51 protein-coding genes (1 of these 51 running past the window's edge) are annotated in these 57671 nt (G+C 67.1%); 27 read left to right on the plus strand and 24 right to left on the minus strand.

All coding sequences use genetic code 11. The features are described 5' to 3' along the window. Positions 1-207 precede the first annotated feature (207 nt). A complete protein-coding gene (locus AB0M15_RS34695) occupies positions 208-1446 on the minus strand; it encodes a multidrug effflux MFS transporter (RefSeq protein WP_363828272.1) in 1239 nt (412 codons plus the stop codon). A gap of 114 nt (positions 1447-1560) precedes the next feature. Here AB0M15_RS34695 and AB0M15_RS34700 point away from each other — a divergent pair, with 114 nt between their 5' ends. Next, positions 1561-1728, plus strand: a complete 168-nt coding sequence (locus AB0M15_RS34700; RefSeq protein ID WP_363828275.1) for a hypothetical protein — start codon at positions 1561-1563, stop codon at positions 1726-1728. Here the strand turns inward: AB0M15_RS34700 and AB0M15_RS34705 are convergent. Next, a complete protein-coding gene (locus AB0M15_RS34705; RefSeq protein ID WP_363828278.1) occupies positions 1718-2737 on the minus strand; it encodes a zinc-dependent alcohol dehydrogenase family protein in 1020 nt (339 codons plus the stop codon). The genes AB0M15_RS34700 and AB0M15_RS34705 overlap by 11 nt on opposite strands. A 157-nt stretch (positions 2738-2894) precedes the next feature. Between AB0M15_RS34705 and AB0M15_RS34710 the strand changes: the two genes are divergently transcribed. Next, positions 2895-3773, plus strand: a complete 879-nt coding sequence (locus tag AB0M15_RS34710) for a helix-turn-helix transcriptional regulator (RefSeq protein WP_363828284.1) — start codon at positions 2895-2897, stop codon at positions 3771-3773. Between the two features lie 16 nt (positions 3774-3789). On the opposite strand, the gene AB0M15_RS34715 is transcribed toward AB0M15_RS34710, so the two are convergent. Both AB0M15_RS34715 and AB0M15_RS34720 read right to left on the minus strand, forming a co-directional pair. Then, positions 3790-4722: a sugar kinase gene (locus AB0M15_RS34715; protein ID WP_363828287.1), complete on the minus strand. Its 933-nt coding sequence runs from the start codon at positions 4720-4722 to the stop codon at positions 3790-3792. Positions 4723-4883: 161 nt separating this feature from the next. Next, positions 4884-5507 (minus strand): bifunctional 4-hydroxy-2-oxoglutarate aldolase/2-dehydro-3-deoxy-phosphogluconate aldolase, encoded by a 624-nt coding sequence (locus AB0M15_RS34720; protein ID WP_363828290.1) that lies wholly within the window; start codon positions 5505-5507, stop codon positions 4884-4886. Between the two features lie 174 nt (positions 5508-5681). On the opposite strand from AB0M15_RS34720, the gene AB0M15_RS34725 reads away from it, so the two are divergent. Further along, complete coding sequence (locus AB0M15_RS34725; protein ID WP_363828293.1) at positions 5682-7493, plus strand: sialidase family protein; 1812 nt, start codon at positions 5682-5684, stop codon at positions 7491-7493. Positions 7494-7501: 8 nt separating this feature from the next. On the opposite strand, the gene AB0M15_RS34730 is transcribed toward AB0M15_RS34725, so the two are convergent. The 4 genes from AB0M15_RS34730 to AB0M15_RS34745 all read right to left on the minus strand — a co-directional run bounded on the left by AB0M15_RS34730 (position 7502) and on the right by AB0M15_RS34745 (position 11067). Further along, positions 7502-8416: a hypothetical protein gene (locus AB0M15_RS34730; RefSeq protein WP_363828295.1), complete on the minus strand. Its 915-nt coding sequence runs from the start codon at positions 8414-8416 to the stop codon at positions 7502-7504. Continuing rightward, positions 8410-9555 carry a galactonate dehydratase gene (dgoD, locus tag AB0M15_RS34735; protein ID WP_363828297.1) on the minus strand — a complete coding sequence of 382 codons (1146 nt, stop codon included), beginning with the start codon at positions 9553-9555 and terminating at the stop codon, positions 8410-8412. The genes AB0M15_RS34730 and dgoD overlap by 7 nt, the downstream gene beginning before the upstream one ends. Then, positions 9552-10277, minus strand: coding sequence for a FadR/GntR family transcriptional regulator (locus AB0M15_RS34740; RefSeq protein ID WP_363828300.1), 726 nt, complete (start codon positions 10275-10277; stop codon positions 9552-9554). The genes dgoD and AB0M15_RS34740 overlap by 4 nt, the downstream gene beginning before the upstream one ends. Positions 10278-10344: 67 nt before the next feature. Beyond that, entirely contained in the window at positions 10345-11067 is a 723-nt protein-coding gene (locus tag AB0M15_RS34745; RefSeq protein ID WP_363828303.1) for an SDR family oxidoreductase, read from the minus strand. 162 nt (positions 11068-11229) lie between these two features. Between AB0M15_RS34745 and AB0M15_RS34750 the strand changes: the two genes are divergently transcribed. From AB0M15_RS34750 to AB0M15_RS34770, 5 genes are read left to right on the plus strand one after another with little or no spacing between them, the layout of a single operon-like run. Next, on the plus strand, positions 11230-12519 hold the full coding sequence (locus tag AB0M15_RS34750) for a substrate-binding domain-containing protein (protein ID WP_363828306.1): 1290 nt from the start codon (positions 11230-11232) through the stop codon (positions 12517-12519). Beyond that, a complete protein-coding gene (locus tag AB0M15_RS34755) occupies positions 12516-13451 on the plus strand; it encodes a sugar ABC transporter permease (protein WP_363828309.1) in 936 nt (311 codons plus the stop codon). The genes AB0M15_RS34750 and AB0M15_RS34755 overlap by 4 nt, the downstream gene beginning before the upstream one ends. Then, positions 13448-14272 carry a carbohydrate ABC transporter permease gene (locus AB0M15_RS34760; RefSeq protein ID WP_328327524.1) on the plus strand — a complete coding sequence of 275 codons (825 nt, stop codon included), beginning with the start codon at positions 13448-13450 and terminating at the stop codon, positions 14270-14272. Before AB0M15_RS34755 ends, AB0M15_RS34760 begins: the two co-directional genes overlap by 4 nt. Continuing rightward, positions 14269-16281 carry an alpha-galactosidase gene (locus AB0M15_RS34765; protein ID WP_363828314.1) on the plus strand — a complete coding sequence of 671 codons (2013 nt, stop codon included), beginning with the start codon at positions 14269-14271 and terminating at the stop codon, positions 16279-16281. Before AB0M15_RS34760 ends, AB0M15_RS34765 begins: the two co-directional genes overlap by 4 nt. 11 nt (positions 16282-16292) lie before the next feature. After that, a complete protein-coding gene (locus AB0M15_RS34770) occupies positions 16293-18380 on the plus strand; it encodes an NPCBM/NEW2 domain-containing protein (RefSeq protein ID WP_363828317.1) in 2088 nt (695 codons plus the stop codon). 128 nt (positions 18381-18508) lie between these two features. Here AB0M15_RS34770 and AB0M15_RS34775 read toward each other — a convergent pair whose 3' ends face one another. Then, positions 18509-18889 (minus strand): VOC family protein, encoded by a 381-nt coding sequence (locus AB0M15_RS34775; protein ID WP_363828322.1) that lies wholly within the window; start codon positions 18887-18889, stop codon positions 18509-18511. Positions 18890-18943: 54 nt separating this feature from the next. On the opposite strand from AB0M15_RS34775, the gene AB0M15_RS34780 reads away from it, so the two are divergent. Both AB0M15_RS34780 and AB0M15_RS34785 read left to right on the plus strand, forming a co-directional pair. Further along, complete coding sequence (locus AB0M15_RS34780) at positions 18944-19930, plus strand: WYL domain-containing protein (RefSeq protein WP_363828326.1); 987 nt, start codon at positions 18944-18946, stop codon at positions 19928-19930. 98 nt (positions 19931-20028) lie between these two features. Next, the gene (locus tag AB0M15_RS34785; protein WP_363828329.1) at positions 20029-21177 is read left to right on the plus strand and encodes a serine hydrolase domain-containing protein; all 1149 of its coding nucleotides are present in this window, start codon (positions 20029-20031) and stop codon (positions 21175-21177) included. Between the two features lie 196 nt (positions 21178-21373). Here AB0M15_RS34785 and AB0M15_RS34790 read toward each other — a convergent pair whose 3' ends face one another. Then, positions 21374-22153, minus strand: a complete 780-nt coding sequence (locus AB0M15_RS34790) for an alpha/beta hydrolase (RefSeq protein WP_363828332.1) — start codon at positions 22151-22153, stop codon at positions 21374-21376. Positions 22154-22239: 86 nt separating this feature from the next. On the opposite strand from AB0M15_RS34790, the gene AB0M15_RS34795 reads away from it, so the two are divergent. Beyond that, a complete protein-coding gene (locus AB0M15_RS34795) occupies positions 22240-23841 on the plus strand; it encodes a beta-N-acetylhexosaminidase (RefSeq protein ID WP_363828335.1) in 1602 nt (533 codons plus the stop codon). A gap of 48 nt (positions 23842-23889) precedes the next feature. Here the strand turns inward: AB0M15_RS34795 and AB0M15_RS34800 are convergent, their stop codons facing one another. From AB0M15_RS34800 to AB0M15_RS34830, 7 genes are all read right to left on the minus strand, one after another. Next, a complete protein-coding gene (locus AB0M15_RS34800; RefSeq protein ID WP_363828338.1) occupies positions 23890-25317 on the minus strand; it encodes a GH1 family beta-glucosidase in 1428 nt (475 codons plus the stop codon). Between the two features lie 70 nt (positions 25318-25387). Further along, positions 25388-26392, minus strand: a complete 1005-nt coding sequence (locus AB0M15_RS34805) for an ABC transporter ATP-binding protein (RefSeq protein ID WP_363828341.1) — start codon at positions 26390-26392, stop codon at positions 25388-25390. Then, a complete protein-coding gene (locus tag AB0M15_RS34810) occupies positions 26389-27432 on the minus strand; it encodes an ABC transporter permease (protein ID WP_363828344.1) in 1044 nt (347 codons plus the stop codon). Before AB0M15_RS34810 ends, AB0M15_RS34805 begins: the two co-directional genes overlap by 4 nt. 3 nt (positions 27433-27435) lie before the next feature. Next, positions 27436-28416 carry an ABC transporter permease gene (locus AB0M15_RS34815; RefSeq protein WP_363828347.1) on the minus strand — a complete coding sequence of 327 codons (981 nt, stop codon included), beginning with the start codon at positions 28414-28416 and terminating at the stop codon, positions 27436-27438. Further along, a complete protein-coding gene (locus AB0M15_RS34820; protein WP_363828350.1) occupies positions 28413-29480 on the minus strand; it encodes an ABC transporter ATP-binding protein in 1068 nt (355 codons plus the stop codon). Before AB0M15_RS34820 ends, AB0M15_RS34815 begins: the two co-directional genes overlap by 4 nt. 80 nt (positions 29481-29560) lie before the next feature. Further along, on the minus strand, positions 29561-31243 hold the full coding sequence (locus tag AB0M15_RS34825; RefSeq protein WP_363828353.1) for an ABC transporter substrate-binding protein: 1683 nt from the start codon (positions 31241-31243) through the stop codon (positions 29561-29563). Between the two features lie 206 nt (positions 31244-31449). Beyond that, the gene (locus AB0M15_RS34830; RefSeq protein ID WP_363828356.1) at positions 31450-32475 is read right to left on the minus strand and encodes a LacI family DNA-binding transcriptional regulator; all 1026 of its coding nucleotides are present in this window, start codon (positions 32473-32475) and stop codon (positions 31450-31452) included. A 322-nt stretch (positions 32476-32797) separates the two neighbouring features. Here AB0M15_RS34830 and AB0M15_RS34835 point away from each other — a divergent pair, with 322 nt between their 5' ends. Next, positions 32798-34003, plus strand: coding sequence for an ROK family protein (locus AB0M15_RS34835; protein WP_363828359.1), 1206 nt, complete (start codon positions 32798-32800; stop codon positions 34001-34003). Between the two features lie 106 nt (positions 34004-34109). After that, a complete protein-coding gene (locus tag AB0M15_RS34840) occupies positions 34110-35453 on the plus strand; it encodes a GH1 family beta-glucosidase (protein WP_363828362.1) in 1344 nt (447 codons plus the stop codon). A 176-nt stretch (positions 35454-35629) separates the two neighbouring features. Here the strand turns inward: AB0M15_RS34840 and AB0M15_RS34845 are convergent, their stop codons facing one another. Then, a complete protein-coding gene (locus AB0M15_RS34845; protein WP_363828365.1) occupies positions 35630-36901 on the minus strand; it encodes a family 16 glycosylhydrolase in 1272 nt (423 codons plus the stop codon). Between the two features lie 285 nt (positions 36902-37186). On the opposite strand from AB0M15_RS34845, the gene AB0M15_RS34850 reads away from it, so the two are divergent. The 6 genes from AB0M15_RS34850 (at position 37187) to AB0M15_RS34875 (ending at position 43773) form a co-directional block, all read left to right on the plus strand. Further along, positions 37187-39085: a ricin-type beta-trefoil lectin domain protein gene (locus AB0M15_RS34850; protein WP_363828368.1), complete on the plus strand. Its 1899-nt coding sequence runs from the start codon at positions 37187-37189 to the stop codon at positions 39083-39085. A gap of 136 nt (positions 39086-39221) precedes the next feature. Further along, positions 39222-40043, plus strand: coding sequence for a MerR family transcriptional regulator (locus tag AB0M15_RS34855; protein ID WP_363828371.1), 822 nt, complete (start codon positions 39222-39224; stop codon positions 40041-40043). 6 nt (positions 40044-40049) lie between these two features. Next, a complete protein-coding gene (locus tag AB0M15_RS34860; RefSeq protein ID WP_363828374.1) occupies positions 40050-40400 on the plus strand; it encodes a VOC family protein in 351 nt (116 codons plus the stop codon). Positions 40401-40476: 76 nt separating this feature from the next. After that, positions 40477-41112, plus strand: coding sequence for a hypothetical protein (locus AB0M15_RS34865; protein ID WP_363828377.1), 636 nt, complete (start codon positions 40477-40479; stop codon positions 41110-41112). After that, positions 41105-43135 (plus strand): GAF domain-containing sensor histidine kinase, encoded by a 2031-nt coding sequence (locus AB0M15_RS34870; protein WP_363828380.1) that lies wholly within the window; start codon positions 41105-41107, stop codon positions 43133-43135. Before AB0M15_RS34865 ends, AB0M15_RS34870 begins: the two co-directional genes overlap by 8 nt. Beyond that, complete coding sequence (locus tag AB0M15_RS34875) at positions 43132-43773, plus strand: response regulator transcription factor (RefSeq protein WP_363828383.1); 642 nt, start codon at positions 43132-43134, stop codon at positions 43771-43773. Before AB0M15_RS34870 ends, AB0M15_RS34875 begins: the two co-directional genes overlap by 4 nt. On the opposite strand, the gene AB0M15_RS34880 is transcribed toward AB0M15_RS34875, so the two are convergent. After that, positions 43760-44551, minus strand: coding sequence for a hypothetical protein (locus AB0M15_RS34880; protein ID WP_363828386.1), 792 nt, complete (start codon positions 44549-44551; stop codon positions 43760-43762). The genes AB0M15_RS34875 and AB0M15_RS34880 overlap by 14 nt on opposite strands. Positions 44552-44696: 145 nt before the next feature. Here AB0M15_RS34880 and AB0M15_RS34885 point away from each other — a divergent pair, with 145 nt between their 5' ends. The 5 genes from AB0M15_RS34885 to AB0M15_RS34905 are packed head-to-tail and all read left to right on the plus strand — an operon-like array spanning position 44697 to position 50212. Next, a complete protein-coding gene (locus tag AB0M15_RS34885; protein ID WP_363828389.1) occupies positions 44697-45995 on the plus strand; it encodes an extracellular solute-binding protein in 1299 nt (432 codons plus the stop codon). Beyond that, positions 45992-46945, plus strand: a complete 954-nt coding sequence (locus AB0M15_RS34890; protein ID WP_363828392.1) for a sugar ABC transporter permease — start codon at positions 45992-45994, stop codon at positions 46943-46945. The genes AB0M15_RS34885 and AB0M15_RS34890 overlap by 4 nt, the downstream gene beginning before the upstream one ends. Beyond that, a complete protein-coding gene (locus AB0M15_RS34895) occupies positions 46942-47793 on the plus strand; it encodes a carbohydrate ABC transporter permease (RefSeq protein ID WP_363828395.1) in 852 nt (283 codons plus the stop codon). Before AB0M15_RS34890 ends, AB0M15_RS34895 begins: the two co-directional genes overlap by 4 nt. Beyond that, complete coding sequence (locus AB0M15_RS34900) at positions 47790-49205, plus strand: beta-glucosidase (protein WP_363828398.1); 1416 nt, start codon at positions 47790-47792, stop codon at positions 49203-49205. Before AB0M15_RS34895 ends, AB0M15_RS34900 begins: the two co-directional genes overlap by 4 nt. After that, positions 49202-50212 carry a LacI family DNA-binding transcriptional regulator gene (locus AB0M15_RS34905; protein ID WP_363828401.1) on the plus strand — a complete coding sequence of 337 codons (1011 nt, stop codon included), beginning with the start codon at positions 49202-49204 and terminating at the stop codon, positions 50210-50212. Before AB0M15_RS34900 ends, AB0M15_RS34905 begins: the two co-directional genes overlap by 4 nt. A 6-nt stretch (positions 50213-50218) precedes the next feature. Here the strand turns inward: AB0M15_RS34905 and AB0M15_RS34910 are convergent, their stop codons facing one another. After that, positions 50219-50653 (minus strand): MarR family transcriptional regulator, encoded by a 435-nt coding sequence (locus AB0M15_RS34910; RefSeq protein WP_363828404.1) that lies wholly within the window; start codon positions 50651-50653, stop codon positions 50219-50221. A gap of 76 nt (positions 50654-50729) precedes the next feature. Between AB0M15_RS34910 and AB0M15_RS34915 the strand changes: the two genes are divergently transcribed. The 3 genes from AB0M15_RS34915 (at position 50730) to AB0M15_RS34925 (ending at position 52684) form a co-directional block, all read left to right on the plus strand. Further along, positions 50730-51329 carry a maleylpyruvate isomerase family mycothiol-dependent enzyme gene (locus AB0M15_RS34915; protein ID WP_363828407.1) on the plus strand — a complete coding sequence of 200 codons (600 nt, stop codon included), beginning with the start codon at positions 50730-50732 and terminating at the stop codon, positions 51327-51329. 31 nt (positions 51330-51360) lie between these two features. Continuing rightward, a complete protein-coding gene (locus AB0M15_RS34920) occupies positions 51361-52008 on the plus strand; it encodes a DedA family protein (RefSeq protein WP_363828413.1) in 648 nt (215 codons plus the stop codon). Between the two features lie 61 nt (positions 52009-52069). Further along, entirely contained in the window at positions 52070-52684 is a 615-nt protein-coding gene (locus AB0M15_RS34925; RefSeq protein ID WP_363828418.1) for an NAD(P)H-dependent oxidoreductase, read from the plus strand. 108 nt (positions 52685-52792) lie between these two features. Here the strand turns inward: AB0M15_RS34925 and AB0M15_RS34930 are convergent, their stop codons facing one another. From AB0M15_RS34930 to AB0M15_RS34945, 4 genes are all read right to left on the minus strand, one after another. Continuing rightward, positions 52793-55297 carry an FtsX-like permease family protein gene (locus tag AB0M15_RS34930; protein WP_363828427.1) on the minus strand — a complete coding sequence of 835 codons (2505 nt, stop codon included), beginning with the start codon at positions 55295-55297 and terminating at the stop codon, positions 52793-52795. Continuing rightward, a complete protein-coding gene (locus AB0M15_RS34935; RefSeq protein WP_363828432.1) occupies positions 55294-56127 on the minus strand; it encodes an ABC transporter ATP-binding protein in 834 nt (277 codons plus the stop codon). Before AB0M15_RS34935 ends, AB0M15_RS34930 begins: the two co-directional genes overlap by 4 nt. A 94-nt stretch (positions 56128-56221) precedes the next feature. Continuing rightward, positions 56222-57361 (minus strand): hypothetical protein, encoded by a 1140-nt coding sequence (locus AB0M15_RS34940; RefSeq protein WP_363828436.1) that lies wholly within the window; start codon positions 57359-57361, stop codon positions 56222-56224. Then, positions 57358-57671 carry the 3' portion of a hypothetical protein gene (locus AB0M15_RS34945; RefSeq protein WP_363828441.1) on the minus strand. 724 nt of this gene lie beyond the right edge of the window, so 314 of the gene's 1038 nt are visible here — the last part of the coding sequence; the start codon falls outside the window, past its right edge — the gene reads right to left on this strand; it ends in the stop codon at positions 57358-57360. Before AB0M15_RS34945 ends, AB0M15_RS34940 begins: the two co-directional genes overlap by 4 nt.

Here is a 57671-nt window from a genome sequence, read left to right on the forward strand (position 1 = left end):
GAACTCGTCGACCAAGGCACCGCCCTCGAGGCCGCGTGCCGGATCATCATCCTGGAAGACCAACTCGCCGAAGCCCTGCGGATCAACGAACAGCGCCGCGAACAGGCATGACGACCGACGACGAGGGTCCGCCGGCTTGAAGCCCCCAGGGGCCAGGCTCGGCGGACCGCCATCGGTTGCGGCCCCGATCGTTCTTCACATCGTGGGCTACGGCCCTGTCCGGGCCCGGCTGCTGGCCGTCTTCGTGGGTTTGGCGAGGACCAGGAGTCCGATCATGGAGACGGCGGCGCCGGCGGTGATGAGGGTGGCCATGGGTACGGCGGTGTGTTCGCCGCCGAGTCCGGCTAGCGGTGCGATGGTTCCGGCGGCGACCCATTGGACGAAGCCCTGCACAGCGGATCCGGTGCCGGGATGTTCGGGTACGGCGGCCGAGGCGAGCGCGCCGCCGTTGGGGATCATCAGGCCCTGGGCGGTCATCAGGACGAAGAAGCACACGAGCGCGAGAAGCAGTGGTGTGCCGAGCCACAGAGCGCCGGCCAGCATGGCAAGACCTGCGGCCAGAGCAGCGATCTGGCCGCCCAGGATGAGCTTGCGAGTGGAGACCCGCCCAGCGAGCCGGGCCGCGATCAGGGCGGCAACGGTCATCCCGGCCGCGTTGGCCGCGAAGTCGACGGAGTAGGCGATCGGTGAGAGCCCGTTCATCGACTGCAGGACGAACGCGGACGTGGCGACGTAGGCGAACAGAGCGCCCATCGCGGCCCCGGCGACCACCAGGTAGCCGACGTACTCCCGGTTGGCCCCGACGATGCGCCCCGCCGCGAGAAAGTTGCGCAGCCCGCCGGCCTGACGGCGCTCGGGCGGGAGCGATTCGGGAACGGCGACCAGGGCTGCCGACGTCATCGCAAGACCGAGCACCGCGACGAGCCAGAACGAGACCCGCCAGTGCGACAGTTGCAGGATGAGGCCGCCGAGCAGCGGACCGACGACAGGAGCGATGCCGCCCACCGCGGCAATGAGATTCAGTACCCGGACCAACCGGACGCCGGTGGCCAGGTCGACGATGATCGCCCGGCCGATCACCATCGCCCAACCGCCGGCGAATCCCTGGACGAACCGGGCCACCGTCATCACCGCGATGGTCGGCGCGAGCGCGCAGACGATCGAGGCCGCGGTCATGGCCAGCAGTGCCGCGAGCAGCGGGATCCGACGGCCGCGTTGATCCGAAACCGGTCCGCCGATCAACTGGCCGAGCGCCATGCCGACGAAGAACGTCGTCAAGGTCAACTGGACTTGCGTCGGGGTACTGGACAGGTCACCGGCGACCTGCGGGAACGCCGGGACGTACATGTCGGTGGCCAGCGGTGCGATCGCGGTCAAGAACACCACGGTCGCGACCAGCCCAACGGTCAGTTGAGCCTGGCGGCGTGGTGTCAGCAAGGACTGCATCGGCCGGGTGATGTCCGGGGGCAACGGGGTCTGTCGCAGACGGCGCTGTCGTCGAGGGTGGCCTGGAACTGCTGCTCACCGATCGTGACTTGAACTCTCATACCGTCCCCTTCGATGCTGGTCGGTGTCATGGGCCGACCGGCGTCGCCGCTGGTTGCCCCGGTGCCGCAGGCAGCCACCGTCAACACGACGGCCGAAGGCAGCACCGCGACGGCGGTGGAGCGAAAAACCCCTCATCGATCCCTCTCGTGGCAGGCATGGTTCGGCTGGATCAGACAGTGAGCAGGACCTTGGTAGCGGTCCGCTGGTCCATGGCCTGGTAACCCTCGGCGGCCCGGTCCAGGGGCAGGGTCAGGTCGAAGACCTTGCCAGGGTTGATCTTGCGGTCCCAGATGAGCTGGATCAGGTCGGGCAGGTACTGCCGGACCGGGGCGGGGCCGCCGTGGAGGTGGACGCCGGCCATGAACAGGTCGCCACCGGGGATCGCGACGTCATGGGAGACGCCGACGAATCCGACATGGCCGCCCGGCCGGGTGGAGTGGATGGCCTGCATCATCGCCTCCTGCGTGCCGACCGCCTCGATCACCGAGTGGGCTCCGAGCCCGCCGGTGAGCTCCTTCACCCGGGCAACGCCGTCATCGCCCCGCTCTTCGACGATGTCGGTGGCACCGAACTCCTTGGCCAGCGCCTGCCGGTCGGTGTGCCGGCTGAAGGCGATGATCCGCTGCGCGCCGAGCTGTCGCGCGGCCAGGATTCCCAGCAACCCGACGGCGCCGTCACCGACGACCGCAACCGTCTTACCCGGACCGGCCTCGGCAGCGACAGCCGCGAACCAGCCTGTGCCGAGCACGTCGGAGGCCGCCATCAGCGACGGGATCAGGTCGGCATCGGGCATTCCCGGGGTGGCGACGAGAGTGCCGTCGGCCAGCGGGATCCGGGCCCGCTCGGACTGGGTGCCGATGGTCCCCATCAGGACGCGGTGCACGCAGTAGGCCTGATAGCCGGCCTGGCAGATCTCACAGGTGTTGTCGGAGGCCCAGAAGGAGCCGACGACGAAGTCGCCGACCTTGACGGTGTACACCTCCTCGCCGATCTCCTCCACGACGCCGACGTACTCATGACCCATCACCTGGTGGTCGACGGGCTCGGCGCCGCGGTAGGGCCACAAGTCGCTCCCGCAGATGCAGGTCGCCGACAAGCGGATGATCGTGTCGGTCGGTACGAGGATCTTCGGGTCTTCGCGGTCCTCGACCTGAACGTTCCCCGGGCCGTGCATCACTACCTGGCGCATCGCGTGCTTCTCCTCCTGATCGAGAGCCCCTCGGAATGGGGGGCACCTTTCAAGGGAACCCGTCGGCCTGCCGAGGGAGAAGTCACTGTCGATAGGTGTACTGACAGGGCACCCCTCAGGCCCATTTCGCCGCTGGCGGCGGGTTACCGTCGGAGTCGTGGACAATCGTTCCGAGGTACGCGAGTTCCTCACCACCCGCCGGGCCCGGATCACGCCGGAGCAGGCCGGCCTGCCGACCACCGGTGCCCGCCGCGTCCCCGGTCTGCGGCGCAGCGAGGTCGCAACGATCGCCGGACTCAGCGTCGAGTACTACGCCCGGCTGGAGCGAGGCCAGATCGCCGGTGCCTCGACCGGAGTGCTCGACGCTCTCGCGCGAGCGCTGCAACTGGACGAGACCGAACGAGCTCACTTGTTCGACCTCGCCCGGGTTGCCGATGGCATCCCGACCTCAGGCCGCCCACGCCGCCGGACAGCGGGCAAGGCAGCGTCGCGGCTCAGCCTGCAATGGGCGCTGGACGCGATCAAGGCCGGCGTCGCGTTCGTCCGCGACCCCCACCAGAACCTGCTCGCCACAAACGCCCTGGGCCGCGCCTTCTACTCGCCGGTGATCGGCGACAGCGGACGCACGCCGAACCTAGCCCGGTTCCAGTTCCTCGATCCCGCCTCACGCGACTTCTACCCCGACTGGGACCTGTTCGCCCAGATGTGCGTCGGCATCATGCGCGCCGAAGCCGGCCGTGACCCGCACGACCGCGGCCTCCAGGACCTCGTCGGCGAGCTGTCCACCCGCAGCGAGATCTTCCGCCGCCTCTGGGCCGACCACAACGTCCGCACCCATGGATCCGGCACCAAGCGGTTCAACCACCCCGTCGTCGGCGAACTCACGCTCGCCTACGAAGAACTCGCGGTCACCGCCGAGCCCGGACTGGTGCTCCTGGTCTACACCGCCGAGCCCGGCTCGCCATCCGCAGAACGACTCCAACTGCTCGCCTCATGGGCAACAGCACCAGCAGATACCCCGACAGCGAACGGCTAGAGGAATCTCGGGCGGGTTAGCGGAGGGCTGTGCCATGGGTGTGGGTCAGGAGGGTCAGGTCTTGGCGGGTGGGGAGGGATTCCCAGTCGCCGTGGGCGCCTACGCAGAAGGCGCCGGAGGTGGTGGCTCGGGTTAGGCGGGCTTCGGTGGGGAGGTTGTCGAGGGTGGCGGAGAGGTAGCCGGAGACGAAGGCGTCGCCGGCGCCGATGGAGTCGACGACGGTCACGGGGAGGGCTGGGTGGTGGGTGGTGCCGGATGCGGTGTGGGTCCAGGCGCCTTTGCTGCCGGCGGTGACTACTACCTCGGTGGCGGTGGAGAGTAGGGCGGCGGTTGGGTTGGGGGCGTCGGTGAGGATGTCCAGTTCGTCGTCTGAGGCGAAGATCGTTGTGACATAGGGGAGTAGGGCTCGTAGGGCGGTGGCGGCTTCGGGGCGTGGCCAGAGGCGGGCTCGGTAGTTCACGTCTAGGGAGACTTGGATTCCGGCTTTTGAAGCAGTTTGTACTGCGGCCAGGGTTGCCTCGCGGGCCGTGGTCGATAGGGCCGGGGTGATGCCGGTGACGTGGAGGATGCGGGGGGTGGAGGCGGTGAGGGCGGTTACGCACTCGGCTGGGGTGAGGGTGGAGCCGGCTGAGCCGCGGCGGTGGTAGCTGACTCGGGTGATGTCGTGGGCCGGCTGGTCGAAGGCGATGAAGCCGGTGAAGGAGTCGTCGGTGAAGCGTAGGTAGCGGGTGTCGACGTTTTCGGCGCGGAGGGTGCGTTGGATCAGGTGGCCGGGCTCGTCGTTGCCTACGGCACCTAGCCAGGCGACCTTGTGGCCGAGTCTTGCCAGGCCGATTGCGACGTTGCTCTCGGAGCCGGCGACTGAGAGGTGTACGTCGCCGCCTAGGCGGAGCGCCCTGGAGGAGCGCAAGGAGACCATTGCCTCGCCGATGGTCAGTACGTCAGGCATTGATGACTCCTGGATGAGGGCCGGCCAGGGCTCGCGCCTCGGCTAGTCCGGTGGTTGAGGTTGGTGCGGACCGCCAGCCCATCAATCGGCACTTGTCGCGGTGGTGGTGAGCGGGGCCGGGTGTCGGTGTGCCGGGCATTGGTGGGCTGGGGGTTCGGGGCTTATGCATTGGCAACCGCATCTAGGAAGGCGGCAGCTCGGTTGGCCAGGTCGGTTTGGGAGCCGCCGGTGCCTGCGTCGCCTAGAAGGGGGGAGCCGAGGCCGACCGCCAGGGCGCCGGCGGATAGGTACTGGGGGGTGGTGGTGGCGTCTACTCCGCCTACGGCGATGAGGGGGGCGTTGGGGAGGGGGGCGCGGAGTTCGCGGAAGTAACCGGGGCCGTGGAGTTTGGCGGGGAAGACCTTGACGGCTAGGGCGCCTAGGTCCAGGGCGGTGATGATCTCGGTGGGGGTTAGGGCGCCGCAGAGTAGGGGGAGGCCGAGGTCGACGCTTCGGTGGGCGCCTTGGGTGATGGCTGGGGTGACGATGAAGTTGGCTCCGGCGGTGGCGACCTCGTCTGCTTGGGCGGGGGTGATGACGGTGCCGGCGCCGATGAGGACCGAGGGGTCGAACTCGGAGCGCGCCTTGGCGATCGCCTCGGCGCCGCCGGGGGTGGTGAGGGAGACCTCGAGGATGGTGATTCCGGCGGTGACCAGGGTGCGGATGCACTCGAGGGCGCGGTCGGGGCCGTCGGCCCGGATGATCGCGAGCACCTTGCGCTGGGTGAGTTCGGCTAGCAAATCCACTGAGAACACCTCTTTGACGGGGATTGGATCGATTCAGACATAGGACGTGGGATGTCAGCGGTTCCCAGGCGGCGGTTTTGTGGATAAATTACCGATCGAACAACCCGCTCCGTTGTTTACTTTCCGTTCACCGGAAGGCAGGTCCACGTACCCATGCCAAAATTCCGCCTCTTGATGATCCCTCTCGCCCTGCTGGCCGCCGGCCTTGTTGCCGTGCCCCAGCAGGCTCAGCCCGCCGAGGCCGCTGTGACCCAGACCGTCCTGTTCGACAAGGGCGGCGCCGGCTACGGCTGTTACCGAATCCCCGCCATCGTGCGCACCAAGCTCGGCACGTTGCTCGCCTTCGCCGAAGCCCGCCGTACCTGGTGTGCCGACTCGCAGGAGATCGACCTCGTCGTCCGCCGGTCCGAAGACGACGGCCGCACGTGGTCCCCTCAGGAGATCGTCCTGTCCGGCACCGATTCGGACCCCAACGCCGTCGCCACCCGAGGCAATCCGACCCCGATCGTCGACCAGGACACCGGCCGGATCGTCCTGCTCACGACGATGGACCCGGGTACTTCGAGCAAGCCCCGTACTCCGTACGTCCAGTACTCCGACGACGACGGCAAGACGTTCTCCAAGGCCAAGAACATCGCCTCGCAGATCGACGACCCGGGCTGGGGTTGGTACGCGACCGGCCCGGTGCACGGCATCCAGTTGACGCGAGGCGCCCACAAGGGCCGCTTGGTGGCTGGTACGAACTTCGACGACCCCGGCGACCCGAACGATCCCAATGACAACACGGTCGGCGGGCAACTCGTCTACAGCGACGATGGTGGCGACACGTGGCAGAAGGGCGCGACCGACCTCCGCAGCGACGCCGGCCTCCTGCCGCAGGAGATCAGTGTTGTCGAGAAGGTCGACGGTGGCATCTACGCGGGCGCCCGGAACAACAACGGCAGCGCCGGCAACAGTCGGGCGTTTGCCGTGAGCAACGATGGCGGTGAGACCTACGTTGCGCCGTACGCGAGCATCCCGGGTCTGACCACGCCGACTGTCCAGGGGTCGTTGCTGCGGTTGCGGGCGACCGATCAGGGGGCGAAGTACAACCGGATCTTGTTCGCTTCGCCGGCTGATCCGGAGCGTCGTCGGTACATGACGATTCGGTCGAGCTTCGATGAAGGTAAGACGTGGGAATCCGTTGCCGATGGCACCAGGATCACCAGCGATTGGTCCGGGTACTCCGACATGACCGTGCTCGATACCGGTGAGATCGGGTTGCTGTACGAGGGCGGCACGGTGGATGCGCGGGATCAGGTCCGGTTCGCGCGGTTCACCGAGACGGACATCGGGCTGCCGGATGGCCCTGCTGGTCCGACGACGCCTGATGTCTCCGGGCTGGGCAACAACGGCATCTTGAGGGGCGGTACGACCGTTGTCGCCGGCAAGTTCGGGCAGGCGCGGGATCTCGACGGGACGGACGATGCGATCCAGTTGCCGTTCGCCGAGTCGCTGGCTGTCGGGGCCGGAGATTTTACGGCTATGAGTTGGATAAAGTACGGGGCTCGTACGACTCCTCAGGCGATCTTCTGGGGGTACAACATCAACGAGTTCTCGCAGTTCTGGTTGCGCGCGGAGCCTGCTGATGCCCGGATCCGGGGTCTGATCACCACCGGCGGCAATACCGCGGTGGTCGCGACGACGAAGGCGTACAACGACAACGCCTGGCATCACGTTGCGCTGCAGCGGAAGGGGCTGACGCTGTCGATCTGGGTCGACGGGGTGCAGGTTGCCAGCGTCGCTGCGCCGGCTGGGTCGGTCAGTCCGGGGCGGCCGTTCAAGATGTACGTCGGCCAGCGGATCGACGGGGCTCATCATTTCGACGGGTCGCTCGACGAGGTTCGCATCTACAAGCGGGCGCTCACTGCGGCCGAGTTGAGCAGCATTCGGACCAGCAACGTCACGACGGTCCCGAACGTGGTACTCGATCTGCCGCTCGGGTAGGCGAGACATCAGACTGACCTGGCGGACACCACGAGCCGCCAGGTCAGCTCACCCGCCTCCGGTACGACGGCCGCGTCACCCGGCCCGGCCTCGTCCAACCCGAAAACCCTGCCCAGCATCGGCTCCACACCCAGACTCCGGTACGGCGCCTCCGCCGGATACCCGCCCAGATTGCGCCACACCGCCGTCGAAACCGGTTGCCCCGGGCAACTGAGCGAGAAGGTCAACGCGTGGTCGCCGTCGATGACCGAGGCCGACGGGCAGTCAAGGAGCACCGCGCCGATGGCGCTGCCGTCGGTCGGCCCGTAGACGCTGAGGTCAGCGCCCACCGGCGCCGGCCACCGGCCAGCAACCCAGGGCCGGGCCTCATCCGTCGCTGACGGAAGGGCGGGGGGTGTGCCGGTCTGCTCGTCGCTCGAGGCGGCGGGCTCGCTGGCGCTCGCTGCTGGCGGGGTGTCGAGGTAGAGGCGGCACTCTGTGCCGGTCGGGATGTCGAGCTTTGCGCCGATGGCGCAGTCGAGGAGGGCGTGGGCTGCCCAGATGAAGCGGTAGCCGGGAGGGGCGATCAGGCGGTAGTCGACCCAGATGGCGCCTGTTTCGTCCATCTCTGCAGGGGGTTCGCCGCCGTTGAAGCGGCGGAGGAGGACTGCTTCGGCGTGTTGGACGGCGTCCCAGTCTTCGTCTTCGTCGAGGGAGCCCCAGGGTTGGTTCCAGAGGGCGCCGTGGTCGGGGAGGCCGCGGACGGTGGGGAAGCATTCGTCGAGGCCGCCGACGTCGATGTAGGTCGTCTGGTCTGAGCGAGGGCCGGAGATCAGGCCGGGGCCGGACCAGAGCCACTCGCGGTCGCCGAGGACCAGGGACGTCCAGCGGCCGCCGTCGTCCAGGTTGACGACGACTTCGTTGGTGGGAAGATCCGTCACCATTCCGCGAAGGATCCGTCCTCTTGGGTCCAGATTGGGTTGCGCCAGGCGTGGCCCCTTTTGTCTGCGGCGCGGACGGCGTCCTCGTCGACCGTGATTCCCAAGCCAGGCAGGGGATTCCACTGGGCGTGACCGTCTACCCAGGTGAAGGGGGTTGGGTCGGTGACGTACGAGGTCAGGTCGTTGTCCACGTTGTAGTGGATGCCGCGGCTCTGCTCCTGGATGAGGAAGTTCGGCGTGGCGAAGGAGACCTGCAACGAGGCAGCCAATGAGATCGGACCCAAGGGGCAGTGCGGCGCGAGCAAGGCACCGTGCGTTTCGGCCAGTACTGCGATTCGTCGCAGCTCCGAGATTCCACCGGCGTGCGACACGTCGGGTTGAACCACGGCGACGCCGGCCTCGAGGACCGGACTGAATTCGGAGCGGTGGTAGAGGCGTTCACCGAGTGCGATCGGCACGGTGGATGCCTCGACTACCGAGGTGAGGTGATGCAGATGCTCAGGGAGCACCGGCTCCTCGACGAACAACGGATGCAACGGCTCAACCGCGTGCAAGATCCGCCGCGCAGCAGCAACCCCGACCCGCCCATGCAGATCGATCGCCACATCCCGCGTATCACCCAGCACCGACCGAGCCGCCTCGAGCCGCGCGACAATCGACCGCACCTCAGCCAGCGACGGCGAAGGCTGGATCCGCCCGCTGGCGTTCATCTTCACCGCGGTCATCCCGGCCTCGACCTGCGCCGCGACCTGATCCGCGATCTCTGCCGGCTCATCCCCGCCGACCCACGCATAAACCCGAGCCCGGTCCCGCACCCGCCCACCAAGCAGCGACGCAACCGGCGCGCCATAGACCTTCCCAGCGATGTCCCACAAAGCGTGATCGATCCCGGCCAGCGCACTGCTCAGCACCGGTCCGCCGCGATAGAACCCGCCCTTGGCCAAGATCTGCCAATGCCGCTCGATCTGCAACGGATCCTGGCCGATCAGGTACTCCGACAGCACCTCGATCGCAGTACGCACCACCTCGGCGCGCCCCTCGACCACCGGCTCACCCCACCCGACGATTCCGTCGCTGGTCTCGATCCGGCAGAACAGCCAGCGCGGCGCGACGAGGAAGGTCTCGATCCGTTCGATCTTCACTTGCCACCCCGGCCGGTCGTCTTCCGTACTGCGGACAGGTCCTCAGCAGCCTTCGCCAGCAACTCGCGCATCGCCAGCTCGGCGCCCTCGGGGTCGTGCGCCCGTACTGCGTCCACCACGCGCGCGTGGCTCGGTACGGGATCGTCGGACGACTTGACCTTGTGCACCAGCCGATCGCGACCAGCCAGCCCGGTCTCGATGACAACCTCCATCTTGGTCAGCAACTCGTTGCCGGTGGCAGCGAGCAGAGCCTTGTGGAACGCGACATCCGCCTCGGCGGCGTCGAGGTCGTTGGTCGCCGACGACATCGCCGCCAGGGCCTTGTCCAGCAGATCGATCTGCGCGTCAGAGGCCCGTACCGCCGCCAGCCGGGCAGCCGCCGGCTCGACGATTCCCCGTACTTCGTGCAGCTCCTCGAGCAGCTCCGGCCGGACGTCGTCGTCATCGAAATGCCAGCGGATCATGTCCGCGTCGAGCAGGTTCCAGTCCGAACGCGGGCGGACGAACGTGCCGCGCTTCTGCCGTGCGTCGACCAGCCCCTTCGCGGTCAGCACCTTGAGCGCCTCGCGGACCGCGGTCAGGCTGACCCCGAGGTCGGCCTGCAGATCGGGCACGTTGATCGTCGACCCCTCCGGGATCTGCCCCGACAGGATGCGCTGCGCCATCACCTCCACGATCTGCCCGTGCAGTCCCCGCGATATCCCGCGCTGAATCCCCGTCACGCTGCCCGTCCTCTCACTGTGCAACCCCTCGCCGTCGGGCACGTTGTCCTGCAAACCACGTTCTTCGTCATTCGGAATCCTTGACCGCGGACCAGCCGCCGTCGACCACCAGACTGGCGGCCGTCACGAACGACGCCTCGTCCGACAGCAGGAAGGCGATCGCCTGAGCGACCTCGTCCGGCCGACCGAGTCGCCCGACCGCCGTGGCTCGCGCGCTCTGCGCTTTGCCCTCGGCGCTGACACGGTCCCACGCGGCGGTGTCCACCGGGCCCGGAAGCACGGTGTTCACCCGGATCGATCCGCCGTACTCGACCGCGAGCTGCCGGCCGAGCGCAACCAGAGCACCCTTCGTGGCGGCGTACGCGGGATGTCCGGGGATGCCGGCCAATGCGTGCACGGACGAGACCAGTACTACGGATCCGCCGCGCGCGGCCAGTTCGGAGTACAGGCTCTGGAAGCCGAGGAAGGCCGCGGTCAGGTTGACGTCGAGCTGGCGTTGCCAGGAGGCCGGCGACAGTTCATGGGCCGGGCGGACCTCGACGGTGAACGCGTTGCTGACGAATCCGTCGATCGGGCCGAGCTCGTCGCGACCGCGGGAACTGACCTCAGTCCACGTGTCGGGGGAGGAGACGTCGCCGACGACGGAGATCGCGCTGCCCGGAATCTCCTTGCAGGGGTGCAGGTCCACCTGGACGACCGAGGCGCCCTCGAAGAGCAGCCGCTGCACGCAAGCAGCACCGATACCCGTCGCGGCACCGGTCACCACGATCACCCGCTCAGCCAGCCGCACCAGAAGCCTCCAGGTCTCCAACGATGAACGAGCACTAGTTGACCGTGAGCAGGTAACCACGTCAAGCGATTTCATCGTAATTTACGAATTAATATTGACATGCCTCAGGGACCGGCTGCAAGATCCTCGGCAGAACGAACCACTCAATCGACTGGAGTAGTCATGGCGGGTCTGGCAGCTGATCGGCGGACGTTCCTCAAGGGGCTCGGAGTACTCGGGGCGGCCACCCTGATCCCGGGTTGCGCCACCTCGACCTCGTCACCGGGCTCGGGTTCCAGTACCGGGGCGACCGGCAATCTCTCGCTGCAGTCCAACCTCTCCGCGGAGCAGGCGAAAGCAGCGATGGAGAAGCTGGTCGAGGCGTACAACAAGACCGGCGGCGCCACGGTCAAGCTCAACACCGTCGCGTCGGAGATCTACCGCACCCAGCTCCCGACGTACCTGACCTCGGCCAACCCGCCGGACGTCTACACCTGGTACGCCGGATCGGTCGCGGACTCGTACGCCAAGAAGGACCTGCTGCTCGACATCACCAGCGTCTGGGACACGATGGGCAACTACCCGGAGTCGATGAAGACGCTGTCCACCAGCAGCAACGGGCAGAAGATCTTCGTGCCGACCAGCTACTACTGGTGGGGCATGTTCTACCGCAAGTCGAACTTCGCCAAGTGGGGTGTGACGCCGCCGAAGACCTGGGACGAGTTCATCGCGGTCTGCAAGACGATCCAGTCCAAGGGCATCGCGCCGATCGGCATCGGCCTCGGCGACACCCCGTGGGTCGCGTCGGCCTGGTTCGACTACCTGGACATCCGGATCAACGGCGCGCCGTTCCACCGCGACCTGCTGGCCGGCCGCGGCCGATTCGACGACCCGAAGGTCAAGGCCGTCTTTACCAAGTGGCAGGAGGCGCTGCCGTACTTCGACCCGAAGGGCAAGTCGTTCCCCTTCCAGGAGGCGACTTCCGCGCTGCTCGGCGGCAAGACCGGCATGTTCCTGATCGGTACCTTCTTCGCCGACTCGGCCCCGAAGGACGCGCTGGACGACATCGACTTCTTCCAGTTCCCGATCATCGACCCGGCCGTACCGGTCGCCGAAGAGGCCCCGACCGACGGGTACTTCGCCTCGAAGAAGGCCAAGGACCCCGAAGGTGTGAAGAAGTTCCTCACCTGGCTGGCGACGCCCGAGGCGCAGAACATCTACGTCGAGAGCTCTTCCGGTACGGCGATCCCGGCGAACCCGCTCGGCAAGTCCGCCGACACCGCGCTGGTGAAGAAGGGCAAGGCGATGATCGAGGGCGCGAAGGAGCTGACCCAGTTCTTCAACCGTGACTCGAGCGACGCGCTGCAGCCGACCGCGGACGCCGCGCTGACCAAGTTCCTCGACAAGCCGGACCAGATCGACAAGATCCTCAAGGACTGGCAGGCGGCAGCCGAGAAGGTCTTCAAGGCATGACAGCAACCACCGTGGAACCGGAGTCGCCGCCCAGGGCGCCGGCCGGATCGGGACGTACCGAGCGGCGCCCCTGGCGAGTGTCGCCGTTGATCATGGCGTTCGTCTTCGTCCCGTTCGCGATCGAGGCGGTGTGGGTGTTCTGGCCCGCGCTGCAAGGGTTCTGGTTGTCGTTGACGGACTGGGACGGATTGTCGGCGCCGAAGTTCGTCGGCTTCGGCAACTTCGGGGACATGTTCTCCGACCCGATCTTCAAGACCGCGTTGAAGAACACGGCGATCTGGCTGGTGCTGTTCGGTGGGCTCAGTGTCATCGGTGGGTTCGGCATGGCGATGCTCCTGCAGAAGGAGCGTCGCGGTGTCGGCATCTACCGGGCGGCGCTGTTCACCCCGGTGGTCTTCTCGCTGGTGGTGACCGCGCTGATCTGGCGGGTCTTCTATCAGCCGGACGGCCTGGTTGATTCCGTACTTCGTGGCATCGGCCTGGAGAGCTGGATCCATCCCTGGCTGGCCGATCCGGACACCGCCCTGTACGCCGTAATCCTGCCGGCTCTCTGGCGGCAGATCGGGTACGTCATGGTGCTCTACTTGGCCGGACTGAAGGCTGTCGACCCAGCTCTCTACGAAGCGGCTCGCGTCGATGGCGCGTCGGCCTGGCAGCGGACCCGGTACGTGACGATCCCGCAGCTCAAGGGCGTGAACTCGGTCGTGCTGTCGGTGATCGTGATCGACTCACTTCGATCCTTCGACATCGTCTGGTCGATGACCAAGGGCGGTCCGTACCACTCGTCCGAGCTGCTCAGCACGTACATGTACTCGACCGCGTTCCAGTCCACCCAGCTGGGCTACGCGTCGGCGATCGCCGTGGTGATCTTCATCCTCGCGCTCGCCGTCATCCTCGGCTACCTGATCCGCGCCTTCCGGGAGGAGACATGACGAACCGCTTCAAGACCGGTGGGTACCACGTGGCGATGAGCATCGTCTCGTTCCTGTGGATCGCGCCGATCCTGTGGGTCGTGGTGATCTCGCTGCGCAGCTTCGACGACGTCGCGGCCAATGGGCTCGGGTCGTTGCCGCATTCGTTCACGTTCTCGACGTACAAGTCGGCGTGGGAGGACGCGGACGAGTTCCGGGCGTTGATCAACTCGCTGGCGGTGACGATCCCGGCGGTGATCCTGAGTCTGGGGTTGGCGTCGATCGCGGCGTACGGGCTGGCTCGGTACAACATCCCGTTCCGGCGGACGGTGTTGTTGCTGATGCTGATGGGGAACTTGCTGCCGCCGCAGATCCTGCTGATCCCGATCTCGCGGTTCGTCGAGCTGACTGGGTACTACGACACGTTGTATGCGCTGATCGCGGTGCATGTCGGGTTCGGTCTTGGGTTCTATACGTTCGTGCTGCACGGGTTCATGCGTGATCTGCCGCGTGAGATCCAGGAGGCAGCCACGATCGACGGCGCCGGTCCCGGCAAGATCTACGCCAGCGTCATCCTGCCTCTGACGCGGCCTGCGATGGCGGCTCTTGGCGCTCTGTCCTTTACCTGGATCTTCAATGATCTGCTGTGGTCGATCACGGTGATCCGGTCCGGCGAGAAGATGCCGGTCACACCGGCGCTGCTGGGTCTGCAGGGTCTGTTCGTCTCCTCCTGGAATGTGATTGCCGCAGGCACCGTTATTGCGGCCGTCCCCACCCTTGCGGTCTTCTTGAAGTTCCAGAAGCACTTCGTCTCGGGACTCGCGATCGGAGCCGTCAAGTGACCCAATGGACGCTGCGCGGAGCAACCACCTCGTACGTCGTGGAGGTCCCGTCGCATGGCCAATGGGCCGCCTTGGTTGCCTGGGGCCCGCACGCCGTCGCCAATGGCCCGTCGCTCCTCGCCCCAGTCGGCACCGAACACTTCATCCCCCGATCCGACGTGGAGCCCCTCGAGTACGGGGTGAAGGGCGTCCGGTACACGAGTGCGCCCGAGCTGGTGGTGACAGGCGCTGACGGCTCGGATGAACTCCGTCCGGTCTTCGTCGATGCGGCTCAGGGCGACGACTCGCTTGAGCTCACCTTCGTCGATGACGTGCGGGGGGTGCGCCTGGTGTTGCATTACCGGGTGCCTGCTGGGCTGGATGTTGTGGAGCGGTGGGTGTCGGTGCACAACGATGGGGGCGAGGGGCTGACGCTTCGGCAGCATGCGTCTGCGGGGTTTGTTGTGCCTACCAGCGACGGGACTGTTGTCAGGTACTTGTGGGGTGAGTGGAACAGCGAGTTCCAGCAAGGCTCCGTCGAGTTGCGGCGTGGGCGGTTCAGCATCGACAGCCGGCAGGGGATCACCGGGCATTCGTACTCGCCGTTTCTGGCAGTGGGGGAGCAGAACGGGCCCGCGTGGGGTGTGCAGTTGGCTTGGTCCGGCTCGTGGGAGATGAGTGCGGAGGTCGACACCACCGGGCAGACGCGGATCCAGGCAGGACGGCTGGCGTCGAGTCTCGGGCTGGCGGTCGGGGCTGGGGAGAGCTGGGTTTCACCGGTCGCGGTGGGTGGCTTCAGCAGCGAGGGGTTGGACGGGCTGGCGCGGGTGTTCCATGCGTACCAGCGGTCCTTCTCGCGTGGATTGGCGCAGAAGGTGTTGTACAACTCGTGGTTTGCGACGGAATTCGACGTACGGGCTTCGCATCAGCTCGAGTTGGCGAAGCGGGCGGTCAGGGCCGGGGTCGAGACGTTTGTCGTCGACGATGGGTGGTTTGTCGGGCGGTCGGACGACACGGGCGGGCTGGGGGACTGGGAGGTTGATCCGGTCGCCTTCCCCGATGGGCTTGGGAATTTCATCGCGGACTTGAAGGAGATCGGTCTCGGGTTCGGCTTGTGGGTGGAGCCTGAGTCGGTCAGCCCGTCGTCGGACCTGGCGGCCAAGCATCCCGAGTGGATTCTTCAGACGCCTGGTCGTGAGCCAGTCCTCATCCGCAATCAGTTGCTGCTCGATCTGAGTCGCGACGATGTCGCGGAGTGGATCTGGGAGACGCTCGACCGGCTGCTTTCGTCGTACGAGATCAGTTATCTGAAGTGGGACGCGAACCGGCCCCGGCTCGACGCCGGGGATCAGCGGCGCGATCTCGACGGCAGGGTCGTCGAGAATCTGTACAAGATCCTCGATCGGCTGTGCGCCGAGCACCCGCAGGTCGTCGTCGAAGGGTGCGCCGGCGGTGGTGCGCGGGTCGACCTTGGCATGGCTGCTCGCGTCGACACGCTGTGGCCGAGTGACAACACGGCGCCGCTCGATCGCCTGAGCATCCAGCGCGGGTTCCTGACCGGGTACTCGCCGCACCTGATGAGTTCATGGGTGACGGATGCCGAGGGGACTCATGACGGTCGCGAGCGGTCGCTCGACTTCCGCTTCCATGTTGCGATGGCCGGCGGGCTCGGAATCGGCGCGGATCTGTCGCGCTGGTCCGACGAGCAGTTGGCGACGGCGGCGCGTTGCATCCAGCAGTACAAGGAAATCCGAGATGTGGTTGCTCACGGCAAGGTTTATCAGCTTGCCGAGGGCACTCAGTATGTGGCAGAAGGCCGGAGCATCGTGTTCTTGTGGAACACGGGCGACGGCAACGTCCGCGGCACTCTGCCGACGCGACCCCGTGGGATCCCGCTCGTTCAGCTGGATCCCGACAAGTTCTACCGGGTGGGAACTGAGGTCTACCCGGGCAGCTACCTGCTGCAGGTCGGCGTCCCCTGGGATGACTCGACCGACTCGCAATGCCTGGTCATCACCCCGTCCAACTGAAGGATGAAGACGTGAAACGACTATCCGCCCTGCTCGGCGGCGCCCTCTCGGCGGTCCTGGTGACCGCCGCGGTCGCGACTACCGCAGCAGCCACGACCACTGTCGCCACGACCCAAGCAGCCAGCACGACAACGCCGGTGCTCAGCCCCACGCCGTACATGGGCTGGAACACCTACTACGGCCTCGGTGGTGACTTCACCGAGACGACCATCCGCTCGGTCGCCGACTCCATGGTCAGCCGCGGCCTGAAGAAGGCCGGGTACGACATCGTCTGGCTCGACGGTGGCTGGCAGGCCGACGAGTCGCGCAGCGCGGCGGGCGACCTGGTCCCCAACCCGGCCAAGTTCCCGAACGGGCTCGAGCCGCTCGTCGACTACATCCACAGCAAGGGCCTGAAGGCGGGCATCTACACCGACGCCGGTCCGTACATCCCGGGCAAGTGTGGTCTCGGTAGCGGCGGCTACTACCAGCACGACGCGGACACCTTCGCTGCTTGGGGTTTCGACGCCGTCAAGGTCGACTACCTCTGCGGTATCGCTGCGAACCTCGACCCGAAGACCGTCTTCACCGAGTTCGCCAATGCGCTGCACAACAACGCGAGCCACCGGCCGCTGATCTTCAACCTCTGCAACCCGGTCACATCGCCGGACTGGGGCAACTATCCCGAGTCGCAGCAGTCGATCAACTCCTGGTCGTACGCGCCGGGGATCGCGCAGGCTTGGCGGACGTACACCGATGTCGGCTTCCAGGGTGACATCAAGTTCAAGGACGTCCTGCGCAACTACGACGCGAACGCCCGGCACCCCGAGGTCGTCAAGCCTGGTGCGTTCAGCGACCCGGATTACCTGGCGCCCGAGCTCGGCATGAGTGACGAGGAGTTCCGCACACAGCTGACGCTCTGGTCCGTCGCCGCTGCCCCGCTTGTCGTGGGCAGTGACATCCGCAAGCTCAGCGACACCACGATCGGCATGCTGACCGACCCCGACGTCATCGCGATCAACCAGGACAAGGCGGCCGTACAGGCTGTGCGTGTCGGTGCAGCCGGTACTACGGAAACGTGGGTGAAGCGTCTCGCTGACGGCAGCCGTGCGGTCGTGCTGCTCAACCGCGGCGACAGCGCGAAGACCCTCACCACCACCGCCTCGGCCGTCGGTCTGCAGGGTGGCCGCTTCACGCTGAAGAATGCCTGGACCAACGCGGTCACCGAAAGCGCCGGCACCATCAGCGCCGCCGTACCGGCCCACGGTACTGCGCTGTTCCGGGTCGGCCCGGCGCGTGGCGTGCCCGGCATCCCGCACGTCACGGCCGGCATCCCGCAGGTCACCCAGGTCGGTACGCAGGTGCTCCCTGAGGGCAGCGCTCCGGTTGTTGCCGGTGGCGACGAACTGCGCGCAGAGGTTGCTGTGCGCAACGATGGCATCCTTCCGGTCTTCAAGCCGACCGTTGCGTTGACTGCCCCGGCTGGATGGACTGTCACTCCGGTCAGCAAGGCCCCGGCGCTGTTGGCTCCTGGGCAGAAGATCACCTTGGCCTACAAGGTGAAGCTGCCTGCGACGGCGGCTGCGGGCAACGCGTCGCTGACTGCGACTACGCAGTACGAGGCGCTTGGATACGGCAGCCAGAAGCAGATGACGGTGTCGCCGTTGGTCATCGCGCCGGTGCCGCCGGACGGGGTTGCTGCGCTTTCGCATCACCCGTGGATCGTTGCGACCAGCGGCTGGATGTCGCCGACGGTGGACGAGAGTGTTGGCGGCGGTTCGCCGATCAGCCTGGTCAGCCAGACGTACCCGACCGGCATCGGCGTCGCTTCGCCGTCGCTGGTCCGGTACTACCTCGGCCAGCAGTGCACCAAGTTCACCGCGACCGTCGGGATCGACGACGCGGTGCGGAACGTCGGCCCGGAGGGTGGTACCTCGACCTTCCAGGTGATCGGTGACGGCAAGGTGTTGTTCGACTCCGGTGTCGTCGATCGCGATCACCCGAAGCCGGTCGACGTCGACCTCACCGGCGTACGGGTCCTCGATCTGGTCGTCGGCGACGCCGGCGACGGCGGCTACAACGACCGCGCCGACTGGGCAGCCCCGACGGCTACCTGCTGAACAGTGAGGGGCGGGTCGCGCACGCGACCAGCCCCTTTGCTGGTGAGGCGTGCCTACCGACAGGACATAGTCAGTGGTCCGCCACTTCGCCACGCTCACGGAGGTGCCGGCGGGGCCTGACCGAAGGACTATGTCCTGTCGGTCGGGACGGTGAAGAGGTTGACCAGGTTGCCGTCGGGGTCGCGGAGGAGCAGCGAGCGGTTGCCCCAGGGCATGGTGGTCGGCTGTTGGACGAACTCGAGGTCGCTGAGCCGGTCGTACTCGGCGTCGACGTCCGCGACCTGGAACTCCAGGAACGCCGTGTGGTTGGCGGCGGGGCGGACGACGCCCTCGCCGTACAGCTTGGTGGTCAGGTCGCTGCTGGAGATCGCGAAGGTGCCGGCGCTGGTGCGGAACTCGGCGAACACCGGAGCGGGGCGGCTCGCGGTGAGGCCGGTGATGTGTTCGTAGAAGGCGGTGAGGCGGTCTAGGTCGTCCGTCACGATGCGGACCGAGGCGAAAGTCGTCATGTTGTCGACGGTAGTGCTGATACTGGACAGGATCCGCCCGGTACTCTGACGAATATGACGAGGCCGACCTCGCGGGTGCTGGCGCTGCTGGAGTTGCTCCAGGGCGGCGGTACGCGGCGGGTCGGGGAGCTGGCCGAGCGGTTGGGTGTCGACGAGCGGACGGTACGCCGGTACGCGGAGCATCTCGTCGAGCTGGACATTCCGGTCCGCTCGGTGCGTGGACGTTATGGCGGATATCGGCTCGCGCCCGGGTATCGGATGCCACCGCTGATGCTCACCGACGACGAGGCGGTTGCAGTTGCGATTGGTCTGGTGGTTGGCCGGCGGGCGGGACTGGTACCGGAGTCGCACGCCTCCGAGAGCGCGCTGGCGAAGATGCGCCGGGTGCTTCCGGCGCGGCTGGCCGACCGGCTCGGCGCGTTGCTCGCCACCTCGTCGTTCACTGCTCCGCCACGATCCACCATCGCCGTCGACACCGACATCCTGCTGACCGTCGCCGAGGCTGCCCGGGATCGTCGGGGTGTTGAGATCAGCTATGTCGACCGGCGGGGGAGAAGCAGCATCCGGACGATCGCGCCGGATGGTGTGGTCGGGCATGCTGGGCATTGGTACGTCGCCACCGCTGATCGCACCTTCCGGCTGGACCGGATCTCCGCGGCATCGTTGCTAGAAGCAACCACAATCGGGTCTGCTGTCGTCGATCCGGCGAGCGCCGTGCTGCAGTCACTGGCAACCGCGCCGTGGGCGCACAAGGTCTCGGTACGAGTCCAGGGCTCGGTCGACGACATCCAACGCCACCTCCCCCTCGGCCTCGCCTTGCTCACTCCGCTCGATGCCAACGCGAGCGACGCCGGCCCGGCCGCCGGCTCGGGCGATGGAGGCTCGGGTGGAGTGCGGGTTGAGTTTTGGGCTGAACGGTTGGATTGGGTGCCGGCGTTGCTGGCGGGGCTCGATCTGGCGTTTGTGATCGAGGAACCGGTGGAGTTGCGGCAGCGGGTTGCTGAGTTGGGGGCCCGGCTCGGGGAGTGGGCTGGTGGTTGAGCCTGCTCTACCTCAGATCCGGGTGTTCACCGCGGTGTGATCGCCGGCGGCACTGAATAGCTTGAGCAGGACCGCTCAAGCTCTTCAAGGAGACGACGATGACAAGGACCCTACTGACGGCGATTCTGGGCACGGCGCTGGCGACGACCGCGCTGGCCACCGGCACTTCGGTCGCGCAACCCCGTAGTGAGTTGCAGCGCGATGCCGACGCGATTCGCGCGACGGGCGCGGTCGGCGTACAGGCTCGCGTTTCGACGAAGGCTGGGACGACCACGGCGGTGAGTGGGGTGGCTGATGTGCGGACAGGGGCGCCGGTGCCGGCTGACGGGTTCTTTCGGACTGGCAGCAGTACGAAGACTTTCGTGGCGACGGTGATCCTGCAGTTGGTCGGTGAGCGCAAGGTTTCGCTGGACGACTCGGTGGAGCGGTGGTTGCCGGGTGTTGTCAAAGGCAACGGTAACGACGGTCGCCGGATCACCGTACGCAACCTGTTGCAGCACACCAGCGGCATCCACGACGACATTCCCGGCCCGTCGACGGCGGCGGAGTACTACGCGCATCGGTACGACGTGGTGCGCGGCTCTGAGTTGGTACGGCGCGCGATGACCCACCAGCCCGACTTCCAGCCGGGTGCCGGGTGGAACTACTCCAACACCGGCTATGTCCTGCTCAGCATGATCACCGAGCGGGCGACCGGCCGCGGCTGGTACGACGAAGTACAGGCGAGAATCATCCGCCCGCTGGGCCTGCGCGACACCTACTGGCCGGGCCTCCGCGCGGGCATCCGGTCGCCGCATGCCAAGGGATATCAGGTGTACCCCGGCCAGAACCCCACCGACGTCACCATCGGGCGAGAGGCATACATGGCCGGAGGAGCCGGCGGCTTCATCACCACCACAGCCGACCAAACCAAATTCTTCCAGGCCCTCATCGGTGGACGCCTCCTACGTCCCGCTCAACTGGCCGCGATGCAACGGACGATCCCCGTAGCCGGCCAGCTCGCCGAGATCTGGCCAGGCGCCCGCGACGGACTCGGTCTGTTCTCGCGCCCGTTGAGCTGCGGCGGATTCTACTGGACCCACAACGGCGACATCCTCGGCTACATGACCCGCAACGGCTTCACCACCGACGGCAGATCAGCGGTCGTATCCGTCTCGACCGAGCCCGAGGACTCCTTCGACCACGCCCTCGCCCAAGACAAGGCCGCCGCCAACCTGATCGACCACGCCCTCTGCAGCACCCACTGACCGCGGATGGGCCGCGGCGGCTGTGGTGGGCTCGGACATACAGCGGCGACCTTGAACAAGTTATTCGATGTTCAAACCCACCATTACCTGTTCAAGGTCACCGGTTCCGGCCGAGGAACTGGCCGGACCCCCGGCTGCCTACGCCGGGCTGTGGGGTGGAGGGTTCCTGCTGGCTGGGGGCAGTTGGTCGGTTGGGTCAGGTGTTGTCGGGGGCCGGGGCGCGGCGGATGGCGGCGATTGTCGGTACGGGCTCGTTGGTGAGGAAGTCGAGGACCAGGGTGTTGACCAGGTGCGGTTTTTCCTGGATGAGGAAGTGGGAGGTGCCGGGGACGATGGCGAACTCGGCGTTCGGGATGTTGTCGTACATCTCGACCGCGTGTGCCAGCGTGACCAGGTCGTCGTCCGAGAACATGATCAGGGTGCGGGCGGTGATCACGTTCAGCTCGGAGGCCTGCAGGTCGGGCTCCTTGGCGGCCATCTCGCCGATCTTGGTGGCGACCACCGGGAAGTGGTCCTCGCCGTCGGGGGATACCTCGCCGTACGCCGGGCCGAGGAACTGCGTGATCGCCGGAACGTCCCACTCCATCTCCGGACCCGCCTCGCCGGACTTGTTGAAGCCGCCGCTGATCAGCACGAGCCGCTTCACCAGTTCGGGCCGCTGCATCGCGACGAGCATTGCGGTGAAGGCGCCATCGCTGTGCCCGACCAGATCGGCCGGCTGGCCGACCACAGTCTCCAGGAACGCGATCGTGTCGTCGGCCATGAGCTGGTAGCTGATCGGCCCCTCGACATCCGGCGTATGCCCGTGCCCGCGGCGCTCCGGCGTGTAGACGTGGAAGTGCTCGGCCAGCGCCGGCGTGTTGGCCTCGAAGAACCGGGCATCCACCAGCCCACCGTGCATCAGTACGAGCGGCTCACCCGTGCCCTGCTCGTCGTACCAGGTCTTCACGGCCCCCAGCTGCACGTACTCACCCATAGCGCTCCCCAATCTCCGGTTGCCCGAAAAGCTACCCCACGGACCGGGCCTTGACTCGATCGGTGAGGGGCCGAACACTCACGGTTATGACACGACTCGCCCGCCGCCCAGGACGGGTCTCGCTAGCCGGCATCCTCACCGCCGCTCTGCTCGCGACACCCCTCTTCGCATCCACGACGACTGCCCTGGCAACGCCACAAGCAGATCCCGCACCCAGCCTCATCCCCAAGCCTGTCAGCCAAACCGCGCTCACCGGCCAGACCTTCAACCTGACCTCGTCGAGCGCAATCAACGTCGCCACCGACGCCGCTGAGAGCCAAGCTGCCGGCAAGGTCGCAGAACAGTTCGCCGCCAGACTGCGTGTCTCAACCGGCTACCCGCTGGCGATCCTGCCAGGTGCGGCCACCATCAAACTCTCCACGAACGGCCCAGCCTCACTAGGTGCCGAGGGCTACCAGTTGCGCGCCGACAGCACCGCGCTCAGCGTCACCGCAGCAACCCCAGAAGGCCTGTACCGCGGCCTCACCACCGTCAGGCAACTACTGCCCGCCAAGTCCGAGGCGAGCACGCAACAGGCCGGCCCGTGGACAGTCGCCGGTACGACGATCGACGACTCACCTCGCTACGCCTACCGCGGCACGATGCTCGACGTATCCCGCCACTTCTTCTCCGTGGCCGAGGTGAAGCGCTACATCGACCTCGCCGCGCTCTACAAGCTCAACAAGCTCCACCTGCACCTCTCGGACGACCAGGGCTGGCGCATCCAGGTCGACTCGTGGCCGCGGCTCACGACGTACGGAGGAAGCCTCGAGGTCGGCGGCACGCCAGGAGGCTTCTACAGCAAGGCGGACTTCGCAGAACTAGTCCGGTACGCCGGTGAGCGCTACCTGCAGGTCATCCCCGAGATCGACACCCCCGGCCACACCAATGCGGCGCTGGCGTCCTATGCCCAGCTCAACTGCAACAACGTCGCCCCACCGCTCTACACCGGCACTGACGTCGGCTTCAGCTCCCTCTGCGTCGCGAAGCCGGTCACCTACACATTCCTCGACGACGTCTTCCGTGAGGTGGCCCAGCAGACCCCAGGCGACATCGTCCACCTAGGCGGAGACGAGGCGCACTCCACCCCGCACTCCGACTACCTGACCTTCGTCCCCAAGGCGTCCGCCCTGGTCACCAAGCAGAACAAGCGGGTGATGGGCTGGCAGGAGATCGCCGAAACCACCCTCCCGGCCAACAGCATCGCGCAGTACTGGGGCACCGACGACACCCGCTCCCGCGACCTGGCCCGCAAGGCCGCAGCCCAAGGCGCCAAGGTCGTCCTGTCCCCGGCCAACCGCGCCTACCTGGACATGAAATACAACTCCAGCACGCCGTACGGCCTGTCCTGGGCCGGCTACGTCAGCATCCAGAAGTCCTACAGCTGGAACCCGTCCACCTTGATCCCGAACCTACCCGCCACCGCGGTAGCCGGCGTAGAAGCCCCCATCTGGTCCGAAACCCTCGACAACCTGGACAAGCTCGAATACATGGCCTTCCCCCGCCTACCAGGCATCGCCGAACTCGGCTGGTCCCCCTCGAGCGCCCTCGACTGGACCACCTACAAAACCCGCCTAGGCGCCCAAGGCTCCCGCTGGGACACCCTCAGCATCAACTTCTACCGAGCCCCCGAAATCACCTGGCGCTGAGCAACGCACGAACGGCCCGGACGGCGATCGTCCGGGCCGTTCGTGCGTCTACTTGGAGCGGTGTTGTTGGGCTACTTCCTTCAGGTACAGGGCGCTTTGCTTGGGGATGCGGGCCTGGGTGTCGTAGTCGACGCGGACGATGCCGAAGCGCTTTTCGTAGCCGTAGGCCCATTCGAAGTTGTCTAGGAGGGACCAAGCTAGGTAGCCGCGGATGTCGGCGCCCTGCTGGATCGCGGAGGCGACCGCGGCCAGGTGGGAGGCGAAGTAGGCGGTGCGACCCTCGTCTGCCACGTAGCCGGATTCGTCGGCGGTGTCGTCGAAGGCGGAGCCGTTTTCGGTGATGACGATGGGGACGCCGGGGTAGTCCTTGCTGATCCGGACGAGGAGGTCGGTGAAGCCTTCGGGGACGATTTCCCAGTCCATGGCAGTGCGGGGGCGGTTCAGGGGGAGGGTGCGGGTGATGGGGAGGCCGTCCTCGCCCACCGTTTCGCCGTTTTCGCCGAAGCCGGTGAACTTCTGGCTGAAGTAGTAGTTGATGCCTAGGACGTCGAAGGGGGCCGAGATGGTGGCCAGGTCGCCTTCCTGGATGGGGATTTCCACCCCTTCGGCGGCGAGGTCGGCGATCACGTCGGCGGGGTAGTGGCCGTGGATCAGCGGGTCGAGGTAGAGCCGCGCGCCCATGCCGTCGGCGCGACGGGCTGCCTCGAGGTCCGGCTCCAGGTCGCTTGCCGGGTACGCCGTTGCGGCGTTCAACGTGATGCCGATGTCGAGTTTGCGCGGAGCCGCCTCCCGCATCCGCTCAGTGGCGAGCCCGTGCCCGAGCAGCAGGTGGTGCACAGCGGCAACCGCGGCAGGGTAGTCACGACGCCCGGGTGCGTGGGCGCCATAGGCGTATCCGAGCATCGCCGAGCACCACGGCTCGTTCAGCGTCGTCCAGGTGTCCACCCGATCGCTGAGCGCGTCGAACACCAGCATCGAGTAGTCCGCGAACCGGTACGCCGTATCACGCACCGGCCAGCCGCCCGCGTCCTCGAGCTCCTGCGGCAGATCCCAGTGGTACAGGGTCACCCACGGGTCGATGCTCTGGGCAAGCAGTTCGTCGACGAGCCGGTCGTAGAACGCGATCCCGGCCGGGTTCACCCCACCGCGACCACCCGGCTGCACCCGCGGCCAGGAGACCGAGAACCGGTAGGTGTCCAGCCCGAGCTTCTTGATCAGGGCGACGTCGGCCGGCATCCGGGTGTAGTGCTCACAGGCGACGTCACCGGTGTCGCCGTTGTCGATCGCGCCGGGCACCTTGCAGAAGGTGTCCCAGATCGACGGCGTCCGGCCGTCCACGTCGATGGCGCCCTCGATCTGGTACGCCGAGGTCGCGACGCCCCAACGGAAGCCCGGCGGCAGGCTGTCGATCAGCGCCTGCTCGGCCGCCGGCGCGGTGAACACTGCGGAGGAGGTGGGGACAGCGGTGGTGTTCATAGGCGTATGTACGGCGCCCGCCGGTGGGCGAGCGCCGTACTGGCTCCCTTCGGAAGGTAGTGGTGAGAGATCAGCCGACCGGAACGCGACCGGGCAGCCAGCAGGCCACCTCGCGGTCCGGGTCGTTCCTGGCCTCGGGTACGCCGAGGACGGGGATCTCCGTCGAGCAGCGGTCGAACGCGTGCGGGCACCGCGGGTGGAACGCGCAACCGGTGGGCATACCGCGCAGATCGGGCGGCGACCCGGGGATCCCGGACAGCTCCCGGCGCGGGCCACGCAGCGCCGGGAAGGACTTGAGCAGTCCTTCGCTGTACGGGTGCAGGGAGTCCTTGTAGAGGTCGGCCGACTTCGCCTGCTCGACGATGCGGCCGCCGTACATGATCGCGATCCGGTCGGAGAACTCGACCAGCAGCGACAGGTCGTGGGTGATGAACAGCACCGAGAAGCCGAGCCGCTCGCGCAGTTCGACCAGCTGGGCGAGGATCTGGCGCTGCATGACCACGTCGAGGGCGGTGGTCGGCTCGTCCATGATGACCACCTGCGGCTCGAGCACGAGCGCCATCCCGATCATCACGCGCTGCCGCATACCGCCGGACAGCTGGTGCGGGTAGGCGTCCATCCGGTCCGCGGAGATGCCGACCAGCTTGAGCATCTCCTTGGCCCGGGCCAGCCGCGCCTCGTGGCTGAGCTGCGGTTCGTGCGCGCGGATCACGTCGAGCATCTGGGTGGAGACCTTGTGCACCGGGTTGAGCGAGTTCATCGCGCCCTGGAACACGATCGACGTCTCGGCCCAGCGGAACGCCCGCAGTTCGGAGTTGGTGAGCGACATGACGTCGTACGGCTCACCGCCCGGCGGGTGGTAGATGACCGATCCGCCGCTGATCACGCCGGGCGGCGGGAGCAGCCGGGTGACGCCGTACGCCAGCGTCGACTTGCCACTGCCGCTCTCGCCGGCCAGCCCGAGCACCTCACCGCGGTGCAGGGTCAGCGTGACGTCGCGGACCGCCTGGACGGCCTGGTCGCCGAGACCGTAGTCGACGTTGAAGTTCTTGATCTCCAGAACGGGAGCCTTCATGCCGCACCCTTCGCTTCCTTGGTCTTGCGAACGACCGGGGTGACCGGGGCGTCCTTGCTCTGGGTGTTCAGCACCGGGGTGAAGCCGACCCGCATCTTCACGGTGCGGCCGTCGGTGGTCTTCACCTTGGTGTGGCCGGCGCTGCGCAACCGCGGGCTGACGAACTCGTCGATGCCGAAGTTGATCAGCGACAGCGCCGTACCGAGGATCGCGATCGCGAGACCGGCTGGGACGAACCACCACCACGCGCCCTGGGCCAGCGCCTGCTGGCTCTGCGCCCAGAACAGGATGGTGCCCCAGTTCCACTCCGAGATGGTCGAGATGCCGATGAAGGCCAGGGTGATCTCGGACATGACGGCGAAGATCACGGTACCGACGAAGCCCGACGCGATGATCGCGGTGAGGTTCGGCAGGATCTCGACCGTGATGATCCGCCAGGTGCTCTCACCGGTGGCCCGGGCCGCCTCGACGTAGTCCCGCCGTCGCAGCGAGAGGGTCTGCGCCCGGAGTACCCGGGCTCCCCAGGCCCATGACGTCAAACCGATGACCAAGGCAACCATCAGGTCGCCCGCACCGGGGATGGTCGAGGCGACGATGATGATCAGCGGCAGCGCCGGGATGACCAGGAAGACGTTCGACAGCGCGGACAGGGTCTCGTCCGCGGCGCCGCCGAGGAAGCCGGAGCTGACCCCGATCAGCACCGACAGCGCCGTCGCGATGATGCCGGCCAGCAGGCCGACGAACATGACGCCGCGGGTGCCGACCAGGATCTGGCTGAAGATGTCCTGGCCGAGGTGGGTGGTCCCGAACCAGTGCTTGCCCGACGGGCTCTGGAGGATGTCGCTGCTGCGCTTGGACGGATCGTACGGCGCGATCCACGGGCCGATGATCGCGATCAGGCAGAAGAAGGCGAGCGTGACCAGGCCGGTCGCGGCCTTGCCGTTGGCAACGAACCGCAGCCGCTGACGCTTGGCCGGGGCGGTCGCCGCGGCCGGCCCGCCGGGGGTGACCGCTGTGATGGTGCTGGCTGGTGCGGACATCGGTCAGCCCTCCTTGCGGGTGCGGGGATCGAGCAGCAGGTACGCGACGTCCGCGAGCAGGTTGGCGACCAGCACCGAGAGGGTGATGATCAAGAAGATGCCCTGCAGCAGCGGATAGTCCTTGGAACCGACGGCCTGGAACAGGTTGTAGCCGATACCGGGATAGGAGAAGACGATCTCCACCAGCAGCGTTCCGCCGACGATGAAGCCGAGCGAGAGCGCGAAGCCGGACACGTTCGGCAGCAGCGCGTTGCGGGCGGCGTAGCTGACCATCACCCGGCGCTCGGACAGGCCCTTGGCGTGCGCGACGGTGATGTAGTCCTCGGAGGCGACGGTGACCATCATGTTGCGCATGCTGAGGATCCAGCCGCTGACCGAGGAGATCAGGATGGTTCCGGCAGGCAGCAGGCTGTGCTGGATCGCGCTGCCGATGAACGCGCTGTCCCAGGACGGCACCAGGCCGGGCTCGTATCCGCCCGACGACGGGAAGAAGCTGCCGGCGCCGGCCAACAGGGTGATCGCCAGCAGGCCGAGCCAGAAGTACGGGATCGACGAGATGAACGTCGTCACCGGCAGCAGCCCGTCCATCCAGGAGCCGCGCCGCCAGCCGGCCAGCACACCGAGTGCGGTGCCGAGGGCGAAGCTGACGATGGTGGTGATGCCGACCAGCAGGATGGTCCACGGCAGCGACTGGGTCAGGATCTGCGACACCGGCGCCGGGAAGAACGTGAACGACGTCCCGAGGTCACCGTGGAAGATCTGGATCCAGTAGTCCTTGTACTGCGAGAGCATGCTGGCGTTCTTGTCCAGGCCGAACAGCACGTAGAGCGAGTGGACCGCCTCGGTGCTGATGTTGCCCTGCTGCTTGTTGATCAGCGACTGGACCGGGTCGCCCGGGATCAGCCGGGGGATGAAGAAGTTGATGGTGACCGCTGCCCACGCCGTGAACAGGTAGAACGCGATCCGCTGCAGAAGGAACTTCACTTCGCGGCCCCTTCCTCGTAGAGCCAGCACGCGGCCCAGTGTTCGCCTTCGCCGGAGACGATCGGCAGCTCGAACCGCGGCGGCAGTTCGGTGGAGCACTTCGGCATCGCGTGGATACAGCGCGGGTGGAACCGGCAGCCCGTCGGCGGTGCGATCAGGCTCGGCGGCTCACCACCTGCGGTGTCCTCGGGAGCATCCTTCGCGTCGCCGACCCGGTCGAGCCGGTCGGGGTCGGGAGCGCTCTCGATCAGCAGCCGGGTGTACGGGTGCGCCGGGTTCTGGGTGAGGGTCTCGGAGTCGCCACCCTCGACCATCCGGCCGGCGTACATCACCAGGGTCTCGTCGGCGAAGTACCGGGCCGAGGCGATGTCGTGGGTGATGTAGAGGATCGCCAGGTTGAGGCGTTCCTTCAGGTCACGCAGGAGGTTCAGTACGCCGAGGCGGATCGAGACGTCGAGCATCGAGACCGGCTCGTCGGCGAGCAGTACCTCCGGATTGGCGCCGAGCGCGCGGGCGATCGACACCCGCTGGCGCTGGCCGCCGGACAGTTCGTGCGGGAACTTGTCCAGGTAGCGCTCCGGCGGAGTGAGCTGCACCCGCAGCAGTAGATCGCTGAGGTTCTTCTCCAGCTCGGCCGATCCCTTGCCCGCGCGGCCGTGGATCTTCAGGGCGCGGGTCAGGTGGTACCGCACGGTGTGGACCGGGTTCAGCGAGGCGAACGGGTCCTGGAAGATCATCTGTACCTGGCGGCAGTACGCCCGGAAGCCGCGGCCGCCGCGGACGGTGATCGTCTCGCCGTGCAGCCGGATGTCGCCGGCGGTGCGGCCGTACAGCTGGGCCATCAGCCGGGCCACGGTCGACTTGCCCGAGCCGGATTCGCCGACGAGTGCGGTGACCCGCCCCCGGCGAAGCGTCAGCTGGATGTCGTCCACCGCGTGCACTGCCTTGCGCTCCTTGGTGAACAGGTCGCGCAACCCCCGGCGGACGGGGAAGTGTTTGGTGAGGCCGTCGGCCTCGAGGACCACGTCGCCCGTGGTCACCGGTTCTGTCTCGGTCGCCGTCATTACGTTTTCGAACTCCTAGCTAGATCGCGGCACCGCGGCCGGGATCCCCAGGTGGTGGGATCCCGGCCGCGACGTTTTCCTTAGGCGCCCGCGGGCTTCAGGTTCAGGACGATCTGGAGTGCGTTCTGCTGGGTGGGCTGACCCGGCGCGTACGGGTTCGCGTCGTCCGGCCAGCCGGTCCAGTTCTTGGTGCTGTACAGACCGCCGACGTTGGACGCCGAGGTCGGGATGATCGGCATCTGCTCGACCATGATCTTCTGCAGCGTGTTCAGCGCGGTGGTGCGGGCAGCCTCGTCGGCGGCGTTCGCGTACTCGTCGAGCGCCTTGGTGGCCTCCGGCGAGTTGAACCGGCCGTAGTTGCCGCTCACGCCGCCCTTGCCGACCGGCTTGAGGATCTTGCCGTCCATGATGTTCTGGTAGATGTCGAACGGCGTCGCGCCACCGTTGGTCCAGTGCATCGCGGCGTCGAAGTCACCCTCGTCGATCTTCTTGAACCAGGCGTCCTGGTTCGCCTTGTCGACGGTGGCCGCGATCCCGATCGTGGACAGGTTGTCCTTGATGATCTCGAGGTCGGTGATGTAGTCGGACCAGCCGGCCGGGTCGGTCAGCGTGATCTTGACCGGCTTGCCGGTCTTGTCCTTCAGGACGTCGCCCTCGAGCTTGTAGCCCGCCGCGGCCAGGTCGGCCTTGGCGCCGTCGACATCGACCGCGTGCTTCTTGTCCTTGTACTCCGGGGCGATGAACGACTCACCAGCCGGCGTCGGGATGCCGGTGACGGACTCGACCTTCGGGTAGAAGTACCCGGCCTCGCCCTGCTGGAAGATGTCGTCGCGGTTGATCACCTTGTCCATCGCCCGGCGCAGCGCCGGGTCGTCGAACGGCTTGCGGGTGGTGTTGATCCACAGCCCGTGGATGCCCAGGTTGGCCGGGAAGAACAGCTTGTGGTTCTTCTCGTCCTTCGACTGGTAGACCGCCTTCACGTTCGGGACGAAGACGAAGCTCCACTCCGAGGCGCCGTTGGCCAGCGCGGTGGTCTGCGCGTTGTTGTCGTTGTACGAGGTGTACCGCAGTTCCTTGACCTTCGGCAGGTCCTGCCAGTACGAGTCGCGCAGCGTCAGCGTGGTGGTCTGCGGGGTGAACGACTTGACCGTGTACGGGCCGGTGCCGATCGGGTTCTTCAGGGTGTCCTTGCTCGGGTCGCTGATCGCCGACCACTGCTTCTTCGACACCACGAACACGGTCAGGACCTTGTTCTGGTTGGTGAACTGCGACCGGGTGAAGGTCAGGTCCACCTTGTTGCCCGACGCGGTGATCGTCCCGTAGGGGATCGCGTCGGTGTTCAGGCCCTCGTTGTCCTTGCGGAGCTGGAACGAGTACGCGACGTCGTCGGCGGTCATCGGCGAGCCGTCGGAGAACTTGACCCCGTCGCGGATGGTCAGCGAGAGCTTGGTGAAGTTGGCGTCCCACTTCCACTCGGTGGCCAGCCACGGCTTGCCCGGCTCGGCGGGCTTGATGCCGTTGATCATCACCAGGGGCTCGAAGATCATCCAGCGGTAACCCAGCGACGCACCGGCCGACGAGCCGAGGAACGGGTTGTGGTTCTCGGTCTGCGGGCCGTTCGGCATTCCCACGTTGAGCACGGTGGTGGTGCTGCCGCCCGTGCCGGCGGTGTTCTTGCTGTCGTCCCCGTTACTGCAGGCAGCCATCAGGGCTGCCGCGAGCACGCCCGTGAGGGCTAGCGCGACTGAGCGTCGAGCTCGCATCGTTCCTCCTGTGTTTCGTCCAACTGGTTGGCGGATGACAGTGGGATGACTGTCGGGTGGTGCCTGGGGGGCCTTCGCATCGTGCCGTGAAAGCGCTCTCATGGGAATATCGGCGGCGCTAACAGATCGGTATCGGTGCTGATCGGTGACGAATGCTTCACCGGCGGCGGAGCGGGGGCAGCCACTCCGCCGCCGGAGTCTGGTGGCTAGCGGTTCACCGTGTGGCGGGCGGTCACGGGGGCAGTTGAACTGCGGACGATGAGGGTCGTCGGCAGCACTTGGGGCTCCTCCGGCATCGGACTGCCGCCGAAGTAGCCCATCAGCATCCGGGCCGCCGCCTGACCCATCTGGCGCATCGGCTGATGCACCGTGGTCAGCGGCGGTTCGGTGTGCTGGGCGTAGGGGATGTCGTCGAAACCGACCACCGACACGTCGTTCGGCACGTTCCGCCCGGTCTCCCGGACGGCCTGGATGGCGCCGCCGGCGGACAGGTCGTTGTGCGCGAAGATCGCGTCGAACCTGAGTCCGGCGTCGAGAGCCTGCTGGACGCCTTTGCGGCCGCAGTCATGGGTGAAGTCGCCTTCGAAGACGAGTCTCGGGTCGAGCTCGATCCCGGCCGCCGCGTAGGTGTCGCGGAAACCGTCCAGGCGTTCCTGGGTACAGCCGAACCAGTCCACGCCGGTGATCACCAACGGCTGGTGCCGGCCGAGCTCCAGCAGGTGCTGGGCAGCGGCCGCGCCACCGGCGCGGTTGGTGGTGGCGACGGACGGGAAGACGGGCTGCTTGGCCCGGTCGTCGATCAGGACGACGGGCAAGCCGCGGGAGTGCAGTTGTTCGATGTAGGCGAGCGTGCCTTCCGGCTCGATCACCAGCAGGCCGTCGAAGGACTGGGCCGAGACCTGGGAGGCGAACTGCTGCATGGATTCCTCACCCCGGTTGCAGGTGAACAGCAGCAGGCCGTAGCCCTCGGACTCGACCACGTCCACGGCGCCCTGCAGCACCTCGCCCATCCAGGGCCAGGTGAGCGAAGGGACCAGCATGCCGACGATCCGGGTCCGGCCGCGGGCCAGCCCGACGGCGCGGGCGCTCGGCACGTAACCGAGCTCCGCGATCACTTGGCGGACCCGCTCGGCGGTGCGCATGTCGAGCTCGCCCTTGCCGTTGAGGACGCGGGAGACGGTGGTCTTGCTGACGCCTGCACGGGCGGCGACATCGGCGATGGTGATCGACACTTCAGCTCCCCTCGGGCGGTTGGGGTTCATGTTGCCGCGACGTGTCCGGAATGTTCGGAACCGGTTTCGGAAGCGGTTCCGTAGAGTGAAGCCGAGTGAGTCAGCTCACGTCAATCACGGTGCGATAACGAATCACGACTAAGTTCACGATTTGTAAGAAGTCCATCGTTGTCTTCTCCGGATGGCTGCTTCAGGCCCTTCCGGACCGGGGCTGGTGCATGATGGAGTGTCGGCCGAACAATCGATTTCAGCCGCCGGCCGGCGCAGACCCCCGAGGGCGGAACACACAACGATGGATGGACGCCGGACCACTGTGCGCGACATGCGCAGGTCCAACCGCTCCGTGCTGCTCACCAGCATCTACCGCGACGGACCGCTGAGCCGGTTCGAACTGGGACACCAGACGTCGCTGAGCGCCGCGAGCGTGAGCAACCTGGTCGGCGAACTGCTCGACGAGGGCGTGGTCGAGGAGGCCGGTTCGGTCGAGTCCGACGGCGGCCGTCCCCGCGTGCTGCTTCGGGTCGCCCCATCCTTCGGGTATGTCGTAGGTGCAGAGGTCGGCGAGACGCGGGTGCGGGTCGAGCTTTTCGACCTGGCGATGAACCAGCTGGCCACCAAGGTCTACCCGATCGAGACGCCGAAGCCGGACCCTGCGCTCGTCGTCAAGTACGTGCTGGCCGGGCTGTCCGAAGTACTGGCTCAGGCTGGGGTGCCGGCAGATCGCGTGCTCGGCCTGGGGGTTGCCGTCGCCGGTGTCGTGGAAGGACCGGCTGACGCTGTGGTGCACGCCCAGACGCTCGGCTGGGATGCGGTTCCGCTGGGTGCGTTGCTCGCGGCCAAGACCGACATCCCGATCCAGGTGGACAACGGCGCCAACACCCTAGGCCAGGCCGAGATGTGGTTCGGGGCCGGCCGGGGCGCGACGGATGCCGTGGTCGCGTTGGTCGGATCCGGCGTCGGCGCCGCCCTCGTCACCGGCGGCACCAGCTACCGCGGCACCCGTAGTAGTGCGGGGGAGTGGGGCCACACCACGATCATGTACGGCGGACGGCGGTGCCGCTGTGGTTCCGACGGTTGTCTCGAGGCGTACGTCGGTGCTGAGGGCGTGCTCGATCGGCACCGGCTGGCCGGTGGTGGCGAGGTGTCGTTCGGAGCTGACGAGGAGGCCGCTTTCATCGCGCTGCTCGACTCGGTCAGCTCGTCCGAGGCCGCGGCGAAGGTGGTCGAGGACACGATCGGCTACCTGGGCGCGGGCTTCGCCAACCTGGTCAACCTGTTCAACCCCGAGCGGATCGTGCTCGGCGGCTGGTCCGGGCTGCTGCTGGGCGAGCGCTACCTGCCCGAATTGCGCGCAGCCACCGCCCGCCACGCGTTGCGCCAGCCTTATGCGCAGGTCTCCATCGAGCTGTGCGAGCTCGGCCGCGATGCGGTCGCCATGGGAGCCGCCACGCTTCCGATTCTCCGGTTGCTCCGCGACGGCGGCACCACCTCGCGTGCGCCGCGCAATCTCACCGCGCGCGCTCGTTGAGGTTTGCTTTTGGGCCTTCGTGGTTCCGGAACCCGTTCGCTATTCCGGGTTCAGGACTTCAACTATGCTTTGAAAAAACCCGCCTACTACCCCTTGGGGGTCACCGATGGTCGAGCTCTCCCCGCTCCGGCAGGACTTCGTCTGGGGTACCGCAACGTCGGCGTACCAGATCGAAGGTGCGATCGATGCCGATGGCCGGCTGCCGTCGATCTGGGACACGTTCTGCCGGGTGCCCGGTGCGATCGACAACGGTGACACCGGTGACGTCGCCTGTGATTCGTACAACCGCTGGCCCGAGGATCTCGAGCTGATCAAGCAGCTCGGCGTCGACGCGTACCGGTTCTCGATCGCCTGGCCGCGGATCTTCCCGACCGGCTCCGGCGAGGTCAACGAGGCCGGTCTCGCGTACTACGAGCGGGTCGTCGACGACTTGCTTGCCAATGGCATCAAACCCTTCGTCACCTTGTATCACTGGGATCTGCCGCAGGCGCTGCAGGATCTCGGTGGCTGGGAGAACCGCGAGACGGCGTACCGGTTCGCGGAGTACGCGGCTGTCGTCGGCGCCCGGCTCGGTGACCGGGTGACCGACTGGGTGACGCTGAACGAGCCGCTGTGCTCGGCCTGGATCGGCCACTGGGAAGGGCGGATGGCACCCGGCATCAAGGATCCGGCGATCGCGGTGCGGGCGTCGTACAACCTGATGCTTGCCCACGGCCTCGGTGTCGCGGCGCTGCGCGAGTCGGTGCCGAAGCCGCCGTCGATCGGCCTGGTCGTCAACCTCAGTGGGATCGAGCCGGCCAGCACGGCCGCCGCCGACATCCGGGCGGCACAGGTTGCCGACGGCCACATCAACCGCTGGTGGCTCGACCCGGTGTTCGGTCGGGGCTTCCCGGCGGACATGGTCGAGGTTTATGGCGTCGAGCTGCCCGAGCAGCCCGGCGACGCCGAGATCATCGCGGCGCCGACGGACTTCGTCGGGCTCAACTACTACTTCCGCCAGATCGTGAAGGCCGACGAATCCGTTCCTGTACTGGGATTCAGTCAGGTCCCCGGTCCCAATGCGGCCCACACCATGCTCGACTGGGAGGTCCACCCCGCGGGCCTGGAGGAACTGATCCTCCGCCTGGCCAAGGAGTACGGCGCCGAAAAGATCTACATCACTGAAAACGGCTCGGCCTGGGTCGACCACCCCGACGCGGACTTCAGCGTCGACGACACCAACCGAACCGCCTACCTGGACAGCCATCTGGCCGCCTGCGTCCGCGCCGTAGAACAAGGCGCTCCGCTAGCCGGCTACTTCGCCTGGTCCCTGATGGACAACTTCGAGTGGGCCTACGGCTACGCCCCCCGCTTCGGCCTCGCCTACGTCGACTACCCCACCGGCAAACGCGTCATGAAAACCAGCGGCAAAACCTACGCCAACCTGATCAAAACCCACCGCACCCTCTAGTCGCACCCCCCACATCATGTGGGCTTGAACACCAAACGGTGACCTTGAACAAGTTGTTACCTGTTCAAGGTCACCGTTTGGTGTTCAAGGTCGCCGTTGCTTGTGCGAGGTGGCGAGTTCGGGCAGGCGTCGGCCCGCCGCGGTCTGTGGAAGCGACGGGCCGAGGCGTTAGGTGGTTACAGGGTCCATTTTTGGGCTGCGGAGCCGTTGCAGGTCCAGATTTGTAGGCGGTTGCCGTTGGCTGGGTTGGCTGAGGGGACGTCTACGCATTTGTTGGCCTGGGGGTTTACCAGGTCTTGGGCGCCGGTGTAGGTGAACTGCTGGGCTGGGTTTCCGCTGCAGGTGGCTATTTGGAGTTTGGTGCCGTCGGCGGTGGCGCCGGCGGCCACGTCCAGGCACTTGCCTAGGGCGCGGATTGTGCCGTCGCCGGGGCGGGTCCACTGCTGGGCGGCGGAGCCGTTGCAGTCGTAGAGCTGTACCGGCGTACCGTCGGCGGAGTTGGCTGCGGCGACGTCCATGCACTTGCCGAGTGCCTTGATCGCGCCGCCGCCACCGCCGCCACCGGAGGTGAGCTGGTTGACGCGGACGTAGTCGATCGTCATGGTCTGCGGCATCACCGTGCTGCCGTCGGGGTAGCCCGGCCAGTAGCCGCCGACCGCGACGTTCATGATCAGGAAGAACGGGTGGTTGAAGACCCAGGTGTCGCCACCGAGGTCCGCCGGCGTACGGCGCTGGTACTGGACGCCGTCGACGTACCAGGTGATCGCGCCGGGCTCCCAGTCGACCGTGTAGGTGTGGAAGCCGTTGCGGAAGGCCTGGCCGTTGGGGGAGTTGTACGCCGCGCCGATGCCCTCGGCGCCGGAGTAGCCCGGGCCGTGGATGGTGCCGTGCACGGTGTTCGGCTCGCGGCCGATGTTCTCCATGATGTCGATCTCACCGTTGTTCGGCCAGCCGCCACCTTGGGCGCCGAGCATCCAGAACGCGGGCCAGACCCCTTGTGTGCCAGGGATCTTGATCCGCGCCTCGAACCGCCCGTACGTCTGGGTGAAGGTCTGTGCGGTGAGCAGCCGGGCCGACGTGTACTGGCACGGGCCGTAGTGGCACTGGAAGCCGCCGTTCTCCTGGCGCGCCGTGATCACCAGGTTGCCGGCGCCGTCCTTGGCGGAGTTGCGGGTGCTGTTGGTGTAGTACTGGCGCTCGTCGTTGCCCCAGCCGGAGCCGCCGATGTCGTAGCGCCACTTGCTGGAGTCGGGGGCCTGGCCGGCCGGGCCGTCGAAGTTGTCCTCCCAGATGACCGGTCCGACCGCGTTCGCCGCCATCGGCGACGCGGCCGAGTCGACAGCGGAGGTACCGGCTGTTGCGGGGGACTGGAGCAGAGCGGTGCCGACCAGCGCGGCGCCTGCGGCGAGCAGGGCGGCTGACCGGAACCGGGTACGCGTGAGCCTCATGCGTGCCTCATTTCTCGCGCGACCGGAGCTGATGTCCGGCCGTTGGGGGCGGGGGGCGGACTGTCGCGAGACAGGGAATCGCTGGGTCGCAGCTTGCTGTGAGAACGCTCTCAGGTCAAGACCACACATAAATATAAGCTGTGAAAAAAGTGGTGCCCTGACGTTGACACGGCTATTCACCGATGGTTATCTCATGCTGACCACCAGTTGCGGCGCGGGCAGACGCCGGTACCTCGGGGTCCACCCACCCCTGAGAAACCCCTTGAGCAAAAGGGAGATCCGCCCATGTCCTCGAACTGGACCCTCCGTCTCGGCGGTCGTCACCGGCGTGTGCTGCCGACCCTTGCCGGGCTCGCGGCCCTGTCCGTGATCGCGACCGGAATCGGCATCAGCAATCCAGAGCCCGCGCACGCCGCCGGCGAGCAGGTCAACATCTACCTGACCACCACCAACGACTCGGCCGGCCAGAACGTGACCCGCGGCCTGCAGCAGCAGACGCCGGTCAACTTCGGCCCGGCCGGCGGTTCGGCCAACCAGACGATCACGGTCAACGAGAACACGACGTACCAGTCCTGGGAGGGCGGCGGCGCGTCCTTCGCCGACAGCTCCGCGTGGCTGCTGAACAGCAGCAACACGATCTCGGCGGCGACCCGCAACCAGGTGATGAAGGACCTGTTCGACCCGGTCAACGGGATCGGCCTGTCGTTCGTCCGCAACCCGATGGGCGCCTCCGACCTGGCCCGGTTCAACTACTCCTACGACGACACCTGCTGCAACCTGAACGACTTCACCATCAACCACGACCTCGCCGACGTGGTGCCGCTGACCAAGCAGGCCAAGCAGCTCAACCCGAACCTCAAGGTGATGGGCTCGCCATGGAGCGCGCCGGCCTGGATGAAGGACAACAACGACTTCGTCCACCGCGGCTGGCTGAAGGCCGAGTACTACCCGATGTACGCCCAGTACTTCATCAAGTACATCCAGCAGAACGAGGCCCAGGGCAACCACATCGACTACGTGACGGTGCAGAACGAGCCGACCTGCTGCGGCAGCGACAGCACCGGCTACGCGTCGATGAACTGGAACGGCTCGGGCCTGCTCGAGTTCACCAAGAACCACCTGTTCCCGGCGCTGCACGCGGCCGGGCTGTCCACCAAGGTGATGGTGCTCGACTACAACTGGGGCAACTACAACGACCTCGGCTCGGTCCCGCTGGCCGACGCGACGCTGCGCAACGACCCGAACTTCGGCGGTATCGCCTGGCACGGGTACGGCGGTGACGTGAACCTGCAGACGCAGATCCACAACCAGTACCCGAACGTGCCCGCCTACATGACCGAGCACTCGGGTGGTACCTGGATCCCGAACCAGCAGGTCGAGGACATGAACAACCTGATCGACTACACCCGCAACTGGGACAAGTCGTGGGTGAAGTGGGGCCTCGCGCTGGACGAGAACCACCTGCCGTTCGTCGGCTCCGGCTGCAACGTCTGCACCGGCCTGGTGACCGTGCACCGCAACGACGGCCAGGCCGGCCAGGTCACCAAGACGGTCGAGTACTACACGATGGGTCACCTGACCAAGTTCGTGAAGCCGGGCGCGCTGCGGATCGACTCGACCGCGAACGCCTCGGTCAAGAACGTCGCCTGGAAGAACCCCGACGGCTCGAAGTCGCTGATCGCCTTCAACACCACCGGCGGCAGCCAGTCGGTCCGGGTCAACTGGGGCAGCCAGTCCTTCACCTACACCCTGCCGACCAAGACCTCGGCGACCTTCACCTGGTCGGGTACGCAGGGCGGTGGCGGTACGGGCGGCCAGATCACCGGTCTGGCCGGCAAGTGCATCGACGTGGCCGGCGCGAACCCCGCGGACGGTACTGCGGTCAACCTGTACGACTGCAACGGCAGCGCTGCTCAGCAGTGGAGCCGGCCGGGTGACGGCACCCTCCGTGCGCTCGGCAAGTGCCTCGACGTGTCGGGCGGCTCGGTCGCCAACGGTGCCCAGACACAGCTCTGGACCTGCAACGGCAGTGGGGCCCAGCAATGGAACTACGCGAACAACGACCTGACGAATCCGCAGGCGAACAAGTGCCTGGACGTCACGGGCAACAACTCGGCCAACGGGACTCGACTGCAGATCTGGTCCTGTACCGGAGCAGCTAATCAGAAGTGGACCATCTCCTAACCGGTACCAACTGACCCGGTGTCCGCACGGGGACACCTGCAGCACGACCGCCATCGCGCCCCCGGTGGCGGTCGAGTTGCGTTCTGGCGCGTGTTCCCTTGACCCTCCGGTAGGCGGAGGGTGGAGGGTATTGCTCATGACGGCGTCAGTAACGATCGGTGAGTTCTCCAGGCTCACGCATCTGAGCGTGAAGACCTTGCACCACTATCACGAGATCGGCCTGCTGGCGCCGGCGCGGATCGACGCGTCGTCGGGCTACCGCCGGTACGAGACGGCGCAGGTCCCGGTCGCCCAGCTGATCCGGCGGTTGCGCGATCTGCAGATGCCGCTGGCTCAGGTACGGGCGGTGGTCGAGGCGCCCGACGTCCAGACTCGTGACCAGACGTTGCGTCTGCATCTGGATCAGATGGAACGCGAGCTCGCCCAGACGCGGGACGTGGTCGCCTCGCTGCGGTCGATGCTGACGCTGCCGGTCGGCGAGTTGGCGGTCGAGTACCGGTTCATGCCTGCCTTCCGGGCGTACGCCGTCACCGACCGCGTCAGCCGGGACTCGATCGACGAGTGGTGCGAGTCGACCTTCGGGCTGCTCGGCGAGATCGCCGGGCGCTACGGCATCAGCGCGACCGCCGGCGCGACGTACGGGGACGAGTTCTTCACCGATGACGTCGGTGAGGTGGTCGGCTTCCTGCCGGTCGCGCCGGACCAGCCGGCGATCGATCGGGTCGGGCTGGTCGACCTGCCGGCGAGCTACTTCGCGATCACCCGGCACGACGGACCGTACGCCGACTTCGACCGCACCTACGGCGCGCTCGGCAGCCATGTCGCGGAGTACTGCGAGGTGGCGCCCGGGCCGATCCGTGAGCTGTACCTGACCGGGCCGGGCGATGGGTCCGCGCCCAGTGATTTCCGTACCGAGATCTGCTGGCCGATCCAGCGGATCCCCACTCCGAAAGGCTGAACCAGGATGTCCATCACTCTCGAACACGTCGTCTTCGACTGCAAGAACGCCGCCGAACTGGCCGGCTTCTGGGCCGGTGTGCTGAACACCGAGGTCGATGCCGAGGCCAACGAGTTCTTCGCCACCGTGAACAAGGAGGCCGACGGCCCGGCCCTGATGTTCATCCAGGTCCCCGAGGACCGGGCCGGCAAGAACCGCCTGCACCTCGACTTCTCCACCGCCGGCTGGGCCGAGGAGATCGACCGCATCGTCGGCCTCGGCGCCAAGCGGGTCGGCGAATTCAACGAGTACGGCGCCCATTGGGTGACGCTGGCCGACCCCGAAGGCAACGTCTTCGACCTGGCCGAAGCGCACTGACATCGATGGCGGTTGCCTCTGCCGCCCGGGACGCCGGGACAGACACCTTGGGAGAGTCACATCTCTGGAGGAAACCATGGCAACCGCTACCGTCATCCCCACCGTCCGCCGGTCCCGGGCCGGCCTGATTCTGGCGCTTTCGCCGATTCCGTTCGTCATCCTGGTCATCACGCTGCTCGTCGCGTCGGCGGCAGCCGGGACCGACAAGTCCGCCGAGATCACGCCTGCTGTGATGGCCGAGATCCGCGCGCAGTGGATCGGCGTCTGGATCGTCTACCCGCTGGCCGTCTGCTTCGGCTCGGTCGGCATGCTCCATCTCTTCGGCTCCCGCCACTCCGTGCTCGCTCGTGGAGCCGTAGTGGCCACTGGGCTCTCCATCGTCTGCGCTCTGGTCAACGCGGGGCTCAACCTGAGCATCACCGGCTTCGACGCGGATCGGCTCGGGTCGGTCACCCGGTACGACGTAGCGCTGGAGGTCAACCTGGTGTCGTTCTGGCTCGCCTGGGTCGCGCTGATCTGCGGCGGGCTGGCGTTACGCCGGGCCGGTGAGCTTCGGCGTACCGGGTTGGTGGTTGCCGTGCTGGCGGGGCTGTTCGGCGTCGTCGACATCGCCGGGCACGGAGCGGTTCCGCCCTTCGTGTTGTCGTTCCTCTGGCTCACTCTGGGGGTCGGTCTGCTGCGGTCGCGCAGCGTACCGTCAGAGGGTGAGTAGGGCTGAGGCAGAGCAGACCATGTCCGGGCCGCGGGTACTGCGGCCCGGGCGTGCTGCTGTTCTCGCCGCCGGCGGACTGTTGCTCCTGCTCTTCCTGGCCACGCTGGTCTTCTTCGTGGCCCGCGCTGTCGACCACCCGGAGGTAGTGGTCGACGACTGGTCGGCTGAAGGGCTGCGGGCTGCGTTGGTCGGCCTCGGCCTGCCTGCTGGGGCGTTGGTCGGCTACATCGTCTTCCTCCAGCTACTGGTCGTCGTCGCGAGCGTTGTGGCCGCCCTGTACCTGCTGCGCGGTCCCGTGATGTCGCGCTTCCGGCTGTACCTCGGGTTCGTGCTGGTGTTCAACGCGACCGCGGGCAGCGGACTGCTGTCGGCTCTCGCGAGGCTCTATCCCGGGCACGACTGGCTGAACGGCCTCGAGGGCCTCAGCTGGTTCCTGTTCTTCCCGCTCGCCTACTTGTTCCCTGACGGCCGCTTCGTACCTCGCTGGAGTCGGTGGCTGGCGGTTGCTTGGGCGGTCCTGTTCGTCGTCACCGCTGTAGTGCCGGATGGGCCGCCGGTGACCGTCCCGCTGATCCTGTTGCTGGTCAGTTGCGCGGCGGCTCAGATCTACCGGTTCCGTTGGGTTTCGAGCGCGGTGGAGCGGCAGCAGACGAAGTGGGTGCTCATTGCGCTCGTACTGCAGCTCGGTCACATCGCTACCGGTCGTCCTCCGGTGGAGAGTCCACGTGGGTTGGTACTGGACCTCGCGCTCGCGTTGTTCAGCTATGCGATCTCAGTGGCGTTGCCCGTGGCCATTGCGATCGCCATAGCGCGGTACCGGCTGTATGACGTTGATCTGCTGATCAGTAGGACGCTGGTCTATGTCACGCTCACAGTGCTCGTGATCGGGATCTATGTAGTTGTAGTGGGTGGGTTCGGGGCGCTGTGGCGGATCGACGGGAACCCATTGCTACCCCTGGCTGCCACTGGCCTGGTGGCCGTCGCCTTCAATCCGCTGAGGCAGTGGGTGCAGCGGGCGGTCAATCGGCTCGTCTGGGGAGACAGGGATGATCCGCATGCGGTGATGACGCGGTTGGCGCGTCGGCTCGGGTCGGCAATGCCACCGGAGGGCGCGTTGCAGACGATCGTCGACACCATCGGCGCTGCGATGAAGCTGCCGTATGTATCCGTCACACTCGCCGGGGGAAGCGCTACGGCGGTCTACGAGACAGGTGGAGTGCCGGAGCAGACTGCCGCTTACCCCTTGCGCTACAGGGACGAGGAGGTCGGGGTGCTGATGGTATCGCCGCGTCCGGGCGAGTCATTCGGTACTGCGGATCGCCGGGCGCTGGAGGAGATCGCCGGGCATGCGGGCGTGGCAGTCCAGGCATTGAGGTCGACAGCGGATCTGCAGCGGTCGCGGGAGCGGATCGTGGCTGCGCGGGAGGAGGAGCGGGCTCGCTTGCATCGGGATCTGCACGACGGGTTGGGGCCGACGCTGGCCAGCCTGTACCAGCGGATCGATGCGGCGCGCGCCTTGCTGGCTAGGGATCCGGACTCGGCGTACGCAGTACTGGATCAGGCAGGGAAGCAGGTGAAGGCGACTGTCGAGGATGTTCGGCAGTTGGTGTACGGGTTGCGGCCGCCGGTGCTGGCTGAGCTCGGGTTGGCGGCAGCGGTGGAGGAGGCGTGTCGCGGGTTGGCGCCTTGGGCGGTGGTGGAGATTGCGGAGGACCTGCCGTCGTTGCCTGCTGGGGTCGAGGTTGCGGCATATCGGATCGCGGTCGAGGCGGTGACGAACGTGGTCCGGCATGCTGAGGCGAGTAGTTGCTTGGTCCGGTTTGTCGGCGAGGAAGGCGCGCTCGTGGTGTCTGTGCGGGACGACGGGGTCGGGATCGGCGCTGATGCGCGCCCCGGAGCCGGGCTGCGATCGATGCGGGAGCGGGCCGAGGAACTGGTGGGGACTCTCAGCATCAGCCCGGTCTTGCCGCGGGGGACTCTGGTGACGGCGCGGCTGCCGCTAGGAACGGGAGAGCAGCGGTGACGATCCGGTTGCTGATCGCGGATGATCACGTCTTCTATCGCGAGGGCGTGAAGACGATGCTCGGCGCGCTCAGCGAGGTCGTTGCCGTGGTGGGCGAGGCGGCGTCGGGTGAGGAGGCCGTCCGGGCGACGGCCGAGCTCACGCCCGATGTCGTGCTGATGGATCTGCGGATGCCGGGCATGAACGGGATCGAGGCAACCCGGAAGATCGTCGCGGCTCGCCCGCAGATCGCAGTACTGGTGCTGACCATGTTCGACGACGAGTCGGTCTTCGCGGCCTTGCGGGCCGGGGCTCGTGGCTATCTGCTCAAGGACGCGTCGGTGGATGATCTGATCCGGGCCGTGACCGCCGTTCATCACGGCGAGGCGATCTTCAGCCCGGCGATCGCGGATCGGCTCGTCCGGTACTTCAACCGCCCGGTCCGTACGTCGGAAGTGCTGCCGGAGCTGACCGATCGCGAGCGGGAGATCCTGGCGCTGATCGTCCAGGGTCGGGGCAACGCGCAGATCGCCCAGGCCCTGACGCTGACTCCGAAGACGGTCCGCAACTATGTATCGAACGTGCTCGGCAAGCTGCAGGTGCACGATCGCGCCCAGGCCATCGTGCGCGCCCGCGAGGCCGGCTTCACTGTGGAGTGAGTGGTTGGTACCTGCGACCGTCAGTCGTTGCCTGGTCGTCGCCGACCAGTTCGTTGAGTAGGTCCCGGGCCTTCGGGGTCGGCCAGCGGAAGGCTCGGGCGAGGTCTACCGGGGCTGCGTCGAGCATGGTGTCGAGGTATTGGCGGGCTGCTTCGCGGTGGTCTCGCCGGCCGCCTACGTCGAACTGCTCGCAGGTGAGGGTGAGGAGGGCGGCGGGCCAGCCGTTGCTCTGCTCCTCGACGCCGGCGGTGGTGACCAGCAGGTTCTTCTGGAGTTCGCCGATGGCGCGCTGGTACTTGTTCTTGTCGCCGAGCAGGGCGCGGAGGGTCGCGCTGGAGAGTGGCTCGGCGGCCAGGGCCTCGGCCAGTTCGTGGGCTGCTGGTGAGAGGTCCAGGTGCTTGTGGTCGTCCAGCTCACCCTCGCCCGGGTAGAGGGTGGCGAGCAGGCTGGGGGAGAGGAAGGATCCTCGGCCTCCGAGGAAAGCGCCGTACCAGGCGAGGCCGCGGCGGGGGAGCTCGTCCTTCCAGCCCCAGACCTTCTGCTCGTTGTCGTTCATGCCGCCGGCGAAGGGTTCGTCGTCCTCGCCTGCGACGGCCTCCCACAGAGACGGGCCGATCGGCTTCTGGGCGGGGAAGAGCAGGGCGAAGCCGACGTCGTCTACGAACTTGCCCGCGCGGTCGACCGAGCCCACCCGGCGACCTTGCACCCACCACCGCTTGCCGCGGGCCGCCGCCAGCAGGTCGTCGGGCTCTCGGTCTGAAGTCCTCGTGCGCGCCATCCGGACAGTCAACCATCGGCCACCGACAGTTCGGACTCGATTTGGGAACGCTCCCACCGAGCTATTGACAGTGACCCAGGTCACCCCGATGCTCTTGGGAGCGCTCCCAGATGGAGCGCCCTGAAGACCTAGGAGGGGTCAGGCGATGAGCCAGACGAAGCGGTTCCTGGCGGTCACGGTGGCTGCCGTGACGGCCATCGGCATGGTCGGGGCATGCAGCAAGAACACGAACGACACCACGCCGGCGGCGGACGGCCAGGTCAATCTCGTGGTCGACACGTTCGGGGATTTCGGCTACAAGGCGCTGGTCGCGCAGTACCAGACCGACCACCCGAACGTGAAGGTCGAGCTGCGCAGCGTGCAGAAGCTCGACGACTACAAGCCCAAGCTCACCCAGTACCTCGCGGCCGGTACCGGCGCCGGGGACGTGGTGGCGCTCGAGGAAGGCATTCTCAACGAGTTCAAGACCCAGCCGCAGAACTTCGTCAACCTGCTCGACCAGGGCGCGGCCGACCAGCAGGCGAACTTCCTGCCGTGGAAGTGGGAGCTGGGCAGGGTCGGCGCCGACGGGCCGCTGATCGGGCTCGGTACCGATGTCGGTGGTCTGGCGGTCTGTTACCGCAAGGACCTGTTCGCCAAGGCGGGCCTGCCGACCGACCGCGACGCGGTGTCCAAGCTTTGGCCGGGCTGGGACGAGTTCATCAGTACCGGCAAGAAGTTCACTGCCGCCAACACCGGCGCCAAGGGCTTCGTCGACTCGGTCACCACCAGCTTCAGCGCGATGCTGTCGCAGGCCGGCGACACCAACTTCTACGACCGTGACAACAAGCTGATCGCGGACTCCAGCCCGGTCGTGCGGCAGGCCTGGGACACCTCGATGAAGATGGTGTCGGAGGGTGTCAGCGCCAAGATCGCCACCTGGTCGAAGGACTGGGAGGCCGGCTTCAAGAACGGCAGCTTCGCGGTCACCATGTGCCCGTCGTGGATGCTCGGCATCATCAAGACCAACTCGGGCGCCGCGAACGCCGGCAAGTGGGATGTCGCCGCCGTACCTGGTGGAGGCGGCAACTGGGGCGGCTCCTGGCTGGCCGTGCCCACCCAGAGCAAGCATCCCAAGGAGGCCTATGAGCTGGCCAAGTTCCTGACCAGCCCGGAAGGTCAGGTCGCCGCCTTCAAGGAGGCCGGTCCGCTGCCGTCATCGCCGAAGGCGCTGGACGACCCCGCGTTCCTGGCCCTGACCAACGACTACTTCTCCAAGGCCCCGGTCGGCAAGATCTTCGGCGAGGGCGCCAAGTCGCTGAAGCCGGTCGTCCTCGGCCCGAAGCATCAGGCGGTCAAGGAGCGGGCCTTCGAGCCGGCCATGCAGGCGGTCGAACAGGGCAAGCTCACCCCCGACAAGGCTTGGCAGCAAGCGCTGAAGAGCGCTGTCAAAGAGGCGAAGTGACCTCTTCCAGCGTCATCCGGTCGTCGGCGGCAGCACGTGCCGCCGACGGCCGGGTTCCCTGGCGCTCCCGGCTGACCCGCGCGGACATGAAGTTCGCGCCGTACTTCTTCATCGCGCCGTTCTTCGTGCTGTTTCTCGTCTTCGGCGCGTTCCCGCTGGTCTACACCGGCTGGGTGTCGCTGCACGACTGGCATCTGATCGGTGACCACACCTTCGTCTGGTTCGACAACTACACCGCGCTGTTCGCGGATCCGGACTTCTGGAACGCGCTGAAGAACACGGTCGGCATCTTCGTGCTGGCGACCGTCCCGCAGCTGCTGATGGCGTTGGCGGTGGCCAATCTGCTGAACCGCAAGATCCGCGCGCGCACCTTCTTCCGGATGGGGGTGCTGATCCCGAACGTCACCTCGGTGGCGGCGGTCGGCATCGTCTTCGGTCAGCTGTTCGCCCGCGACGTCGGCCTGGTCAACTACGTGATCACCGCCTTCGGCCTGGACGCGGTGGACTGGCAGGCCAACTGGTGGTCCAGCTGGATCGCGATCGCCGTGATGGTCGACTGGCGCTGGACCGGCTACAACACGCTGATCCTGCTCGGCGCGATGCAGGCGATCCCGAAGGACCTGTACGAATCGGCCTCCCTCGACGGGGCCGCGCCCTGGCAGCAGTTCTGGCGGATCACCGTGCCGTTGCTGCGCCCGACGCTCGTGTTCACCGTCATCATCTCCACGATCGGAGGGCTGCAGTTGTTCACCGAGCCGGTGATCTTCGGCAACGGGAGGATGCTCGGCGGCACCCTGGGGCAGTTCCAGACGGTCACCATGTACATGTACGAGACCGCGTTCCAGCGCTTCCAGTACGGCTACGGCGCCGCCATCGCGTGGTCGCTGTTCGGGCTGATCGTGGTGTTCTCGCTGATCAACCTGCTGATCGTCCGGCGGGCCGCGCGGTGAGCGCGCTGAGGGCCGCCTCGGTCCGGTTGTGGCGCACCAGCCCGTTGACGTACCTGGCGCTGATCGTCGCCTGCGCGCTGTCGCTGTTCCCGATCTACTGGATGGTCGTCGTGGCCACCCGGTCCAACGACGTGATCAACGACGTGCCGCCGCCGCTGCTCCCGGGTGGTGAGCTCGGCGCGAACGTCGGCCGGGTGTTCGCCAACGAGCACGCGGCCTTCGCCTACGGGCTGGTCAACTCGGTGGTGGTCGCCAGCGTGGTGACCGTCTCGGTGGTCTTCTTCTCCACCCTGGCCGGTTTCGCGTTCGCGAAACTGCGGTTCCGCGGCCGCAACGGGCTGCTGCTGGTGATCGTGGGCACGATGATGGTGCCGGTCCAGCTCGGCCTGATCCCGCTGTACATGCTGATGGTGAAGATCGGCTGGAACGGTCACCTGCAAGCAGTGATCGTGCCGTTCCTGGTGAGCGGGTTCGGCGTCTTCATGATGCGCCAGTACGCCGCCGAGGCGATCTCCGACGAGTTGGTGGAGGCCGCCCGCGTGGACGGCTGCTCGACCTTCCGGATCTACTGGAACGTCGTGCTGCCCGTACTGCGGCCCGCCGCGGCCGTCCTCGGTCTGCTGACCTTCATGCAGACCTGGAACGAGTTCATCTGGCCGTACGCCGTACTCGACGCGAACACCCCGACCGTCCAGTTGTCGCTCAGCCTGCTGGCGACCGCCTACTACACCGACTACGCGCAGGTCTTCGCGGCGACGGCCCTGGCCACGCTGCCCCTGTTCGCGGTCTTCATCCTGTTCGGACGCCAGATCATCGGCGGCATCATGGAAGGTTCGATCAAGTCGTGACGACTGACAGCCAGACCGAGCCCGGGACGGAACTGCGCTTCCCCACCGGATTCCTGTTCGGCGCCGCCACCGCCGCCTACCAGGTGGAGGGTGCGGCGACCGCCGACGGGCGCGGGCCCTCGATCTGGGACACCTTCTCGCACACACCCGGGCGGGTGCTGGGCGGCGAGACCGGCGATGTCGCGATCGAGCACTACGCCCGGTACCGCGACGACGTCGCGCTGATGAGCCGGCTCGGGCTGCAGGCCTACCGGTTCTCCATCGCGTGGCCGAGGGTCCAGCCGAGCGGGCGCGGCGCGCTCAACCAGGCAGGCGTCGACTTCTACTCGAGGCTGGTCGACGAACTTCTCGCCGCCGGTATCGAGCCCTGGCCGACGCTGTACCACTGGGACCTGCCGCAGCCGCTGGAAGACGCCGGTGGCTGGCCCGAGCGCGACACGGCGGAGCGGTTCGCCGACTACGCGAGCTCCATCACCGCCGCGCTGGGTGACCGGATCCGGCAGTGGACGACCCTGAACGAGCCTTGGTGCTCGGCCTTCCTGGGCTACGGCTCGGGCATCCACGCACCTGGCCGCCAGGACCCCGCCGACGCGGTCCGGGCCGGTCATCATCTGATGCTCGGACACGGACTGGCCGCCGGGCGGCTGAGAGCCACGGGCCACCAGGTCGGCGTGACCATCAACCTGTACGACGTCGTACCGGCGAGCGACCAGGCGATCGACTTGGACGCGGCGAGGCGGATCGACGGACTGCAGAACCGCTTCTTCCTCGACCCCGTTCTGCGCGGGTCGTATCCGGCGGACGTAATCGCGGATCTCGCCCCGGTGACCGATTTCGCGCATGTCCGGGACGGGGATCTGGCAGCCATCTCCACACCGCTCGACTTCCTGGGGGTCAACTACTACAGCAGGCATGTGGTGACCGGTGAGCCGACCGACGGCGACGACGGCCATGGCGGCGGGGGCGGTACCGGGGGATCGCCATGGCCCGGCAGCGCGCAGGTCGGCTTCCTGAAAGGGGGTCTGCCGGTCACCGCGATGGGTTGGGAGATCCACGCCGAGGGGCTTGCCGCCGTGCTCGAACGGGTCGCTCGGGAGTACCCGCCGGTGCCGCTGTATGTCACCGAGAACGGTGCAGCGTTCGAGGACGTGCCAGATGCAGACGGTCTGGTCCGCGATCCCGACCGGATCGGCTACCTGGACGGCCATCTGCGGGCCTGCCGGACGGCGATCGATGCGGGAGTCCCGCTGCAGGGCTACTTCTGCTGGTCGCTGTTCGACAACTTCGAGTGGTCCTGGGGCTACTCGCGGCGTTTCGGCCTGGTCCATGTCGACTACGGGACGCAGACACGGACACCGAAGAGCAGCGCTTATTGGTACGGCGATCTGATCCGAGGCAGGCTAGCGGTATGACCGACCCTCGCCCCACCATCGAAACCGTCGCAGCAAGGGCGGGGGTGGGGCGGGGTACCGCCTCGCGGGTCGTGAACGGATCGTCCCAGGTCAGTCCGGCGGCCCGGGCCGCGGTGCTGAAGGCGATCGACGAGCTGGGCTACGTGCCGAACCGGGCCGCTCGCAACCTGGTCACCCGGCGGACCGACTGCGTGGCCCTGGTGATCTCCGAACCGGGTGAGCGGCTCTTCACCGAGCCGTACTTCGCCGGTGTCGTCCGCGGGATCAGTTCGGCGATGGCCCAGACTCAGCTGCAGCTGTGGTTGTCGATGGTGCAGAGCGGGGCCGAGCGCGAGCGGGCCGGCCGCTTCCTGACCAGGGAGCACGTCGACGGGGTGCTGATGCTCTCCCAGCACGCGGACGATCCCTTGCCGGCCCAGGTCCGGGCCAACGGACTGCCGTTGGTGCTGTGCGGGCGGCCCCTGGCCGGGCCGGACAACCGGCCGGTCGGGGACATCCCCTTCGTCGATGCCGACAACGCGACCGGCGGGCGGCAGGCAGCGCAGTACCTGGTGGATCAGGGCCGGCAGCGGATCGCTTGCATCGCAGGGCCGCAGGACATGTCCGCCGGGGTGGCGCGACTCCTGGGGTTCCGCCACGTCATCGGCGAGGACCTGGTCGAGTACGGGGACTTCAGCGAGGAGAGTGGCGCGAAGGCGATGGTGGCCCTGCTGGATCGGGCACCCGGGCTGGATGCGGTTTTCGCGGCCTCCGACCCGATGGCCTTCGGGGCGATGCGGGTGCTGAAGGCAGCCGGCCGGCGGATTCCGGAGGATGTGGCCGTGATCGGGTTCGACGGCTCGCCGGGTGGCCGGCACTCCGACCCGCCGCTGACCTCGGTGTTCCAGCCGACCGAGGAGATGGGGCGGGAGATGACCCGGCTGTTGCTGGCCCAGTTGAGCGGTAACCAGCCCGCGGAGGCTCAGGTCATCGTCGAGACCAGGCTGGAGCTTCGCGGCAGCGCGTGACCTGGTTCAGGCATAGGGGTCGGTGATCTCGCGAAGCTTGGTGAGGGACCGGCGGAGCTGAGCTGCCTGGGTGGCGCCCAGATGGGCGGTCCACTCGGCCTCGATGTCGGCGATCTCGGCGGCGGCGATCGGGATGGTCCGGGCGCCGTACTCGGTGATCTGGACGAGGCGGGCGCGGGCGTCGGTCGGGTCCGGGACGCGGCGGACGTAGCCGGCCTTCTCGAGTTGGTCGACCAGGAAGCCCGCGGTCTGTTTGGTGACCTGGGCTTGGTCGGCGAGGTCGGTCAGGCGGGTGCCGTTCGCGCCGATTCGCTGGAACACCCGGGCTTGGGCGGGCGTGATGTCGAAGCCGGCCGCGGCCAGTCGGGCGAAGACGCGGTTCTCCAGGGAGCGGTACGGGATGAACAGCAGCAGTCCGAGGTTCAGGTCGTCGTCCGGCACCCGCCCATCTTGACTGGTGGTCAGAGAGGCTGTCTAATTTGGTCAGAGGGGCTGACTAGTTCTGCTGGGGTGCGTGATGGAGAGCGAACAGATCTGGCGGTACGTCGATGCCGAGCGGGCGGCGCTGGCCGACCTGCTCGCCGGGCTGACCGAGGCCGAGTGGTCGACGCCGTCGGTCTGTCCGGGCTGGGCGGTCCGGGATGTCGCGGCGCATGTGATCTCGTCGCCGCAGGCTCGGGTGCTGCCGGTGATGGGCGGGATGGTTCGGGCTCGGGGGGACTTCAACCGGTTCGTGTTCGAGGAGGCGCGGCGAGCGGGAGCGCGGTACTCGGGGGAGGAGATCGTTGCGCAGTACCGGCGATTCGCCGGCTCGCGTCGCCGGCCGCTCGGTACTACGGTCGTCGACCCGCTGCTGGACGTACTGATCCATACGCAGGACATCGCGCTGCCGCTCGGGCGGCGGCACGAGATGCCGACTGAGGCCGCGGTGGTTGCGGCTGAGCGGATCTGGGTGAAGTCCTTTCCTTTCAAGGCACGCAAGCGACTCGCCGGGCGGCGACTGGTTGCCTCTGACATCGACTTTTCAGTGGGTACGGGCGCTGAGATCCGGGCGCCGATCGCAGAGCTCCTTTTATTGCTGAGCGGCCGGGGTACGGTGGAAGGGCCGAGGAAATGACCCCATGACCCCGACGAGCTAGGTGTTGATGATGAGCGCGCTCGCGCAGGAACCGACCAGTGGTGTGGCCGGGTGGGCCACGGACCTGATGGAGAAGCTGGGGGCTCCGGGCGCGGGGCTCGCGGTGGCGCTGGAGAATCTCTTCCCGCCGTTGCCGAGCGAGGTGATTCTGCCGCTGGCGGGGTTCGCCGCCAATCGGGGTGATCTCGGGTTGATCAGTGCGATCTTGTTCACGACGCTCGGGTCGGTGGTAGGGGCGCTTGCTCTGTACGGCGTCGGCGCCGGGCTGGGCAGGACGCGCACGCGGGCGCTGGCGGCGCGGCTGCCGCTGGTCAAGGTGGAGGACATCGACAAGGCGGAGGCGTGGTTCAACCGGCATGGCGCCAAGGCGGTTCTGATCGGGCGGTTGGTGCCGGTCGTACGGAGCCTGATCTCTGTGCCGGCGGGTGTGGAGCGGATGACGGTGCCGTTGTTCGTCGCGTTGACGGCGCTCGGGAGCGCGGTGTGGAACACGGTGCTGATCGTCGCTGGGTATGCGCTGGGTGAGAAGTGGCATGTCGTGGAGTCGTCGGTCGGGGTGCTGCAGTACGTCGTACTGGGCAGTGCTGTGGCCGCTGTGGGTTGGTTCGTGGTTGTCAAGGTGAGGGCGAAACGTTCACCAGCTGAGAAAGTCAAGTAGACGGCTCGACTTTGGTTAGGCTCGAGATCTCACTGCCGAACCTCCCAGGAGTTGGGTTCCGATGCCCTCAACCGTCTTCGAGCCGCGGATCGTGCCGGATCCGCCGGTCTGGCCGCAATCCGTCGTCACCGTGGTGGGCAATCCCAAAGCGGGGTCGCGGACGGCGGCGGCTGCCGCGTCTGTGGCCGAGTTGCTTGCGTCTGAGCTCGGTACGCCGTATCGGATCGACGAGCTGATTGATCTGGTGACGTTTGCGCCGGCGATCTTCCAGGGGGAGGGTGCGGCGGAGGCGGATCGGGAGGCGCTGGACAGTGCGATCGAGCTGGTGTCGTCGGCATCGGTGATCGTCCTGGCTACGCCTGTCTACAAGGGGAGTTATACGGGGCTGCTGAAGAGCTTCCTTGATGTACTGCCGCATCTGGCGCTGGCTGGGTCGGTTGTCGTGCCGGTCACTGTGTCGGCCGCGCCTAGCCACAAGCTGCTTGCTGACCTGCACCTCCGTCCGGTCCTCGCCGAGCTCGGCGCCAGCGTGCCGACTCCGCCGGTTGCTCTGGAGGAGAAAGACTTCGAAGACCTCCAGTTGCCTGTGTCGGCTTGGCTTCGTCGTCATGCTGGGTTGGTGCAGGCAACCACCATCGCGCTCCAGCCGGTAGCCGAGCCGACCCCCGCCAAATAACACCCGCCGGATCGCGCTGCGCGCGATCCGGCGGGTGGAGGTGAGCTGGGGTCCACGGACAAGGTGCTGGCCGAGGACCCCAGTCCTGTCCGAGGCGCCTGCGTGGGGTCAGTCGGCGCGTGCGGCGGCCTCGGCAGGTCGGGTGGCGAGGGACTTGGTGGCGGGGATGAGGGTGGAGAGCATCGTCAGGACGAAGGCGATGCCGATGATGATGAGGTAGATCCAGATGGGGCCGGAGGGGGTTGCGCTGGTGGAGACTGCTGAGGCGTAGGGGAGGAGGGTGGCCAGGGCTACCAGGGTGCCTAGGACTATGCCGGAGAGGGCTACCAGGATGCCTTCTGTGGTTAGCATTCTGAGGACTTGGCCTCGGGTCGAGCCGGTCAGGCGTTGGAGGCCGAACTCGCGGCGGCGGCGGACTGTGGCTGACGCCAGGGTGTTGACTACCGAGACCGCGGTGTAGGCGATGAGCATGCCGACCAGGAGGTAGTTGATCCAGGCTTGGGTTTTCAGATCTTCGTTGTTGCCGGCGATGAGAGCGTCACGATCGGCAACCTGTACGCCGGGAGTCGCCGCGGCGAGCTTGGCCAGGGCGGGGGCGATCGACGCGCCGGGCTCGGCGCGGACGAGGATCTGCGGGGCGAGCCGATCGGTGGTGTGCGCGGCGACCAGATCGGCGGGGAGGACGATGCTTTCGTAGCCGCGTTCGGCTGCGAAGGTGGCGACGACTCGGAGGTCGACGGAGGCTCCGTCGCCAAGCGTCATCTTGATCGACGTACCGACGGGACGCTGGATCTTGTTGGCCACCAGGTCGGGCAGGGCGACCGTGTTGCCGGTCAGGCCCTCGAGAGAGCCGGTGGTCAGGCGTACTGGGGCGGTACCGTCCGAGCCCTGGGGTGAGATGCCCTGCAGGAGTGCGCCGTCCTCGTCGAAGGGCGCGTTCCGTGGCTCGTCGATGACGCCGAGGCTGGTGACGTATTCGGACGCGCTCGCGACACCCTTCAGCGCCTGGACCTGGGGGAGAAGCGACGGCGAGAGGCCGGAAGCTGTCGAGACGAGTACCGCATCGGCGCGCAGGTCCTTGGTGAAGGCCTTCGAGGCCGCGTCTACGTTGGTGGTCTGCATGTAGATGTTGGCGGTGGCGATCCCCACGGCCAGCATGACCGGCATCACGGCGGCCGACATAGCGACGGATCGCGCCGTCACGTTCAGGATCGCGAGCCTGCCGTTGACCCGGCTCACCGCGTAGAGCGGCCAGCGGAGGATGCCGAGGATCAGCTTGGTGACCAGCGGACCGAGTACGGCCAGACCGATCGCCCAGCAGAGCACAGCGGGACCAGCGGTCGCACCGGCCAGCGGGCCACTCATCACGGAGCCGGTCACGATCATCAGCGCGAGACCACCACCGACGAAGAGCATGCCGATCACGAGTCGTACCCAGCTGAACCACTTGGTCTGCAGCGACGAGTCGACCAGCGCCTCGACCGGCCGGATCTTGGCCGACCGGCGCGACGCCATGAACGCCGCGCCGACTGCCGCCAGTACTGCGGCTCCCGCACCGGCAGCGAACGGGATCAGCCCCTGGTAGAAGGTCACGTCCGGCGACGCCACCCCGTTCTTCGAGAGCTGATCGAAGAGGAAGCGCCCGAGCAGCGCACCGGGAATCACGCCGGCCAGTACTGCGGGCAGCGAGACCAGCATCGCCTCGCCCAGGATCATCCGCCGGACCTGGCCCGGCGTCGTGCCGATGCTGCGCAGCAAGGCGAACTCGCGCTGCCGGTGCTGGGCGGCCAGGGCCAGCGTCGAGGCGACGACGAACATCATCGTCATCGTCGCGATGCCACCGAACGAGCCGGCCACCGAGATCAGCACGACCTTCTTGACGGCCGCGTCCGGGTGCTCGACCTGGCCGCGGTCGAGACCGATCAGTGCGGACACGTCGGCGGTCTTCTCGATCTGCTTCCGCAACGCCTTGAGATCGGTGCCGGGGGCAACGAGTACGCCGAAGGAGGAGAACTGACCGGGCCGGCCGGCGAAGCGGGTCGCGTCCTCGTCGGAGAAGAAGGTGTTGCCGGTGGGGCCATCGGCGATTCCGGCGACGGTGAAGGCGGTTTGCTGGCCACCGACCAGCAGGTTCACCTTGCCACCGAGCTTCGCATGGAGGCCCTGCGCGGTGGCTGCGTCGAGGACGACGCTGCCGGGGTGAGGCGCAGTACCGGCGGTGAGGTGGAAGGGAGCGAGCACGGCGGCCGACCAGTTGTGGCCCTCGCCCTTGCTGAAGCCCTGACCCTGGGGGACCGGGGCGGGGAAGGTCTGGTCGCCGATGACGTCGGTGACGCCTTGCAGGGAACGGATCTTGGCGGCGACCGAGTCGTCGATGCCGACCTGCTCGGTGAGGTGGGTGACGTCTTCCTTGCCCGGACGCAGATGGGTGAGCTTGCCGGTGACGACGATCGGCGCCGCGGCCAGGCGTTCGGGGGCGACGTTGGAGCGGATGCCGGTCTCCATCAGGCCACCGCAGGCGAGCACGATGGCGGTACCGAAGATGACGGCGACGAAGGTGGCGATGAAGCCGCTCTTGCGGTAGCGCAGGGTGCGGACGGCCAGGCGCATCATCGTCCGACTCCTGCTGCTTCGTGGGCGGCGCGGGCTGCCTGAGCTGCTTGGGCTGCTTGAGCGGCGCGGGCTGCGCGGGCGCCGAGGTGGGTGAGGCGGTCTGCTACCTGCTCGGCGGTCGGTGAGACCAGGCTGCCGGCCAGTACTCCGTCGGCGAGGAAGACGACCTGGTCGGCGTACGAGGCCGCGACCGGGTCGTGGGTGACCATGACGACGGTCTGGCCTTGAGTACGGACGGGCTCGCGAAGCAGGTCGAGGACGTCGGCGGCGGTCTGGGTGTCGAGGGCGCCGGTCGGCTCGTCGGCGAAGATCACCGCGGGCCGTGCGACCAGCGCGCGGGCGATGGCGACGCGCTGCTGCTGGCCGCCGGACAGTTCGCCCGGGCGGCTCTTGTGCTTGCCGCTGAGGCCTACCCGGTCCAGTACCTCGCGGACGGCGGCCTTGTTGGTGCGGCGGCCGTCGAGCTCCTGCGGCAGGGTGACGTTCTGCCAGACCGTCAGGGCCGGCAGCAGGTTGAACGACTGGAAGACGAAGCCGATCCGCTCGCGGCGCAGCTCGGTCAGCTGCCGCTCGCTCAGGCCGGCCAGCGGTACGTCGTCGATCGCGACCGTCCCGGCAGTCGGCCGGTCGAGCCCCGCAGCGCAGTGCAGGAAGGTGCTCTTGCCGGAGCCCGACGGGCCCATCACGGCGGTGAAGGTGCCCCGCGCGAAGCTGATGGTGACACCGTCCAGCGCGGTCACGGCGTTGCTGCCCTTGCCGTAGACCCGGCGTACGTCCTGCAGCACGACCGAGTGGTTCGATCTGGTGAGTACATCCTTGTTGCGCCTCATGGCTGACCCCTTGTAGCTATCCCGACTGACGAGATCGACGCTACGGAGACGCAGACGCGGTCCCCAGGGAGTTGGGCAGCCTCTGGGGGTAGTGCTAGGTCCCCTCTTCGTGGAGGAGGTAGTCGCGGAAGCCGGCCCGCACCTGGTGGACCAGTGGGTCGGTCCAGTCGGTGCCGTCGGCACTGAAGTGGCCAGTCAGTACGCCGTCCGTCCGGGTGCGGACGCGGATCGCCAGAGCGTCAGCCAGGCCGGTGTCCTTGGGGCCGGCGGCTGCGGCGACCTCTGCCTTGACCGTGCCGAAGGTGAAGCCGGTGGGCCATTGCTGGGGGACGTACTCGAAGAACGGGGTCCGCTGGGCGTCAGGGATCGTCTCGTAGATCGCTGAGGCCGGGTAGCGGGCATAGCGGCTGCAGCCGACTACTGCGTCTCGTACTGCGGCAATGTCGATACCTCGGGGGATGGCTAGGTATGAGGGGACGATGCAGGGGCCGAGTAGGTGTTGCCAGGCTGGGCGGTCGCGTTTGCCGAAGAGAGTGGTGAAGGCCAGGGTGTCGCCGGGGCCGACGTGGGGGTCCATGCCGTGGGCGAGTGCGGCCAGGTAGGTGACGAGTGGTGTGCTCCGGTGCTGTTTGGTCAGTGCGTCGACGGTGACAACCTCCTGGGCGCTGAGCAGGTCATCGCGGAAGGCCAGCGGATCGCCGGTTGAGGAAGGTTGTGGTGAGACTTTGGTGTCTCGGACTTTGGAGTGCCACCAAGCGGCGGCTTCGGTGCTGGTACGGCGTACTTGGTCTGTCTCTGCTGCCGTGTAGTCGGTGTACTGGGCAGGTGGTGGTAGCTCCTGCCCGCTGTAGAGGGCGGCTAGCTCGGTGACTGTCTCCCAGAGGGTCACTGGGTCGGAGACCATGTGGTGGAGGTGCAGGGCGAGCTGGTTGCCGGCTAGGAGCAGTCTGATTGGGCGGGCGATGTCTACCGGGGCATGCGAGCTGACCTCGTCGACGAGCTCCAGCGCTGAGCGGGGCTCGGGGTGGATGAGTTGGAGCCGGTCGCTGCAGACCTCTGTGCGCAGTACTTCGTGGCGCTGCTGCAACTGCTGGAAGGCATCAGCCAGTAGGTCAGGGTCCAGCTCGCCGTCAAGCGTCAGCACTGTGTTCATCGTGAACCAGGGGCCTTTGGCGAAGCCGGGGCGCTTCTCGTCCATCTCCAGGGCGAAGGTCTGCCAGAGGGAGGTCTTCATAGGAGCGCCTGGGAGTAGTCGGGGACGTCCGCTGCGACCAGTGCTTCGTGCAGGTCCTCCAGTACCTCCACAGCGAACCCCTTCTGCTGCCACTGCTCGAACGAGATGCCGAAGCCCAGCTCGATCCACAGGTCGGCATTGCGCTGCTCGTGCGGGCCGAACGGCTCCAGCAAGACTGTCGGCGTCGCAGACCACAGTGAGTCGAGCAGTGTGCCTCCGCCTGGCTTGCTTACGGTCGCGAGCGCCTGGCGACACAGGTCGTAGGAGCCGTGGTGCCCGGTCCGCTGGTGGAAGGTGGTCGGTTGTCCTG

The organism is Kribbella sp. NPDC051718 (assembly GCF_040681515.1).
Taxonomy (GTDB): domain Bacteria; phylum Actinomycetota; class Actinomycetes; order Propionibacteriales; family Kribbellaceae; genus Kribbella.

Coding starts and splice junctions, on each gene's coding strand:
- AB0M15_RS34695 (WP_363828272.1), bottom strand. CDS start 1,446: ATGCAGTCCTTGCTGACACCACGCCGCCAGGCTCAACTGACCGTTGGG.
- AB0M15_RS34700 (WP_363828275.1), top strand. CDS start 1,561: ATGCTGGTCGGTGTCATGGGCCGACCGGCGTCGCCGCTGGTTGCCCCG.
- AB0M15_RS34705 (WP_363828278.1), bottom strand. CDS start 2,737: ATGCGCCAGGTAGTGATGCACGGCCCGGGGAACGTTCAGGTCGAGGAC.
- AB0M15_RS34715 (WP_363828287.1), bottom strand. CDS start 4,722: ATGCCTGACGTACTGACCATCGGCGAGGCAATGGTCTCCTTGCGCTCC.
- AB0M15_RS34725 (WP_363828293.1), top strand. CDS start 5,682: ATGATCCCTCTCGCCCTGCTGGCCGCCGGCCTTGTTGCCGTGCCCCAG.
- AB0M15_RS34730 (WP_363828295.1), bottom strand. CDS start 8,416: ATGGTGACGGATCTTCCCACCAACGAAGTCGTCGTCAACCTGGACGAC.
- AB0M15_RS34750 (WP_363828306.1), top strand. CDS start 11,230: ATGGCGGGTCTGGCAGCTGATCGGCGGACGTTCCTCAAGGGGCTCGGA.
- AB0M15_RS34755 (WP_363828309.1), top strand. CDS start 12,516: ATGACAGCAACCACCGTGGAACCGGAGTCGCCGCCCAGGGCGCCGGCC.
- AB0M15_RS34760 (WP_328327524.1), top strand. CDS start 13,448: ATGACGAACCGCTTCAAGACCGGTGGGTACCACGTGGCGATGAGCATC.
- AB0M15_RS34775 (WP_363828322.1), bottom strand. CDS start 18,889: ATGACGACTTTCGCCTCGGTCCGCATCGTGACGGACGACCTAGACCGC.
- AB0M15_RS34780 (WP_363828326.1), top strand. CDS start 18,944: ATGACGAGGCCGACCTCGCGGGTGCTGGCGCTGCTGGAGTTGCTCCAG.
- AB0M15_RS34785 (WP_363828329.1), top strand. CDS start 20,029: ATGACAAGGACCCTACTGACGGCGATTCTGGGCACGGCGCTGGCGACG.
- AB0M15_RS34790 (WP_363828332.1), bottom strand. CDS start 22,153: ATGGGTGAGTACGTGCAGCTGGGGGCCGTGAAGACCTGGTACGACGAG.
- AB0M15_RS34795 (WP_363828335.1), top strand. CDS start 22,240: ATGACACGACTCGCCCGCCGCCCAGGACGGGTCTCGCTAGCCGGCATC.
- AB0M15_RS34800 (WP_363828338.1), bottom strand. CDS start 25,317: ATGAACACCACCGCTGTCCCCACCTCCTCCGCAGTGTTCACCGCGCCG.
- AB0M15_RS34805 (WP_363828341.1), bottom strand. CDS start 26,392: ATGAAGGCTCCCGTTCTGGAGATCAAGAACTTCAACGTCGACTACGGT.
- AB0M15_RS34810 (WP_363828344.1), bottom strand. CDS start 27,432: ATGTCCGCACCAGCCAGCACCATCACAGCGGTCACCCCCGGCGGGCCG.
- AB0M15_RS34820 (WP_363828350.1), bottom strand. CDS start 29,480: ATGACGGCGACCGAGACAGAACCGGTGACCACGGGCGACGTGGTCCTC.
- AB0M15_RS34825 (WP_363828353.1), bottom strand. CDS start 31,243: ATGCGAGCTCGACGCTCAGTCGCGCTAGCCCTCACGGGCGTGCTCGCG.
- AB0M15_RS34835 (WP_363828359.1), top strand. CDS start 32,798: ATGCGCAGGTCCAACCGCTCCGTGCTGCTCACCAGCATCTACCGCGAC.
- AB0M15_RS34840 (WP_363828362.1), top strand. CDS start 34,110: ATGGTCGAGCTCTCCCCGCTCCGGCAGGACTTCGTCTGGGGTACCGCA.
- AB0M15_RS34845 (WP_363828365.1), bottom strand. CDS start 36,901: ATGAGGCTCACGCGTACCCGGTTCCGGTCAGCCGCCCTGCTCGCCGCA.
- AB0M15_RS34850 (WP_363828368.1), top strand. CDS start 37,187: ATGTCCTCGAACTGGACCCTCCGTCTCGGCGGTCGTCACCGGCGTGTG.
- AB0M15_RS34855 (WP_363828371.1), top strand. CDS start 39,222: ATGACGGCGTCAGTAACGATCGGTGAGTTCTCCAGGCTCACGCATCTG.
- AB0M15_RS34860 (WP_363828374.1), top strand. CDS start 40,050: ATGTCCATCACTCTCGAACACGTCGTCTTCGACTGCAAGAACGCCGCC.
- AB0M15_RS34865 (WP_363828377.1), top strand. CDS start 40,477: ATGGCAACCGCTACCGTCATCCCCACCGTCCGCCGGTCCCGGGCCGGC.
- AB0M15_RS34880 (WP_363828386.1), bottom strand. CDS start 44,551: ATGGCGCGCACGAGGACTTCAGACCGAGAGCCCGACGACCTGCTGGCG.
- AB0M15_RS34885 (WP_363828389.1), top strand. CDS start 44,697: ATGAGCCAGACGAAGCGGTTCCTGGCGGTCACGGTGGCTGCCGTGACG.
- AB0M15_RS34905 (WP_363828401.1), top strand. CDS start 49,202: ATGACCGACCCTCGCCCCACCATCGAAACCGTCGCAGCAAGGGCGGGG.
- AB0M15_RS34915 (WP_363828407.1), top strand. CDS start 50,730: ATGGAGAGCGAACAGATCTGGCGGTACGTCGATGCCGAGCGGGCGGCG.
- AB0M15_RS34920 (WP_363828413.1), top strand. CDS start 51,361: ATGAGCGCGCTCGCGCAGGAACCGACCAGTGGTGTGGCCGGGTGGGCC.
- AB0M15_RS34925 (WP_363828418.1), top strand. CDS start 52,070: ATGCCCTCAACCGTCTTCGAGCCGCGGATCGTGCCGGATCCGCCGGTC.
- AB0M15_RS34930 (WP_363828427.1), bottom strand. CDS start 55,297: ATGATGCGCCTGGCCGTCCGCACCCTGCGCTACCGCAAGAGCGGCTTC.
- AB0M15_RS34935 (WP_363828432.1), bottom strand. CDS start 56,127: ATGAGGCGCAACAAGGATGTACTCACCAGATCGAACCACTCGGTCGTG.
- AB0M15_RS34940 (WP_363828436.1), bottom strand. CDS start 57,361: ATGAAGACCTCCCTCTGGCAGACCTTCGCCCTGGAGATGGACGAGAAG.